This is a genomic window from Streptococcus parasanguinis (genome assembly GCF_001074805.1).
Classification (GTDB): Bacteria; Bacillota; Bacilli; order Lactobacillales; family Streptococcaceae; genus Streptococcus; species Streptococcus parasanguinis_A.
In genome coordinates this window covers 1-41054 of the sequence record NZ_JUPI01000041.1, presented here as the reverse complement: position 1 = coordinate 41054, position 41054 = coordinate 1, and the positions used below count along the sequence as shown (strand labels likewise).

Here is a 41054-nt window from a genome sequence, read left to right as displayed (position 1 = left end):
TGCGTCTTGCTCGACAATCCAAAAATAATTGAGAGGCTAGGACTTTTGTCCCAGCCTCTTTTTATTCTGCTTTATTAATGTCTTCTTTGACCTCATCAACATTGAATTTGGCAAAGAGGTACTGTCGGTCTTGAACTGGGAAACGTTGATCCAGCTGATCGATGGCCCCCACCTCTACAATCCCTTCTGTGATGACAAAATCCATGACATGGCCACCAAAGGTGTGGTCATCTGAAATAAAGTGCAAATGATAACCAGCCACGCTCACGCCATGGAAAATTTCGGGTGTCCAAAAACCGACGATGGTTCCAGTGACATTTTCCCGTATATACTCTGGCTGATGGGTTGCAACCTCTGCAAACTTCATCTCTGGTGTTGATTTTGGAATCATACGGACATGCATCTTGACAAAGTCACCACGAATCTTAATGGAGCGAAAAAGATTTTCGCCATCGTAATAAGACTCAATACGAGCTTCCAATTCCTCGTCCGTCATTTCAAAGCGTTGACGGAAAATTACTTCTGCTTGGTGAGGAACAACTGCTGCATAAGGAACCTTGGCATCAGGAGAAACTTCGACAATTTCAGGATGGTCGCCTGATCCCTTAGCCTGATAGGCCTTTCCATCTAATACGATCAACTCTCCATCAATAGAATCAAGCGTTCCAACTCCTAGATCCCCATGTTCCAAGAGTTCTCCAATCGTAAATGATCCCCCGTACAGACCCGCCATTAGGGCACCCAAGGTATTGTATTGAAAAAGTTTCACTGGTTCCATGTTTTTCTCTCCTCATTCTATCTTCTACCAGTATACCACAAACTGTTCCGAAACTTCACGATATGGTTTTATTAGAGGCTATCATAGATGGTTTGCATCTGCACATCGTCTGGTACGATCGCCAAATACTGGTTGGCCACTTCACGCGCCCTTGTCACATCGCCAGCTTCACGCAACAGATAAACATAGGTTTCGAGGAATTCTGGATTGTCCTTCAAGTCCTCATAGAGCTCTTGGTAGACTGATACGGCTTCTTCTGTTTTCTCTAAGGCAGCCAAAGCACGGGCAATGTTCCAACGGGTGACAACCGTTTCGACTTCTTCATTTTGCCAATCTAAGACTTCGTCAAAACGCTCCTGTTCTAAATAAAGGGTAGTGAGGCGAAGAGCAATCTCTTCGAGATCATCTGCCACTTCTTTAGCTTCCAACAGATAAGTTTCTGCCTGTTCAGGCTGGTGGAGCTCATAAGAAAGCTGAGAAGCAAGAAGCTTCAACTGTGCGTCAAATGGATTTTTCTCAATCCCTTGTTTGGCGATTTCAAGCGCTTTTTCACGGTCATTTTCAGCCTGTAAGGCCAAAGCATACCCGAACTCATAGCCTTCAAAATCAGGCGACAAAGTATCAATTTGTTTGTAGTAGATCAGGGCTTTTTGGTATTCTTCTTGGTCTGACAATAAGGTCGCCAATTCGTAGGCAATCTGGTCATCAAACTCAATCTCCAGGGCTTTCTCTAAGAAGGGCACAGCCGCTTCAAACTTACCAAGATTGGCATAGGCAAAACCAATCCGTTGATAGGTAGAAATCCCCGTCGCTTCCAAAATCTCCCGATTGTCCAACTGGGCATACTCTTGGATAGCCTCTTGGTAGCGTTCCAATTCCAGATCGATTTCAGCTAACCCTAATTGAATGATCGGGTCATCAGACAGACTGGCTGCTTCAACTAATTTTTCACGCGCTACATCTGCGAGACCTTCCAGCTGATAGAGATCAGCCTTGACCAAGAGACTGGCTACATACCAGTTAGACTCAGGGCCAATTTCTTCTAAATAAGCAAAGGCCTCTTCCGTTTGCCCTTCCTCTGCAAGGATGGTTGCCAAACTCAGATATACTTCTGGATAGGTTTCTGCAATCTGTTCATAAACCTCTTTTGCCTGAGGGTAAAACCCGATACTTTCAAGATATTGACCCAAATCCAATAGTTGCGCTTCACTATCTTCTAACAAGGCCTTTTGAAATTGAACTTCTGCTTCTTCTAGCTCTTGCTGATCAAGAGCCTCTACCATTTGTTGACTATGACTCACTCTGTGTTTCCTCTTCTACTTCATTGTGTTCTTCATACAAGCCACTGACGACCTTATACCATTCAAATATAGCTCCAATAACGACCTTAGCAGACGCATAGACCGGAATACCAAGGAAAACTCCCCAGATTCCAAACATAGATCCTGACGTCAAGAGCACAAATAAAATAGTAATCGGATGGATATTTAACTGACTTCCCAAAACCAAAGGAGATACGAAACGTCCTTCAATGGTTTGCTCCACTGCAAATACAATCAAGACCTTGATAAACATCTCTGGTCCTGCTACCAAGCCCAATACTAAGGCAGGTAACATGGCTAAGAAACTACCCAAGTATGGGATCAAATTCAAGATTCCCGCAGAGATCCCCAGTGTCACCGCATAGCGCAAGCCAATGATCTTAAAGAAGATGATGAACATAATGGCGACGACAATGGCTACCGTAATTTGCCCTCGAACGTAGTTGGAGAGTTGGGTATTGACATCTGAGAGAACTTGTTCAGCCGATTTACGAATCTTAGTTGGTAAGAAGCGAACAATGTGGCCCTTTAAATTTTTTCCATCTCGAAGAAGATAAAAGACAATAAAAGGCATAATGATCAAGGCAACAATAACTTGCGAAGCCACTCCGATCAAGTTGCTGACCCAATTGACAGCCCGCCCAGAGATCGAACTGGCCCAAGAAGTAATGTTTGCAGACAGTTCCTTAGTGATCTCATCTAACTGGGGTTTGATATCAGAGGAGACGCGATTATCTAGAAAATCATCGATGGTTGCATTGGCCTTTTCCAAATAAGTTGGCAAGTTATGAAAGAAACTCACCACTTGTCGTTGGACGGATGGAATCACTACAGCTAGACCCCAAATTAAAAGCACTGCAATCAAGAAAAAGACTAAGGAAATCGCAAAAATCCGCTTGAGTCCTTTTCTTTCAAGAAAGTCAACAATAGGGTTGAGCAGGTAATAGAGCAAACCAGAGATAATAACAGGCAGCATGACAGCTCCTGCAAACTCAAAAATCGGAATAAAAATAAAGGTAATCTTACTCAAGACCAAGAGGTTCAGACCCAAGAGCAAGGTAACTAAAAATACGGTAATAGCCTTGTTGTCTAAAAACCATCTAAAAAACCAAGACATACTAAACTGTTTTTCTTTATTATCCACGGAAAACTCCTTTTCATTTCAACATGTATCTATTTTAGCATTTTTTGAGCGTGAAGTTACGAAAAAACTAGTAAAATCAGAAAGACCACTCCCTTCTTCAACTAGCAATTGCCTTCCAATAGGACCTTTGATATAATAAACCTAACAAATCTTACGAGGTGACCTATGTCTCAAACCATTTATTTCGGTACCTATACCAAAAAAGAATCCAAAGGAATTTACAAGGCACAATTTGACCCTGAAACAGGGGCATTGAGCCAACTTGAACTAGTGGCAGCTGAGCCCAATCCAACCTATATCGCTTTTTCTAAAAAAGGCAATCTTTATAGTGTCGGAGCTGAAGATGGAAAAGGGGGAATCGCTAGTTTTACAGCCGATTTTCAGCCACTCAATCACATTGTCGAAGAAGGGGCTCCACTCTGCTATGTCTCTGTCGATGAAAAGCGTCAACTAGTCTATGGAGCCAACTATCACAAAGGGCAAGTTCTCGTATACAAGATAGAGGCAGATGGGCGTTTGTCTTTTGTCAATGAGGACACTCACCAAGGAAGTGGTCCCCACGCCAATCAAGCAAGTCCACATGCCCACTATGCAGACCTTACGCCAGATCAGTACCTGATCACGTGTGACCTAGGAACAGACAGTTTGCATGTCTATGATGTCAGTGAGGAAGGAAAACTTACCCTGATCAATCAGTACCAAACAGCTCCAGGTGCAGGACCTCGTCACCTTGTCTTTCATCCCCACTACAAGACTGCTTATCTCATCAATGAATTAAATGCTACAATCGACGTCCTCTTTTATGACGGTGTGGGTGAATTCGAACACTTCCAAACCGTTTCCACACTTCCATCAGACTACGATGGTCAAAAATGGGCTTCTGCTATCAAGCTCTCAGCCGATGGAAAATTCCTTTATGCATCTAACCGTGCTCACAATTCTATCGCTGTATTTAAAGTTGTAGCAGATGGCAGCTTAGAACTCATTGAAATTGTTCCAAGTCAAGGGCTCAATCCACGTGATTTCACTATTAGTCCAGATCAAAACCACCTCATCGCAGCCCATCAAGATTCACCAAATGCTACTGTTTTCAAGCGGGATCTAGCCAATGGAAAATTGACCCTCCTATCCCACGACTTCTATGTCCCAGAAGCCGTTTGTACCGTTTTTCATTAAGGCGTTTTAGTTGTCAAAGCTCTAAAAAAATGATTAAATAAATGAGAAAAAGGCGCGAGCCTGATTTCATAACTTATATTTTAGGAGATCCAAGCATGAATCCAATGGACTTATTTAACCAAGTAAAAGAAATGATCGAAAAGAAAGATTTCGACGCTGCAAAGAAATTTGTTGAAGACAACAAAGACAACCTCGGTGACTACCTTGAACAAGCAAAAGGGCTTGTTTCTGGAAATGAAATGGTCAGCGGTGCCTTGGACAAAATCAAAGGCTTGTTCTAATAACACTACTCCTCAACGCTTTAGTTGAGGAGTTTTTGTTTGAGCTGATCGCAAAAAAGATCCTTGAGAAAACTCAAGGATCTTTTTAGTCTAGTAAACTAGATTATTTCTTAAGGTTGTAGAATGATTTCAATCCACGGTATTCAGCAACTTCACCAAGTTGATCTTCGATACGAAGCAATTGGTTGTATTTAGCGATACGGTCTGTACGTGAAAGTGAACCAGTCTTGATTTGTCCTGCGTTTGTTGCAACTGCGATGTCAGCGATTGTTGAATCTTCAGTTTCACCTGAACGGTGTGATACAACGGCAGTGTAACCAGCTTCTTTCGCCATTTCGATAGCGTCGAAAGTTTCAGTAAGAGTACCGATTTGGTTAACTTTGATAAGGATTGAGTTAGCAGCACCTTCTTCGATACCACGTGAAAGGTAATCAGTGTTTGTTACGAAGAAGTCGTCACCAACCAATTGAACTTTACCACCAAGACGTTCAGTAAGAGCTTTCCAACCGTCCCAGTCGTTTTCGTCCATACCATCTTCGATAGTGATGATTGGGTATTTGTTTACCAATCCTTCAAGGTAGTCAATTTGTTCAGCAGCAGTGCGGACAGCAGCTCCTTCACCTTCGAATTTAGTATAATCGTAAACTTTGCGTTCTTTATCGTAGAATTCTGATGATGCACAGTCAAATCCGATAAATACATCTTTACCTGGAACATAACCAGCAGCTTCGATAGCAGCGATGATAGTTTCTACACCATCTTCAGTTCCGTCGAAACGAGGAGCGAATCCACCTTCGTCACCAACGGCTGTTTCAAGACCACGACCTTTAAGGATTTTCTTAAGTGCGTGGAAGATTTCAGCACCCCAACGAAGAGCTTCTTTGAATGTAGGTGCACCAGCAGGTACGATCATGAATTCTTGGAAAGCGATTGGAGCATCTGAGTGAGATCCACCATTGATGATGTTCATCATTGGAGTTGGAAGAACTTTAGTGTTGAATCCACCAAGGTAGCTGTAAAGTGGGATTTCAAGGTAGTCAGCAGCTGCACGAGCAACGGCGATAGACACACCAAGGATAGCGTTTGCTCCCAATTTACCTTTGTTAGGAGTACCGTCAAGAGCGATCATTGCACGGTCAATAGCTTGTTGGTCACGTACATCATAGCCGATGATAGCTTCAGCAATGATGTTGTTTACATTGTCAACAGCTTTTTGAGTTCCAAGACCACCGTAACGAGATTTGTCACCGTCGCGAAGTTCTACAGCTTCGTGTTCACCAGTAGAAGCTCCTGATGGAACCATACCACGTCCGAAAGCACCTGATTCAGTATAAACTTCTACTTCAAGTGTTGGGTTACCGCGTGAGTCTAGGACTTCGCGAGCGTAAACATCAGTAATAATTGACATTTCTTACTCTCCTTATTGAGTTATATTTTTTACTCCTCTATCATATCGTAATTAGGCTATTTTTTCAAGAAAAAACAAGGAAATCTACGAAAATTGAGAAGTTTTTAACAAGAAAACGGTTCCACTATCTTATTTTCTGCCATTTCCCCTTCTTATTTAATTTTTTAGCATTCCTCTACTCTTCTGCTACGCTTTATGCTATACTAAACTTATGACAGATATTAATAAAACGATTTTAGAAAAAGCTGCTGGTCCTACTCGGTTCAATCCTGATGAACAGCGTCGATTTTTGGAGACATATGAGGAGCGTGTGATTGTATCATGTACCTTGGAGGAGGCAAGGGACAATCTCTATTTGGAGCACTATTCTTCAATTCTTACGAACATTTCAGAACGCTTTGAACCTGTATTGGTCAAGATTTCGCCTGCCTTGGATGAAAGCAGCCAACTTCAATATTTGAAAAAAACAAAGGATCTTGGTCTTGTGGCAAGCATTGTTTCAGATGACTGTCGCCACTCTCCCTTTGGTCTCATCATCCATACTGATCATCCATCTGGAATTTCTCCAACCGATATCAGCCTCCAGTATCCAAATTTGTTTGAAAAGAAAGAAGAGAGCACAGCACCTGAAAAAAAATCATTTTGGAAACGCCTCTTTGGCTAAAGAAAGAACCAATTGAAAAGGAATTTCCTTTTCAATTGGTTTTTTAGTTTGCTTTCATTTTTAAGAGGTTACCAATATTTCGAGCACAGGAAATCAGATTTTTTTCAGCATGAGTGAGTGCATCTGCCACCTCACAAGGACCTGGCACAATAGAGAAGGCAGCCTCAATATGATGACTTGGGAATGCTGGCAAATCGTTCGCTAAGCTACCACAAATAGCAAGCACTGGGATCTTCTCTGGTGTTCGTTTGGCTACCCCGACAGGAGCTTTTCCCGACAGAGATTGGAGGTCCATCCTACCTTCTCCCACGACGACCAGATCCGCTTTTTGAACCTTACGATCGAAGTCGATTAGATCCAAACTTTTCTCAATTCCTGAGGAAATCTGACCTCCTGCAAAAGCGACCAAGCCTGCTGCCATACCACCTCCAGCTCCGGCGCCAGCTATAGACAAGATTCGTGGATCAACTAGCTGATAAAAATTCTCCATAGCTTGATCAACTGCTGGAAACAGAAGGGGATTCAATCCCTTTTGCCCGCCATAGATATAGGTTGCTCCTTGACTGCCACAGAGAGGATTGGTGACATCTGTTAAGACTTGGAGCTCGATGTCTTGTAATGCGTTTGGAACCGCACTGGTATCTATTCTAGCCACACGATCGAGTGAAGCACCAACTGGACGAAGCAGATGACCTTGGTCATCATAGAAGGCTACCCCTAGTCCGGCTGCCATCCCAATCCCACCATCATTGGTCGCTGAACCACCAATTCCCACACAGATCGTTTTAACCCCTTGGTCAACCAATTGCAAAATCAGTTCACCAATTCCTCGTGTCTCTAGTTCTAGTGGATTGCGTTTTTCAGCTGGGATAGAGCCTAAGCCAACAAGAGAGGCCATCTCAAAAAATGCCATCTCATCTTTTTGGTAGTAAGCCATTGAAACAGGCTTCCCAAATGGTCCTGTTACCTGAGTATGCTTCTTGGTTAAATTCAGAACTCCAGCAAGTGTATCCATGGTTCCTTCACCACCATCCCCTATGGGAAGAAGGTCAAAAGTTGCATCTGGTAGAGCCTCTTGAAATCCTTTTTTTAAGGCTTCTGCTACTTGTTTGGCGGATAAGGATTCTTTAAATGAATCCGGTGCTAGTAGGATATGCATCCTGTTTCCTTTCTATGCTGGTCTAGAATTTCAAGAACAAGGCTTAGATCGCTCGTTTCAATACGGTATGGAGCTCGTTCGGCTACGATTGGCTTTGCCATAAAGGCAATCCCGATTCCGGCTGTTTCAATCATGGGAAGATCATTGGCACCATCTCCCATAGCAATCGTCTGACTTCGTTGAATATGATTTTCTCTCGCCCATGTCAGGAGGGAGTCTTTTTTTCTTTCAGGGGTCACAATCTCTCCGAGCACTTTCCCTGTCAGACGGCCATCAAAAGTCTGCAAACGGTTGGCACGAACCAGATCAATTCCTAAAGACCTCGCGATAGGATCGATGACTTCATGAAATCCCCCTGAAACAAGGCCAACCTTGTAACCTCTTTGATGAAGTTCCGTGATTAAGCTTTCAGCACCCGGCGTGACTTCAATTTGCTCCAAAATTTTCGGAAAGATAGAGGTCTCTAATCCCTTCAATAAAGCAACACGCGCCTCTAGAGATGCTGAAAAATCCAGCTCCCCATTCATTGCTTGTGATGTAATCTCTGCCACTTTTTCTCCCACGCCAGCTTCTTGAGCTAGTAGATCAATCCCTTCCTGTCGGATCAAGGTTCCATCTACATCCATAACGAGGAGACCGGTTACTTCTTTCATCGCTTTCCTTTCTTATTTCTCCCTTACTATACAAAAATAGGGTTTAAATTTCAAGTTTCAATGATCTTTTGAAGATTGTAAAAAAATGACCTCCTAAAAGGTCATTTTTCTATTATTAGAAGCGAATTTGCTCCCGGGTTTTTTCATATGAAGTTACAAAGCGATCGGTCACTCCAGCTTCTACCATCTCCAAAGCATCTGAGATGACTTTAAAGGAAGCTGCATAGTCATATTCTCTTTCGAAAATATAAAGGGACTCATCAAAAGCTGCTTGCACATGATCATCAAATGAACGATAGCGATTTGAATATTGCAACAACTGCTCTGTTAAAGTAGCATTTTGTACAATTCGATAAGTCGCTTCTTCCAATTCATTCATATCATTTGTCAAAATATCTAACAAACGATTGGTTGATTCGATGTTGATTTTATCCCCTTCCAACTCATCCATCAAAGCCTCTGTATTGTTGCTTGCTGTGAAGAATAATTCCAAGAATTCTTGAGGGATTCCTGGCAAGTTTCGCTTGTCCATATAGCGTTTAATGGCATGCAAACGGTTGGCATAGATATTGACTTTTTGGCGAGCATTGGCATCGTCTTTTTCAATTTTTGAAAGGGAATCACTTAAGCTGATTTGCTCATCTTCGATTTCTTTCAAGCGAGCCTCAATAGCTTCTAACTCTTCTTCTACGATAGAATAAGCTTTTTGTGTTTCAGATGAATCTTTCAAGGCATCTTCTACCACATTTTCTTGTGAAGATAACTCAGCTTCTAACTCTTTTAATTGTTGACTGAAAGCTTCATTCAAGACGAATATTTTACTAAGGCGTTCCACTTCTGCTGCAAGGTTGCTATTGTTATCTTTTGCGTGTTTCAAATAGCCAGGCAGTTGTTTCACTAACTTCTTCACGACTTTTTGTGATTCGATTTCACGAGTAAAGATGTGATACAATGCATCGATTTCCTCTTGAATTTGCTCATTTTCGTAAATAGCATTGTCCAATTCAAGCGCGGATACATTTGCCATATTGTTCTTCAAGGAAGCATGCAACTGTTGGAAACGAGATTCAATATCTGTTTCAGTGAAGTGGTAGCCAGATTCCAAAAGCTTGCGGTAGCCACTTTCCAAATCCTCTAATTGATCAGGAAGTTTTGCTTGAAGAGCGGTGACAATTTCTGGCACTCGCTCAACAATTTGTTTTAAGGCCACAATATGATTCTCAGCTGTATCAAGGATTTCAGCTGCTTCAACAGGGTCACCTGAAGAATTCAAGGTGACAAATTGTGAAAACTCAGATTGAATATTTCCAATTTGCTTTTCAATTTCAGGAAGTGCACTGCCATAACGATCTGGATCTGAAGTGACTTCTTTTTGAAGTTCTTCAAACATATCCAAGGCATGAACCACGCGTCCGCTATTTTTTTGTTCTTGCTCTTCAAGATCAGAAAGGGCTTGGCGAATCGCTTTGATATCTTCGTCGATCAACTGAATCTGACTTTCAATATTGTCAATAGCTTGTTTAGCCTTCATGAAACGGAAAGAATTATTGTAGCCTTCCGCCTCAAACAGATTGTTTTCAATATCAGCAAATGAATTTAAGGATAAATCTACCCATTTTTGATTCCATTCACGAAATGCAACTTGACTTTGACCAATCAAATGCATGTTTTTTACGGCCTCAACTTCATCGTTGACCGGAAGGTTGTATAACTTTTCTTTTCGTTCTTCCAGTGCTGCCAGTAAGGCTTCATTTCGTTTTCTCAAAATGACTGCAACCACATATCCTACAATCAAGATAAGGGCGACAATAAAGATGAGAACAATTAGTCCACTAGACATATAAAAACTCCTTCATCGTATTACTTGAACGTAATCCTAGTAATTATACCATAAAATATCCATTAATGGGAAGCGTTCGGTGAATTTTATACATCGAGTGTACTATATTCAGCGTTTTCTTCGATAAATTCACGACGTGGTTCCACGCGGTCACCCATCAACATATCAAAGATCTTATCTGCTTCCGCAGCATCGTCTACTGATACTCGTGCCATCAAGCGGTGTTCTGGATTCATGGTTGTTTCCCATAATTGGTGATCATCCATTTCTCCAAGACCTTTATAGCGTTGGATGGTTGGTTTTGAGCGACCTTCTGAATAACGTTCCAAAGCTGCAGCTAATTCAGCTTCTTGGTTGGCACCAGGTTGGATATATTCTTTGATTTCACTACCGACTTTGACCCCATAGATTGGTGGTTGTGCAATATAAACATATCCCGCTTCCAAGACTGGTTTCATATAGCGATAGATCAAGGTCAATAGAAGGGTTCGGATATGAGCGCCATCGACATCGGCATCGGTCATGATCACTAATTTTTGATAACGCGCTTTTGTAACATCAAATTCTGCACCAAATCCAGTTCCCATAGCAGTAAATAAACTACGGATCTCTTCATTGGCTAGAATTTTATCCATACTTGCTTTTTCAACGTTCAAGATCTTACCACGGATTGGGAGAATCGCTTGGAATTCCCGATTTCGACCAGATTTTGCAGATCCTCCGGCTGAATCCCCTTCGACGATAAAGAGTTCTGTTTCTTGTGGATTATTTGAAGAGCAATCTGCCAATTTACCAGGTAGGTTGGAAATCTCAAGCCCTGATTTCTTACGGGTCACCTCACGCGCTCGCTTAGCAGCTACGCGAGCTTTCGCCGCTAAAATCCCTTTTTCGACGATTTTCTTAGCAATTTGCGGATTTTCCAAAAGGAAATCAGAAAAGGCATCACTAAAGAGTCGATTGGTAATTTTAACAACTTCTGAATTCCCAAGTTTAGTCTTGGTTTGTCCTTCAAACTGTGGATTTGGATGTTTAACCGAGATAACTGCTGTTAAGCCTTCTCGAACATCTTCCCCTGTTAGATTGTCTTCGTTTTCTTTTAAGAGCTTATTTTTCTTAGCATAATCATTGATCACACGAGTGAGAGCTGTACGGAAGCCCTGTTCATGCGTCCCACCTTCATGGGTATGAATGTTATTCGCAAAACTCATGACCGTCTCATGGTATCCTGTGGTATATTGCATAGCTACTTCAACTGTAATATCATCCATTTCACCATCTGTGTAGATTGGTTTTTCAAAGATGACATCTTTGTTTTCATTGATGTATTCGACGTAACTAGAGATCCCACCTTCGTAGTGGTAATGCTTTTCTTGCTCCAGGCCTTCTCGCTTATCCGTCAAAGAAATACGCAAGCCACGATTCAAAAAGGCTAATTCTTGAATCCGTTTATTTAATTTTTCAAAATCATACTCGGTGGTTTCCGTGAAGATTTCTGGGTCTGGAATAAAGTGGACGGTTGTCCCTGTCCGATCTGTCTCCCCGATGACTTTCAAATCATCCACAACATGTCCACGTCGATACTCTTGGTAATGGATACTGCCATTTTTATAGACGCGAACATCGAGGGATGTGGAGAGGGCATTCACAACTGATGACCCTACCCCGTGAAGACCACCAGAAACCTTGTAGCCGCCTCCGCCAAATTTTCCTCCCGCGTGAAGCACGGTAAAGACAGTTTCAACGGCAGGTCGACCCGTCTTTTCTTGGATATCCACTGGGATCCCACGACCATCATCGACAACCGTGATCGAATTATCTGCTTCAATGAAAACTTCAATATGGCTAGCAAAACCAGCTAAGGCTTCGTCAATCGAATTATCTACGATTTCCCAGACCAGATGATGAAGACCTTCTTTTGAGGTAGATCCAATATACATCCCCGGACGCATCCGAACGGCCTCTAGTCCTTCCAAGACCTGAATCTGACTGGCATCATATTCTTGTGCTTGATTTTCTTGCTGTTTATCCTCTGTCATAATTTCCCTTTTCTATTCAAATATAAACTGGTGTAAGTGGGGCATGGTATCAAATAAATAGGTTGAAAGCCCTGCAGCCTTCCCAGCTTCAATATCGATCGGACGATCTCCGATGACCAGACCGGCTTGAATGCCATATTTTTCCTTCAAATAAAGCATAGAGGCTGGATCTGGTTTTCGAGGAAAGCCCTCGTCTGCTGTTACAATCTCCGTAAAGTAGGGTGCAATGCCTGTCTGTTCAATAAGGGTTAAAACTTGGCGATCCCGATGAGATACCAAAAAATGGCGTCCTCCATGTGCTTGGATCTCTTCTAGTAACTCTTTTGCCCCCTCAAATAAGACCGGTTCTTGCAAGCCCAAGGCTTCTTTTTTCTTGTATTCCGTACGAAAATTTGAAATATGTGGTGCAAAGGTTTGAATTGCATCCTGTGTTGAGATTTTTAATGCTGCATAAACAGAATCATGATCGGCTTGGATGTGAAAGTCCTTCAATGTCGCTACAAAGGCATTTGTGGACGTTTCGTAATTATCCAATAGCGTCCCACCAAGATCCCATATAAAATCATGATAATTCATAGTCAATATTATACCACAAATGGACAAAAAAAATAAGCTAAAACCCTCATTTAGGGGGGATTTTAGCCATTTTTTACGGTCATTTCATTTTAAATCAAAGAGAAGTCATTTTCCGTCATAGAATGTGATCTTTCACCAGAAAATATAGTGTCCAAAAGAGCTTTTTTAAGCATCTCCAAAGACATCTTGATAGAGCATTCCTTGACGAAGGCTTTGGGCATCTCCTCCAAATTGCTCTACCAAGGCGTAGGCTAAGGCAAGTGCAGTTGAAGGACCACGACTGGTCAAGAGATTACCGTCTTTCACCACTGTTTCTTTCTGATAGTACCCATCTTGAATCTCTTCTTCAAAACCATCGTAACAGGTATAGTGTTTATCTTTTAAGAGGCCGGCACGTGCCAAGACAATTGGTGCTGCACAAATCGCAGAAATGATTTTTCCTTTTCTACTTTCTTCTTGTAGAGCTGCAATCAATTCCGGATTATCCCGCAAATTCGCAGCTCCTGGCATCCCACCTGGTAAGAAGATTCCATCATAATCTGACAGGTCCCCATTCCAGAGGCGGTCGACTTCCACTGTGATCTGGTGAGAACCTGTGACCGTTTCTTCCATCCCAACGAGGTCACAGTCGATCCCAGCCCGTCTCAAAACATCGACAATGGTCAAGGCTTCAATTTCTTCAAAACCGTTTGCTAAAATCGTTGCTACTTTTTTCATTTTCATTCCTTCTTTCTATCTATTGCGCCTTTTTAAGGACTACTTTTTTACGGATTGGAGGCCCTTCTTCTGTCTCTTTCTTTTTGCTGCTATGATTATATATTGAAAGGACCAGACCAACACCAATCAGATTACTAATAATAGAGGACCCACCTTGTGAGATAAAGGGGAGGGGAATCCCCGTCAAGGGGAGAAGACCCGTTACTGCTCCAACATTTTCAAAAATATGAAAGACCAGCATCATAATAAATCCAATGGAAATATAGGTATAAAATTGGTTATTGGACTGGAGGGTAATTTTTAAAATGCGGTAAATCAGGGCCACATATAAAATCAACAGCACCAGAGCTCCAACAAAGCCAAAGTCTTCTGCTACTACTGTAAAAATCATATCACTTTCCCGTACGGGAACCAATAAATTGGAAACATTAAATCCTTGCCCAAAGAGGCCACCACTTGCAATGGCTAGCTGTCCTTGCGCCTGCTGGTAGGTGGTGGTTTGTGCATAGTCAAAAGGATTTAACCAGGCTAAAATACGGTTCATCTGGTAGGTTGGCATCCCTAATTGTTGGTGCAGAAAAGCCCGTCCCCCTTCTGAAAGAAAGAGGAAGAGAAAGCCTGCTAGCCCACCTGCCAGAAGCAAGATGACCGGCAAGATAATTTTCCAGGAAACTCCTGAAACAAGCACTAAGCCCGCAAAGATGGCCAAGAATACTAAGGCCGTTCCCAAGTCCTGCTGGAGAGCCAATAAGGCAAATACCGGAATCGTATAGATGGTCAACTCTAGAATCAAAAACCAATCTTGTCGTAATAATCGTTCACGCCCCTTATTTCTTTGCAAAAATCGGACAATAGAGCGTGACAGCATCAGGATGAAGGGGATCTTCATAAATTCTGAGGGCTGAAATAAGGTGATGTTCCCATAAGCCACCCAGTTTTTAGCTCCTGTTGAAGCTACCAAGTTGGGATTATAAAACACAAGAGGAAGAACCATCAAGGCCAAACCTAATAGATAAAGAAAGTGTGTGATTTTCCAAAGAAATTTCGTGCTAAAAATGGTCACAATCAGGCAAATGACGCATCCCACACCAATCCAAGCCAATTGCTGCCCCAAAAAAGGCCACACCATCTGGGGATAGTCATGAGAAACTGCTACATAAACAGATAAAATCCCAATCATGAGAAGGGCGAAGACAATCCCAATGATGGAATAATCCAGGTGAATCGTCCAAAAATGATGTTTCTTCATTCACGTTCCTTTCTTTGAGAATCATCAAATCAATTAATAGAACAACATTTGTAGAACCAAGCTAGATCCTGCTACACAAAACCAAGCAATCAACCCTACTAAAAGAGGGGCTGCTCCTGCTGCACGGAACTGTTTCCAAGAAACCTTGCTTCCGATTCCGACCAAGGCCATGGCCATAAAGAGGTGAGAAAGGTCCTTTAGGTAAGGAAGAACCACTTTAGGTAGCAAGCCGATAGATGAAAGAATAGAAGCCACAATAAACCAAATGATGAACCAAGGAATAATTTTCTTTAACATTCCTTTGTTTCTTCCTTGTTGCTTGCTCCGATACCATTTTAAACCGATCAAGCCCAAACAAACTGGTACAATCATCAGGGCGCGTGTCAACTTAACAATGGTCGCCATTTCACCCGCCGCCTTACTATAAGAAAACGCTGCTGCTACAACTGATGACGTATCGTTAATGGCTGTTCCTGACCAGAGGCCAAATTGAAAATTAGACATATGCCATACATGCCCTAATACTGGAAAGATAAAGACAGCCAAAATGTTGAAGAAAAAGATGGTTGACATAGATAAGGCAATTTCCTCTTCGTCTGCTTCAATGATCGGCGCAGCTGCTGCGATAGCAGATCCACCACAAATAGCCGTTCCAAATCCAATTAAGGTCCGTAAGTGAGATTTCAGATGGAAGACTTTCCCAAAGATCATCGCTGCAAGAAAGGCAACTGTTATCGTTGGCAGACTAATCTTCAAAGAAGACAAGCCTGTAGAGGCAACCGTCGCAATTGGCAAGCTAAATCCCATGAAGATAATCGAATACTGCAACAATTTCTTACCGGACCAGTTCAGTCCTGGTCGTGAATTCTCCGGCAAATCTACTAATTCATTGAGGACAATTCCTAAAATCAAAGCAAAGACACTGGAGCCAATGATGGGAAAGAAAGTTCCCAAAAACATGGCGCAAAGAGCCAGTACAAATGCAATTGCAAGTCCAAATCCTTTATTTTTCATTCTCTCAATTCCTTTCAAAAAAGGCAGCTGCTTGCTCAACAAGCCGCTCTCTCACTGTCGTATGAAGGGGCAACACTTGCTGCAAACCATCTAAAATTTGTTTTCCATATCGTTTGGTCACCACTCGCTGATCCAATAAGAGGACCAACGATTCCTGGTCTTGAAAACGGCTGGTTCTCCCAATAGCCTGTTTGAGCCTTAAAATCGCGACCGGAAGGCTATAGTCATAAAAGGGATTTTTCCCCTGTTCTCTGAGTTGGATATTCAGCTTTTGAACCATATAATCTTTGGGGTTATCAAAAGGAAGGCGCGTGATGATTTGAATCACTTCTTTTTGTTGGGAAAAATCGACACCCTCCCAGAAGCTTCCTGTTCCCAATAAAATATAGCTTTCTCCTCTATCAAATCGTCGCTTAATATTAGCTGCATCGCCATTTCGATACTGGGCCAAATGAGGAAACTTCAAGGCGTTTGACGTCTCCAGTAACAATTCTTTTGAGGTAAACAAAAGAAAAATTGGTTTTCTTAGAGGAAGGAGTTCATCGATGAGCTGACAAATCTCTCCTGCATACTCCACGGAAGATAAAGAAACGACATCTGGAAAATCTATCGGCACCAATAATTCCTGGTGTTGTTTGACTGTTATTGGCACCCGGTAGATCTGCTGCTCTTGGTATCCCAAAAGGGCAGGTAAATGCACCTTTTTACTGATCGCGATCGTTGCTGATACAAAGAGCACGGGCACTTCTTCAGGAACAAACTCCTTAAAGGATAGCAAGTCCTCAACTCCTCCGTGGAGACGAAGAATCTGGTGGCTTTCGACCACTTCCTTGTCCATCCAAAAGGTTTGGTAGCGCTCATCAAACAATTCCCTTAGATTCTCTAATGATTCGTTTTTTAATTCTGAGACATCCTGTCGAATTTTTGCTACCGTTTGATCTGATAAGATGGCTGGTTTTCCTTGTACAACTTCCTTAGAGCAGGCATTTAACTCAAATTGAATACTCTCCAGCAAACGCCTTTGCAGAAGATCTTTTTCCTCTTCGATGGCATGTTGCAAGCCTAGAAGAAGAGATTGCAAGTTTTCTTCTCTCTGTGAAAACTGCTCTAAAGCAAAGAAGAGTTTTTGCGCTTCATCCACTACCAGAACAGATTCTTGAAGTAGACTCTTATCATCTTCTAGACGGGTTAACAGATAGGCATGATTGGTCAGAATTACTCGGCTGGTTTTCACTTTTTCCTGGCCCAGGCGCCAAAAATCTTCCTGATAAAAAAGTGAACGCTTCGACAATTGGCCATCGTGGCAAATGTCAGCTACAAAATGAAGATGACGATAGAGTTGGCCAATTTCACTGAACTCTCCCGTTTCTGTCATGGTCAGCCAAACCAACAGTTGCATTTTAAAGCGTCGAATCATCCCATTATCTGACTCACTCTGTAAGGCCTCATAAAATTTATCGAGTTGGATGTAATCCTTGGGACTTTTCAGGCTATGAAAGGGAATTTGGAAAAGATCTTGGATAGTCTTTCCTTCCTTCTTCATAATTTGATCCTGAAGAATTTTAGTTGGAACACTGACAAGAATGCGCTTGGAGGTTTTGGCCAAAAGCGTTAATAGATAAGCGTAGGTCTTCCCAATACCCGTTGGCGCTTCAATAAAACTCGGAAGTGGCTGTTGCAAACTATCTTCGATATAGTTAACAAATTCTCTTTGTTCCGGATAAGCCTCCATTCCCAACAGCTGCATATTGAGTTCAAACTGTTCAGACAAATGACGACTTTCTAAAAACTGCTGTGGCTTGCGCAGATAGAGACCATGAACTTCTACTAAATGAGCTGGTAAAAAAAGGCTACTGTCTTCAAGCGCATCTTCTATTAAGAGTCGCGATTCATAAATCAAACAATCTGCCATCGAAAGAAGTTTTTCGATCAATCCTCTTGGTAAGCTTACAATTTTCTCTCTCAATTTCAACAGCAGCTGGGCTGTTGCCATAGCATCCGCTAAAGCGGAGTGAGCATGGTGCAACTCAATTTCCAGTTCAGCTGCAAGCGCTCCTAAATTGTAGCGTTCTAAAGTCGGATAGAAAATTTGAGACAATTCAACCGTATCAATCCGAGGAGTCGTTAGCTCAAATCCTTCCCAAAAGAGGGCTTCTGCTAATAAATTCGCATCAAATTTGACATTATGGGCCACAAAGACGGCATCTTCTATTAATTCAAAAATTTCCTTTGCCACTTGTGCAAACTCTGGTGCTTTGCGTAAGCGAGCATCTGTTAGTCCGGTCAATTGTTTGATGTGCTCATCCAATCGTTCATGGGGATTTACATCTGTTTCATAGGATTGGGTAATTAGGCCATCCTCGATAATAACGATCCCAACCTGAATGATCTTAGCATTGCTTCCAGCACTGGTCGCTTCCAGATCCACAATGGCATATTTCCGTTTCTGTCTTGTCATAATACTTAAAATTATATCACGTTTGAGCAAGCTCTGCAGATTTTTTTCTCCTTTCATGTTGACTTCAATCCTGTTATTTTCCTTGCAATTTGATACACTATTCTAGAAAGGAGTCCTTATGAAAATCTATCGTACTGTTAATCCTGTAGCTTATGAAAATACCTACTACCTTGAAAATGACCACTCCCTCATTCTTGTCGATCCAGGTAGCGACTGGGCGACTATTCAAAAACAAATAGATCGCATCGGAAAACCAATTGTAGCGATTCTTTTAACCCATACGCATTACGATCACATTATGAGTCTTGAAAAGGTTCGTCAGACCTATCATTTCCCACCTGTTTATGTCCATTCAGCAGAAGCCAGTTGGTTGTCTTCTCCTGTCGATAATTTATCTGGTTTGGATCGTCATGCGGATTTAGAAGATGTGGTATGCAAGGAGGCCGACTTCCTTTATGACATTCGCTCCGATTACCAAATAGCCGATTTCCACTTTTATGTTCTGGAGACACCAGGCCACTCTGCAGGAGGAGTCTCTATCGTCTTTCCTGAGGATCACCTGGTTCTATCCGGTGACGCCCTTTTTCGCGAAACCATTGGACGGACCGATCTTCCAACAGGGAACGCGGCACAGTTACTTAGCAGTATCAGAGAAGAACTCTTTACCCTTCCATCTTCCTATACCGTCTATCCCGGTCATGGCCCTGAAACTTCTATTGGTCACGAGAAGATGTTCAATCCCTTCTTTAGACAATCTTAAAGAATCATGTATCCTCCTTCCTGTCCTAATAAAAGATACAAAAAAAGCAAGTGTGAACTTGCTTTTTTATTATATCTTAAGAAAACGTCTCATGGAGATTGACGAACCGATCGCTCCAATCAAAATCCCCAATCCAAACAAGCCACCCACCATAATCGGTACCAAAAGATGGGGACTATAAAGATGCAAGTTTTGGTCTGTCAAGTTATTATTCATTGATGTATAGACAACATTATACACGTAGAAAACCAAAGCTGATGGAACCACTGCTCCCAATAGACCAATCCAAGCCCCTTCTAAAAGGAACGGTGCACGAATATAACCATTCTTTGCTCCTACCAGTCGCATGATCTTAATCTCACGACTACGTGAAATGATGGTAATCCGAATAGTATTTGAAATCAAAAAGACTGCAATAAAGATCAATAAGGCGACCCCGATCAAGCCCCAGTTTCGAATAAAGGTTCCAAGGGCAAACAAGCGTTGGGTATCGACCCCACCATCTTTGACTTCAGAGACCCCTTCAATTTTCTTGGCATCTGCCGAGACTTGCTTCACATATTTTGGAGCTGTCGTCTCTACATAATAGGCATCGTAGAGGGGGTTTGCATCTCCATCAAAAATCTTCCAGTTGTTCCCAGCCGTTTTGATCAGTTTATCATACTGTTCTTCCTTGCTAGAAAAATCAACCTTGTCGACATGCTTCATGGCTGTCAGAGCATCGTAGACCTTATGGTAATTTTCATTGGTCACGGTTTGACCTTCTTGTTCAATCTGCTCGCTCTGATCTTGAATATCTTTGCGCATGTATACTACAACCCGCACACTGTTTTGAATATCATCTGAAAGCTTAATAGTATTAGCAATAACAGAGGCGAAAATAGCAACCAAGCTAAGGGTAATCATAACCGAGCTGACTGCTGCGATCGTCATCCAACCATTTCGTTTCAAGCTTTTAAACGATTCAATTAAGTGTCGGAAAAATCTTCTAATCATCGTATCCGTACTCTCCTTCCGCTTCATCACGCACTACACGACCATTTTCAATCGCGATGACACGGTGACGTAAAGTATTTACAATCTGGCTATTGTGGGTCGCCATCAATACTGTGGTCCCTTGCAGATTAATCCGCTCCAAAAGATTCATGATTTCCCATGAATTATCTGGGTCCAAGTTCCCCGTTGGCTCATCCGCAATCAAGACTTTCGGATTGTTGACGATCGCACGAGCAATCGCAATCCGTTGTTGCTCTCCCCCTGACAATTCATTCGGGAATGAGCGGACCTTGTGTTTCAATCCGACAAGATCCAAAACTTCCATCACACGCTTTTTAATATTGCGACGGCGCTCACCGATAACTTGCATTGCGTAGGCAATATTTTCATAAACGGTTTTCTTTGGAAGCAATTTATAATCTTGGAAGACCACTCCCACATTGCGTCGCAACATAGGAATATCGCGTTTTTTGATTTTATCCAAATCAAAATCAGCTACTTTCAAACTTCCTTTATCGTGTTTGACTTCACGGTATAAAAGTCGAATAAAGGTCGACTTCCCTGCACCAGAAGGTCCTACGATGTAGGCAAATTCTCCTGGTTCAATTTGGACAGAGACCCCGCGAAGGGCCGTCGTCCCGTTGTCATACTTTTTGACAACATCTTTCATTTCAATCATTGACATGTAATGAAATTCCTTTCATTCTTTTCTGGTTGATTCCCTCTAGGTTATTGGAGACGCCATTTAAGGTAGGCATCGATAAAGCCATCGATATCTCCATCCATCACCTTGTCCACCTGCGCTACTTCGTAGTTGGTCCGGTGATCCTTCACCATGGTATAAGGGGTAAAAACATAGGAGCGGATTTGACTTCCCCAGGTGATTTCTTTTTTATCCCCTTTTAGAGAATCCACTTCTGCTGCTTTTTTCTCTTGCTCTAATTGGTAGAGTTTAGCTTGCAACATCTTCATCGCACGATCACGGTTCCCGTATTGGGTCCGATCCACGGTGGATGCCACTACAATCCCTGTCGGAATGTGGGTCAAGCGCACCCCTGTAGAAACCTTGTTGACGTTTTGTCCACCAGCTCCACCTGAGCGGAAGGTGTCCATCTTGATATCATCATCACGAACTTCAACTTCGATGGTATCGTCTAATTCGGGCATGACCTCAACAGATGTAAAGGAGGTATGACGACGTTTAGCGGAGTCAAATGGCGAGATCCGAACCAAACGGTGAACCCCCATTTCAGATTTCAGAAGGCCGTATGCATGAGGCCCTTCAAAAGATAAGGTCACAGACTTGATTCCAGCCTCATCTCCAGCCTGATAGTCCAAGACTTCAACTTTGAAGCCATGGGCATTTCCAAAACGAGAATACATCCGAAGGAGCATGTCGCCCCAGTCCTGAGCTTCTGTTCCTCCTGAACCTGGGTGGATTTCTAGGATGGCATTATTATTGTCATAGGGTTCAGACAATAGCAAGGTCATTTCATAGCTGGTCATACGTTTATCCAGCTCCTCCAACTTCTCGATCAATTCTTCTTTGACCGAATCGTCTTCTGCCAAAAAGTCCAGTAAGATTTCTGACTCATCAAAGAGATCCACCATTTGATGGAAATTTTCATAGGTCTGCTTGAGTTCATTTAATTCTTGAGATGTCTTTTGCGCAGCAATGTTATCATCCCAAAAATCAGGTTCTGTCATTTTATTTTCTAAAATGGCAATTTCTTCTTCCAACGCCTCTAAGTCAAAGAGACCCCCTGAAAGAAGCTAATTTTTCACGATTTGCGTCAATTTTTTGACGAATTTCTGAAATGTCCATAAGCACCTCTTTCTATGTATCTAGTCTATTATATCATAACCTTCACTATTTTCCCACCTTCCAATATTGGATCTGCTAGTTTACCACAACTAACCCAGCTTTTTTTCAGTATTTTTCTATTTCTTTGTAACCTAATTGTTAGAAAAAAAGATCCTCTTATGCTAGACTGGTAGCATGACAACAGTAGCTTTTATGTCCGATTTACATATTGATTCGAACAACTTCGGCAAAGAAGAAATAGAGACCCTGATCACTCTTTTCCTGCAACAAAACATTCAACATCTCCATATTGCAGGAGATATTGCCAACGGCTTTGAAAGGACATCACAGGAATTTTTAGACCAACTTCAATGTCACCTTCCAGTGACCTTTAGCTTGGGAAATCATGATATGCTTGGCCTATCAGAAGAAACCATAAGACCTTTTGAATTTCAAAAGATTTCCTTCTCCAATCATACGCTTCTTGCCTTTTCGGGCTGGTATGACTACAGCTTTGTTCCTACTATCTCTCCCCAAAAACATCTCCAAACCAAAAATCTATTTTGGTTTGACAGACGCCTCCAACGAATGGGATCTGATCCAGCCATTACCCAACGTCTGTTGCAAGAGCTCGAAACAGAACTCATGCAAGTGGATCAACCCTTGATCATCGCCATGCACTTTGTTCCTCATAGTCAGTTTCTCCTGCGCCACCCTTATTTTGAACGCTTTAATGCTTTTCTAGGAAGCCAATCCTTTCATGAGCTCTTTAGACAATATCCTGTCAGAGAAGTGATTTTTGGTCATAGCCACCACCGAATGCCAGCAACAACGATTGACACCATCACCTATCATGCTAGACCTTTAGGCTATGTCCGAGAATGGGAGCTTTGCAAACAATTTTTCGAAGCTTTTCCTGAATATGATTTTCCAAAACGATACGATCCCTACAAACGCTATCGCAGAATCAAAGACCTCCCCAAATTTAAAGCATACAAGAAAAAACAGCTCGCTCATGAATTTTCTCAAGCCATGACGATCCTTGAACTATAAAAAAATTGGTCCCTCTGGGACCAATTTTTTTTACTCTTCTGTATCCAAGAGATTTTTTGCAACGATTGCAGCCAGAACACCACCGACAATTGGAGCCAAGATAAAGATCCAAATTTGTTGAAGGGCTGCACCACCAACAAAAAGGGCAGGTGCCAAACTACGAGCTGGGTTAACAGAAAGTCCTGTAATGTTCAAACCAACAAGAATAATCAAAGTCAAGCTCAAACCGATCACAAGGCCAGCGATTTTCCCATTACCTTTGCTAGCTGATGTCACTGTCATGATGACCAAAATAAAGATAAAGGAAGCAATTACTTCAAACAAGAATCCGCCAAATGGAGTCACACCCTTCGCTAGGGCATTTTCACCAAGACTAGCTGTTGACATACCTGAATTTGACAAGAGGAAGAGTACTGTTGCAGATGCGAGAACCGCCCCCACTACTTGCGCTGCAATATAATTAACCAAGTCCTTTGAAGACAAGCGTTTGTTCACAAACATGGCAATCGAAACAGCCGGGTTCAAGTGGGCACCAGAAACAGTCCCAATTGAGTAAGCTGCTGCAACAATGGATAAACCGAATGCCAAGGCAATTCCTAAATGTCCCAGACCTTCTGTTCCATTTCCAAAAACAACTGCGCCAGTCCCGATAAAGACAAGCATAAATGTGCCGATTACTTCAGCAAAAAACTTTTTCATAACTAAGTTTCCTTTCTTCAAACTGTTGACTAGTTTATCAAAAATCAACTCTTGCCTCAAGAAATATGCCTAGTCATTTTCTGTCAGATAAAAAAGCCATCCGAAGATGACTTTTTATGCTTAAATCGCGTTTTTATCTTTACCAAGCGCACGTTGAACAGCTTTGACAATCTCAACAAGGACCACAATCATAATTGCACCTACAGCAACCACCAACCATTGCGTCAAACTCAAATTTGAAACATGGAATAGCTTGTTAAATCCAGGTACCATAATGGTCGCCATTAAAAGAATAAAGGCAACTGGAATAGACCAGTTAAAGGTCTTGTTCTTGAAAAGTCCCACTTTAAAGATCGATTGGTAAACTGATTTCACGTTAAAAGCATGGAGTAATTGGATCAAACCGAGAGTCGCAAAGGCCATCGTCAGAGCATCTGCATGAATTTCAGCATGACCTCGGTGCTCTGGGAAGAGAATCGCCCATCCGTAAACGCCAAGTACCAAGATAGTTTGGAAGATTCCTTGATAAAGGATAGCTCCAAAGACCCCACCGTCAAAGAAGTTGGACTTGCGTCCACGAGGTTTGTGGGTCATGACACCTGGTTCAGCTGGTTCAACGCCAAGAGCGATAGCTGGGAGAGTGTCCGTTACCAAGTTAATCCATAATAGATGCACTGGTTGAAGAACGTCCCAACCAAAGAGGGTTGCAAAGAAGATGGTAAAGACCTCAGCCATATTGGCAGACAAGAGGTATTGGATGGATTTTTGGATATTGGAGAAGACCTTACGTCCTTCTTCTACCGCTACGATAATAGTGGCGAAGTTATCATCGGCAAGGACCATGTCAGAGGCACCCTTAGAAACCTCCGTACCAGTAATCCCCATACCGATACCGATATCAGCTGTCTTAAGTGATGGCGCATCATTAACCCCGTCACCAGTCATGGCAACGACCTTTCCTTCTTTTTGCCAGGCTTTCACGATCCGAACCTTGTGTTCTGGTGATACACGAGCGTAAACAGAGTACTGCTTGAAGACTTTTTGGAATTCTTCATCAGAAAGTTCGTTCAACTCAGCTCCAGTGAAGACATGGTCTTCGGTATCATTTGGATCAATGATTCCAAGACGTTTAGCAATAGCTTCTGCTGTATCTTGGTGGTCACCCGTGATCATGATTGGACGGATACCTGCTTCTTTAGCGATACGAACAGCTTCAGCTGCTTCTGGACGCTCAGGGTCAATCATGCCGACCAAACCTGAGAAGATGAGGTCAGACTCAACGATTTCAGATTCCAAGGTTGGAATTTCGTTGCTTGTCTTATAAGCCATCATCAAGACACGAAGGGCTTGTTTGGCCAAGTCTTTGTTGGTAGCAAGGATAGCTTGTTTGTCTTCTTCTGTGATAGGGCGAACTTCTCCATTGACTTCAATACGCGTCACACGTTTGAGCAATTGGTCAGGTGCCCCCTTGACAGCGATAAAGTAAGAACCGTCAGCTTCCTTATGAATGGTAGACATGAGCTTACGGTCTGAGTCAAATGGCAATTCAGCCACACGAGGCTCATCCTTCAAGACTTCACGAACGTCAAAGTTGTGGTCCAAGCCAAACTGTACAAGAGCTGTCTCCGTTGGATCACCAATCAGCTTGCCAGATGGGTCCACTTTAGTGTCATTGGCAAAGTTCATGATACGAAGGGTATTGTTGCTAGCAACAATATCAGCTGCAGAGCTTTGCAATTGACCGTTGGTATAAACCTTCTCAACTGTCATTTGGTTCATGGTCAAGGTACCTGTTTTATCAGATGCGATGATTTCTGTTGAACCAAGTGTTTCAACGGCTGGCAATTTACGAACGATTGAATTGCGTTTAGCAAGGGTTGTCGTTCCCAAAGAGAGAACGATGGTTACAATGGCAGGAAGACCTTCTGGAATCGCCGCAACCGCAAGGGCTACCGCAACCATCAAGCCTTCCAACGGATGTTCACCACGAACGAAGACACCAACCAAGAAAGTAATGACCGCAATCACAACGATTAAGTAAGTCAAGGCTTTAGATAATTGTTCCAAGCTTTGCTTCAATGGTGTTTCAGTCTCATCGGCATTAGCCAACATATCTGCAATCTTACCAACTTCTGTATACATACCAGTGTTTGTTACGACACCAATCCCACGACCATAAGTTACATTTGAGTTTTGGTAACCCATGTTAACACGATCCCCGATACCAGCATCTGCTTCAACAAGTCCTGTCACATCTTTTTCAACTGGCACAGACTCCCCTGTAAGAGCTGCTTCTTCAATTTTAAGGGAAGCTGCTTCAAACAAACGCATATCTGCAGGCACGACATCTCCCGCTTCAAGCAAGACGATGTCACCAGGTACCAATTCTTTTGAGTCAATCTCAATCACATGACCATCACGACGAACACGAGCCATCGGGCTAGACATATTTTTCAGAGCTTCAATGGCTGCTTCTGCTTGCCCTTCTTGGTAAACCCCAAAGGCAGCATTCAAGACAACAACGGCCAAGATGATAATGGCATCCGTTAGACCGTCCATTCCTTCTGTAATCACAGAAAGTGCCGCTGCCACAAGCAAGATGATAATCATCAAATCCTTAAATTGATCAAGGAATTTAGCTAGTAGGCTACGTTTTTCACCCTCTTCCAACTCATTACGACCATAATTCGCTAAGCGTTCTTGAGCCTGGGCGGTTGACAAACCTTCGACAGATGAGTCCAAGTTCTTTAGGACTTCCTCAGAAGATTGCGTGTAAAACAAATCTTTATTTTGTTCTTTTGACAAAACAGTCTCCTCCTTTTTGGCCTCTTTTTACAAAAAAAGAGACCTGTTTTTTAAAAAAACAAGTCTCGCTGTTTAATATAGTGCCGGAAATAATTCGTAATGACGACACTATCGCGGAAAACCGCCAGCTACTCCCTTGAGTGGTTTTATTATACCATTTTTATAGAATAAAGCAAGCGGGATCTCTAATAATTTAATGAGGTCTATTCTTCCCATTCCACCAGTAATTGATAATTAGCAAATTCCTGTTCTCCATCGATAGTTAACAAGCGATAAGAGACTTGCAAATGACCTGCTTCTAATTGAAAGAGGTCTGTTGTAATCAAAAACTGCTGAATGCCCATCGGAGTTGGGATGATTGCCCCACCATCTTCATTTTTGTAGAAACGCATGATGGATTTAGGACTTGAGAATCGTGTCATGACCAATTCATCATTGGAAAATTTCAAAGCAACCTTTTCATCTTCTTCATTGGTATACAAGAGATATTGAAAACCTGCTTTTTCCTTCCATTCACCTTGATAGTACTGATCAACGATTTCCATTTCTTCTCCAAATCGAATGGTATTTTGAATGCGAATCTGCATCTTTGTCTCCTTCTCTTCTTTTCTTGCCTTACTATTCTATCAAATTTTACGCATTTTGACTGCCCCTATTAGCCTCTAGATCGCAAAATAGGCTTTTTTTTGCTATAATAGACCCATGAATGAAAAAGTCTTTCGCGATCCCGTGCATGATTACGTTCATGTGGATCATCCCATCATTTATCAATTAATTAATAGTAAAGAATTTCAACGACTACGCCGCATCAAACAACTGGGGACATCTGGTTTTACCTTCCACGGTGGGGAGCATAGTCGTTTTTCTCACTGTCTTGGCGCCTATGAAATTTCAAGACGCATTCTGTCCATTTTTGAGGAAAAGTATGCAGAGCAATGGAATTCTGATGAAAACTTACTGACCATGACAGCTGCCCTTCTTCATGACATTGGACATGGTGCCTATTCCCATACCTTCGAAGGACTCTTTGGGACCGATCATGAAAAAATGACCCAGCTGATCATCACCAGTCCAGAGACGGAGGTCAATCAGATCCTCTTACAGGTAGCACCTGATTTCCCAAATCGTGTAGCTAGCGTCATTGATCATACCTATCCCAATAAACAAGTGGTGCAATTAATTTCTAGTCAGATTGATGTGGACCGAATGGATTATTTACTGCGGGATGCCTACTTTACGGGTGCTTCCTATGGAAAATTTGACTTGACCCGTATTTTGCGCGTCATTCGACCGATTGAAAATGGTATTGCCTTCCAACAAAATGGTATGCACGCTGTCGAGGATTATGTGGTCAGCCGTTACCAAATGTATATGCAGGTCTACTTCCACCCAGCTACTCGTGCCATGGAAGTCCTCCTTCAAAATCTACTCAAACGCGCTAGAACCATTTATCCAGATCAGAAAGAGTATTTTCAACTGACTTCACCTCGCTTGATTCCATTTTTTGAAGAAGAGGTCACCATCCAAGACTACCTAAATCTAGATGACGGTGTGATGAATACCTATTTCCAAGTCTGGATGGATAGTCCGGATACCATCTTATCTGATCTTGCTCAGCGCTATATTAATCGGAAAGTTTTTAAATCGATTCTATTTACAGAAGATAAGCGAAAAGACTTAGCAATCCTTGAAAATTTGATTAAAGAGGTTGGGTTTAATCCAACCTACTACACAGCTATTCATCAAAATTTCGACCTGCCCTACGATATTTATCGACCTGAGCTTGAAAAACCGCGTACCCAGATCGAAATGATCCGAAAAGATGGGAGTCTCGCAGAATTGTCTCAGTTGTCTCCACTCGTCGCTGCTTTAGCAGGAACTCGCTATGGGGACAACCGCTTCTATTTCCCAAAAGAAATGCTGGAGGTTAATGGACTTTTCAGTAAGCAAGTAGAGGAATTCACTTCCTATATCACCAATGATTATTTTACAGGAGAGACGGATGTCCATTAAATTAGTTGCGATCGATATCGACGGTACACTTCTCAATTCAAAAAAAGAAATCACACCTTCTGTATTTGAAGCCATTCAAGACGCTAAAGCCGCAGGCGTTAAAATCGTGATCACAACCGGTCGTCCTATCGCAGGGGTCTCAAAACTTTTAAAAGAACTCCATTTGATGGATCCTGGAGACTATGTCATTACCTTTAATGGCGGTCTGGTGCAAGAAACTGCTACTGGAAAAGAACTCATCAAAGACCTTTTAGATTATGAGGACTATCTCGATATCGAGTCTCTTGCTAACAAACTCAAAATCCACTCTCATGCTATTACTAAAGACGGCATCTATACCAGCAATCGAGATATCGGACGCTACACCATTCATGAATCTCAACTGGTCAACATGCCCGTTTATTACCGGACGCCTGAAGAAGTTCGTGAGAAAGAATTTGTCAAGGCCATGTATATCGATGAACCAGACATTCTGGATGATGCGATTGCAAAAATCCCTAAAGAATTTAAGGATCGCTTCACGATGGTCAAATCAGCTCCTTTTTATTTAGAAATTCTAGGGAAAACAACCAATAAGGGAGCTGCCCTTCTTCATCTAGCTGAACGACTTGGAATCCAGCAAGAAGAAACCATGGCCATCGGAGATGAGGAAAATGACCGTTCCATGCTAGAAGTCGTGGGACATGCTGTCGTTATGGGAAATGGCAATCCAGCTCTTAAAAAAATTGCTACAACTATTACCAAATCAAATGATGAATCTGGCGTTGCATACGCCATTAGAAAGTGGGTATTATAAGAAATGTACCATTACCAGCTAGGAATTTCTGCCAGTGAGCATGACGACTTTGTTATTCAGAGTGACCAAACCAATCTCTTACAAAGCAGCTCATGGGCAAAAATCAAAGATAATTGGGGAAATGAACGGGTTGGTTTTTATCAAGAAGACCAATTAGTCGCTGTTGCAAGCATCTTGATTCAACCCCTGCCACTTGGCTTTTCCATGCTCTACATTCCTCGAGGCCCAATCATGGATTACCAAAACAAGGAGCTGGTTTCATATGTGATCCAGTCCCTTAAAAAGATAGCCAAACAATACAAGGCCTTATTTGTGAAGTTTGATCCAAGTCTTTTCTTGAGTAAACACTTGATTGGACAAGAAAATACGGAAACCACTGATGTACAAGCGGTCATCGACACCTTAACTAAAGAAGGGATTGAATGGACTTGCCGAACCAGTGATATGGCAGAAAATATCCAACCACGCTTTCAAGCGAATATCCACAAAGAGTTTTTCACTGAGCAAGATCTTTCAAAATCTACTCGACAAGCCATCCGAACTGCTCGAAACAAAGGGATCCAAGTCCAATTTGGCGGGACTGAATTGTTAGAGGACTTTGCTTCTCTCATGAAAAAGACTGAGGCTCGTAAAAGCATTCATTTACGTGGAAAAGACTACTACGAAAAACTACTCACAACCTACCAAGGACAATCCTACATTACTTTGTCTACTCTAGATCTCGAGAAAAGGAAAAGCTCCCTTATAAAAGATCTTGAAAAAAACAAGGCAGAGGCTGAAAAATTCACAGAAAAAACAAAGCCTGGCAAGGTTGAGAACAACCAAAAAGAAAAAGAGCGGATAGAGGAAGAACTGCAATTTCTTGAGCAGCATCTCCAAGAAGGTAGACAGGTCGTTCCTTTATCCGGGACCTTAACCCTTGAATTCGGTGGGACGTCTGAAAATGTTTATGCAGGGATGGATGAAGAATTCCGCCGTTACCAACCTGCTATCCTCACCTGGTATGAAACTGCCCAACACGCTTTCGACCGTGGTGCTTCTTGGCAAAATATGGGAGGCATTGAAAATTCACTAGATGGTGGACTCTATCATTTTAAATCTAAGTTTAATCCTATCATTGAAGAATTTGTTGGCGAATTCAACCTTCCAACAAGTCGACTTTATCCACTTGTAAACACAGCTTACAAGATCCGGAAAAAATTAAGGAGTAAATAAGTTACATGACTCTTACGACAATTTCAAAAGAAGAATTTACCTCATTTGCAAATACCGTCTCCCATCGCTCTTTCATCCAGTCTGCAGAGATGGCAGATCTGCTTGTAGAGCGAGGGAACACCGTTCAATTTATCGCTTGGAAGGAAGATGATCAAGTCCAAGTGGCTGCGATCTTGTATAGTCTTCCCATGACAGGTGGTCTCCATATGGAAATCAATTCAGGGCCCCTCTACCAAGAGGAAGCTATGCTGGAACCCTTCTATGCAGCTTTAAAAGACTATGCGAAAGACAATGGCGCTATTGAACTCGTCATCAAGCCCTATGATACCTATCAAACCTTTGACAGTGACGGCAATCCAACCAGTGAAGAACAAACTCATTTTATGGATACCCTTAAAAACTTGGGCTATCAGCATGATGGTTTAACAACAGGTTATCCTGGAGGAGAACCTATCTGGCACTATGTGAAAGATATGGAAGGCATTACCGAAAAAAATCTTCTCAAGAGTTTCAGCAAAAAAGGAAAGCCGCTTGTTAAGAAAGCGAAATCGTTTGGTATTGAACTGAAACGATTAAACCGGGATGAACTACAACTCTTTAAGGATATTACTTCTTCTACCAGTGACCGACGAGACTATCAGGATAAGACCTTAGATTATTACCAAACCTTCTATGATAATTTTGGCGACAAAGCAGATTTCATGATCGCAACGCTGAACTTCCACCACTACTATACGAATCTTGAAAAAGACCAAGCGAAACTAGCACAGAAGATTGAGAAATTACAGAAGGAACTAGAAGTCAACCCCAATTCAGAGAAAAAACAAAATCAACTTCGTGAATTCTCCAGCCAGTTTGATACCTTTGAAGTGAGAAAGAAGGAAGCAAAAGAATATATTGAAAAATATGGAGACCAAGATGTCATTCTTGCAGGTAGCCTCTTCGTTTATATGCCGCAAGAATCCACCTATTTATTCAGTGGCTCTTATACAGAATTTAATAAATTTTATGCTCCTGCTGTTCTCCAGGAATATATGATGCTTGAAACCATCAAACGTGGGATAACAAGATACAACTTCCTAGGCATTCAAGGGATCTTTGACGGGTCAGATGGTGTGCTTCGTTTCAAACAGAACTTTAATGGCTACATCGTTCGTAAGATGGGAACCTTCCGTTATTATCCCCGTCCTCTTAAATACAAAATGATTTCTCTTATTAAGAAACTTTTAGGACGTTCCTAACTCAAAAGACCAGCTTTGTAGCTGGTCTTTTCTACTATAAAAAAGACGAGAAACCTCTCGCCTTTTATATGTCATTATTTAACGAAGTCAAGCAATGCCAAGAAGCTTTCAGCTTCAAGTGATGCACCACCTACAAGAGCTCCGTCAACGTCTGGACAAGCCATGTATTCAGCAACATTTTCAGGTTTAACTGAACCACCGTATTGAACACGTACTTTGTCAGCCACTTCTTGACCAAAGTCAGCAGCTACAACGTCACGAACAACTTTACACATTTTTTGTGCATCGTCTTGTGAAGCAGATTTACCAGTACCGATAGCCCAGATTGGTTCGTAGGCGATTACTGTTGAAGCTACTTGTTCTGCAGTCAATCCAGCAAGAGCAGCTGAAACTTGAGCACCTACGAATTCTGCTGCTTTACCAGCTTCGTAAGTTTCAAGAGACTCACCACAACAGATGATTGGAAGCATACCGTTCGCAAAGATTGCTTTTGCTTTTTTGTTGATGTCTTCATCAGTTTCGTGGAAGTAGTCACGACGTTCTGAGTGACCGATAACTACGTAGTCAGTACCGATTTCTTTCAAAACTTGTGGGCTAGTTTCACCAGTGAAGGCACCAGCATTTTCAAAGTAAGTGTTTTGTGCAGCAACTTTAAGGTTTGAACCTTTAGCAGCAGCAAGTACAGCTGTCAAGTCAACTGCAGGAGCTGCGATGCCAGCTTCAACAAGATCAGCTGAAGGAAGTTTTGATGCTACAGCTTCAACGAATGCTTTTGCTTCTTCTGGATTTTTGTTCATTTTCCAGTTACCAGCGATAAATGGTTTACGTGACATTTCACATACCTCTTTTTTCTAATTTTATACTATCTATTTTACCATAAATTTCGTCATAATGAAAGGTTGCACAAGCTCATTTTACTTTTTACCAAAATAAAAACCCCGTCTTCACGGGGTTTTCTGTCTGTCTATATAATTGTTAATCTGGGAACTAGATCGAATTAAGCTTCGATTTCAGTAACCATACCTGAACCAACAGTACGTCCACCTTCACGGATTGAGAATGTAGTACCTTGTTCAACGGCGATTGGGTGGATCAACTCAACGTCGATAGTCACGTTATCACCAGGCATTACCATTTCAGTTCCTGCTGGAAGTTCGATAGATCCAGTCACGTCAGTTGTACGGAAGTAGAACTGTGGACGGTAGTTGTTGAAGAATGGAGTATGACGTCCACCTTCTTCTTTAGTAAGGATGTAAACTTCACCTTTGAATTTAGTGTGTGGGTTGATTGAACCTGGTTTAGCGATAACTTGTCCACGTTCGATTTCATCACGTTGGATACCACGAAGAAGCACACCAACGTTATCCCCTGCAAGACCTTCGTCAAGTTGTTTACGGAACATTTCAACACCAGTAACAACTGCTTTTTGGATTTTTTCTTTGATACCAACGATTTCGATTTCGTCGTTGACACGAACAACACCACGGTCGATACGACCTGAAGCAACTGTACCACGTCCAGTGATTGAGAATACGTCTTCGACTGGAAGAAGCAATGGTTTGTCGGTATCGCGTTCTGGTTCTGGGATGTACTCATCAACAGTATCCATCAATTCCATGATGATGTCTTCATATTTAGAGTCACCTTCAAGAGCTTTAAGAGCTGAACCTTGGATAACTGGAAGGTCATCACCTGGAAAATCGTATTCTGAAAGAAGGTCACGGATTTCCATTTCAACCAATTCAAGCAATTCTTCATCGTCAACCAAGTCAACTTTGTTCATGAAGACGATCAAGTGTTTAACACCAACCTGACGTGAAAGAAGGATGTGTTCACGTGTTTGTGGCATTGGTCCATCAGTTGAAGCTACTACAAGGATAGCTCCGTCCATTTGAGCGGCACCAGTGATCATGTTTTTAACATAGTCCGCGTGTCCTGGAGCGTCGATGTGAGCGTAGTGACGTTTAGCAGTTTCGTACTCAACGTGTGCAGTGTTGATAGTGATACCGCGTTCGCGTTCTTCTGGAGCAGCATCGATAGACGCATAGTCTTTTGGTTGGTTAACTGATGAAGGCAAGCGACGTGCCAAAACAGTTGTGATTGCTGCAGTTAGGGTAGTTTTACCGTGGTCAACGTGTCCGATTGTACCGATGTTAACGTGCGGTTTACTACGATCGTATTTTTCTTTTGCCATTTGAGTAAAAGCCTCCAATAAAATATATTTTATAGATAGACAGTAGGCAATACAGTCTAACTTTCCTTACTATTCTATCGAATTTTAGATAAAATTGCAAGCCTTTTACCTATATTTTCTTAATTATTCCTCTTCTTTCCTTTTGTTTTGTCCTCTTGCTGAAAGATCCTGATCAAGCTTTGAAAATCCTCATTTGAAATCTTTAATTTAAACTCGTTAAACATCTTCTATCACTTCGTTTCAGAGCAGAAAAAATCGGAACAATGTTCCGATTTTTTTTAACCTGAATTTCGTAATCCTGTAGCCACTCCATTGATGGTGATATGGATTAGCTTGTCTTGATCGGCTGATAGTTGTCCCGTCCGTTGACGTCGAATCAATTCTAACTGAATATAGTTCAAGACGTTAAAGTACGGCATCCGATAATCCAAACTTTCTTTCAGATAAGGGTTTTCCGCGAGCAATTCGTCATGCTCCTCAATCATCAGGATGATATCCTTGGTCAATTGCCATTCATGTAAGATAATCTGATAGATATTGCGGACTTCTTCTTCCTCACACAATTGCGCATACTCAAAGGCAATATCCATGTTGGCTTTGGATAAGACCATGTCCACATTTGACAAGAGAGATTGGAAGAAAGGCCAGTTCTTATACATATATCGAAGGGTTTCAATATTCTCAGGATCCTCATCGATAAATTCCTTAAAGCTAGAACCTACTCCATACCAACCAGGAAACATCACCCGACTTTGTGACCAAGAGAATACCCAAGGAATGGCACGCAAACCACCAATTTCTGTAATAGTCTTACGGGCAGCTGGACGCGAACCAATATTAAAGCTAGAAATAGCTTTGATCGGACTTGATTCAAAGAAGTAATCATAGAAATGCTCATTTCCAAAGACCAAATCACGATAGATATCGTAACTGCGATTCACGACTTTATCCATGACTTCCCCGAAACGATCAAACATAGAAAATGGACTTTTTTGTTCTGAAATCATGCGGTTAATAGTTGCAGAAACAAGCATCTCAAGGTTGTAGTAGGCGGCATCTTTGTTCCCGTATTTATTGCCAATCACTTCCCCTTGCTCGGTTAAGCGGATACGGTCATTAATGGATTTCAATGGTTGAGAAGTGATGGCTTCATAAGTAGGACCTCCACCACGACCAACCGTACCACCACGACCATGGAAGAAGGTAATCTTCACTCCAAACTCATCTCCGATAGCAGTCAATTGTTGTTGGGCTTTAAAGAGGGTCCAGCAAGAAGACAAGTAGCCACCATCCTTGTTGGAATCAGAGTAACCTAACATAATTTCTTGGTAGTTGTTCTTAGAAGCAATCCAACGTTTGGCAATTGGAAGAGACAAGTAGCTTCTCATAGTTTCTTCTGAATGATCCAAATCTTCGATTGTTTCAAACAAAGGTACGATTTGCACGCGAGCTTTTTCTGTATCAACTAAGCCCACTTCTTTCAACATCACAGCCAATTCCAACATATCTGATACACTTGTTGCATGTGAAATGATGTTTTGACGAATGACTTCTTCTCCTAAACGATCCTTCAATTCACGAGCCGTTTGGAAAATTGCTAGTTCTTTTTCAAGCAGTTCAGATTTTTCAGCATGGGTAGCTGATAAAATTCGTGGGTCTTCTAAGAGTTCTTTCAAGAGAACCTGACACTTTTCATCCTCTGATAAATCAGAATAATGGTCATTAATCCCTGCCGATTTCAATAATTCTGCTACACAGGCTTCATGCACACTAGAATCCTGGCGCATATCAATAGAGGCGAGATAGAATCCAAAAACATCGATGGCTTCTAGAAGTTCTGCAAACTCACCAGAAATTAAATACTCTGATTTGTTTTCTAACAAAGAATCTTTGATCTTTTCAAGGTCTTCTTTGAATTCTTGAGCAGAGGCATAAGCTGGAGCTTCTTTCTCAGAAATTTTCTTTAAAGCTCCAGAGATACGATTGCCGATATAATCAGAAACTGGCCCTTGTTGATGAGCGTTTGCTCCTAATAACCTCTCGACAGCATAACGATCTTCTCTAGTTTCCCCAACCATCGTCCATTCTTTTAAGTTAACCAAGGTTTGGATCAATTTTGACTGGATATAGTGGAAAGCACGACGGTATGGCTCTTTTTCACGAAAAACAGATGTATCACTTGATAGGGCTGCCATTTCAGCTACTGCTTCACTTGTTTTAGAAAGACTCGTTGAAAGTGAGAAATGACGGTATAATTTAGAAATCTTTTCGATGTAATAGTTCAAAATGACTTCACTTTGAATTGTTGCTGAACGTTTCAAGGTCTCGGCTGTTACAAACGGATTTCCGTCCCGGTCTCCCCCAATCCACATGCCCATTGTAATCGGACGTGGTTGTTCGAGTTCTAATCCATGCTCTTTTGCCAAGCGTTTGTACTCCAACATCAAGTTTGGAACAGCTTGTAAGAAGGAGCTATTGTAATATTCCATGACGTTGGTGATCTCATTGGTCACCTTCAATTTTTTGTCACGGATCATATCCGTTTGCATCATGATTTCAATATTACAACGAAGGTTATTATACCACTTGTTTTCATTAATCAATCCCGCTTTAACATCCCGGTGTTGACGAAGAAGAGCATGGATATGATTGGTCAGATCCAGCATAGTCTTTCTTTGCACTTGAGTTGGATGGGCTGTCAAAACCGGTACAATATTGAGATTTTCAAGAATTTCTTGCGCATCTTCATTCTTCGCAACTTCTTTAATGGTTGAAGAAAGTTTTCCGAGGTATTGGCCATCCACATTATTCAAATGATTGATTTCATAGGCCAAATCGACATCTTCTGAGATGTTAATCAAGAGTGGTAAAATCGCAAAATAACGTGAAATGACTGTCATTTCTTCATTTGTCAATTGTTCCACTAGTTGGTTCAAATCACGATAATTCTTTGTTTTCGATAGATCTTTCAATTGTGAGATCTTTTCAAATGTTTCTGGACGAACCAAATTTTTCGTAATATCATCCAATAAATTGGTTAAAATTTCGGCTTCTTCTTTAACAATATCTTTATTTCTAAAGTTCTCTAATTTTTGTAAGACCATTTTTTCTCCTTTTTGAATAGCCATTAAACAATTCCCTTTTAATAATAAGGTTTGATTTTACTTCTTTCTTCAAAAACCATACCTTCTTGTTCCATCTTGGCTCGTTTTTCACTAGCATCGATATTCAAGACAAAAGCAATCGCTACAGATAAGACCCATAAACTATTTCCTCCTTGAGACAAGAAGGGGAAGGTCACTCCAGTAGACGGAATCAAACCAGAAATTCCTCCAATGTTAATGAAGGTTTGTACCAAGATCATCCCACCGATCCCAATGGCCATCATCGAATTAAAAGGATTCTTTGCTCGAATACCGACTAAAATGATCCGAAGAATTAAGAAGAATAAGAGAGCAAGAATCAAGCTAGCTCCAACAAAACCTAATTCTTCAATCACAATCGCAAACACAAAGTCTGTGTGAGCTTCTGGTAAGTAACCTTGTTTTTCAATGGAATTTCCAAGTCCCAAGCCAAACCAACCACCATTACTCATGGCATAGTAGGAATTGGCTAATTGGTGACCCGCACCAGACAAGTCATTAAAGGGGTTAAAAAAGGCACTAAACCGTTTGGCTACATAACCAAAGACAGGAATTTTAGCGACACGGTCCACACCGATGATCCAAATGGAACCAAGGACAATGGTGGATGCTCCAACAACTAAACCAAGTAAAGAGGTAAACCAACGGTAGCCCACTCCACTAGCCGTAATCATGATCAAGACCGTTAAGGCCAAGATCGTCGCATTTCCCAAGTCCGGCATGATTACAACGATTCCAATCAAAATCAAGGTCAGCCAACGCCAATCGTTTAAATTTCTTGGAATCCATTCATTGTGCGTCAAGGCTTGGTAATCATAATCACGGATTTCGTCTTGTCGCTTAGAAAAAATCAAAGCCAGATACCAGACTAAGATAACCTTGAGGTATTCTGCTGGCTGGATACTAAACCCTCCTGGGATCGTCAACCAACCGTGAGCACCGTTGACCGTATCTGTGATAAACCTGGACAGAATCAACAAAATCACTTCAATAAAGATGACAAAAGCCAGCACTTTTTTATTTCGAAGGAAGTTTAAGCTAAATTTATAAATCAAAGCGATGGTTAGGAGACTTAGGATGAAAAAGAGCCCCTGTGTCCGGACCATCCGAATCGAACTCACTCCACTTTGAATTGCCAAGGCACTTGTTGTCGAATAGACTACAATCAAGCCAATGATGGATAAAATCAAATAGGGAATGAGGATGGAATAATTTAAAAGATGTCTTTTTTCAATTTTCATAATTCACCATATTCCTAATGTTCAACCTTCATTATATCATTTTTAAGAAGCAAAACCAAGGAAAGGCCCGAAAAGATTCGGCTTCTTCTCAATTTTCGAGAAATATTCTAGTCATTCTTCTTATTTTCATATATTTTTATCCTTTTTCGATGAAAAGATTCCTTTTTTTTGAAAATAATGGCTGAAATCGTGATCTTTTAAGCATTAAGTTTTGCCTTTTCGTCTTATTTACGGTAAAATGATTTTGTATGAGAAAAAGGATAAAACCCGTTGTTCTCTTGGTCTTTTTTATCGGTATCATTTCTTTTCTCGTTCTTTCACGAACGATTGCCGATCTGCAAGTAAGAGAGCGACAAGCAACAACCAAAACCATTCCGAACTCCAATACACCTAAAAAAACAACCACTGCAAGCTCTTCTTCTAAAAAAGAAGAAGATATCAATCCAGAACTGGTTGGCCGCCCGATCATTGATATCTCTGGCTGGCAATTGCCTAGTGAAATTGACTACGATGTTCTCTCCCAAAATGTGGGAGGTGTGATCGTTCGTGTCCATAGTGGGGCTCAAGCTAAAAAGGAAAATGCGGCAACCCACTTAAATGGTCTGGATAAATCCTATAAAACCCATATCCAAGAATTCCAAAAACGAAATATCCCAGTCGCGGTCTATGCTTATGTCGCTGCTAAGGATAAAAAAGAAATGGAAAAAGAAGCAGAAGAATTTTACAAGGCTGCTTCTCCTTACAAACCGACCTACTATTGGTTAGATGTCGAGGAAAAAACCATGAAGGATATGAACGCAGGTGTTGAAGCTTTCCGAGCAAAACTACAAGCTTTGGGTGCCAAAAATATTGGACTCTATATCGGAACCTACTTCATGGAAGAACATAGTATCTCCACTGATAAATTTACGGCTCTTTGGATTCCTACTTATGGATTTGACGATGGCTACTATAATGCTGCACCAGATACCAATACGGAATACGACTTGCATCAATATACCTCTCAAGGGCAATTAAATGGATTCTCACACTACTTGGATCTCAATCAAATTGCTCCGACGCAAGACCAAGAAGCGATTTATCGGAAACTATTCAAGGTACAAAAAGATGGCTCTTCCTCATAGCCTCAAAACAGCAGATCAAGTGATCTTCACTTTTTCTGCTGTTTTCTATGTTTAGAGGCTTAGACAATATCACTGCTATTATATGTTATAATGGTCTAATGAAATCTGATTTTGTAGAGAAAAAGAGAAAAGGAGAAAGCCATGGCAAAAAAAAATAAGGTGAAGAAAACCTTGGTCGAGCAGATCTTGACTAAAGCAAAAATTGAGCACATAGGCTTACAAATCAACGCTTTAGAAGGGATCTTACCAGAAGGAATTGATCGCTCTACTATTTTCAAAACCCTAGCTCTCAAAGGAGATAAAACGGGGCCCGTGATTGGGATCATTCCTATTACAGAGCATCTTTCAGAGAAAAAGTTAGCCAAATTATCAGGGAATAAGAAAATCGCTATGATTCCTCAAAAAGATCTTGAAAAAACAACGGGTTATATTCATGGGGCCAATAATCCGGTGGGCATTCGCCAAAAGCATTCTTTTCCTATTTTTATCGATGAATCAGCCCTTCAGTTAGAAACCATGATCGTATCTGCTGGAGAAATTGGCCATAGTATTCAAATCAAACCACAACTTCTAGCAGACTTCGTAAAGGCGACTTTTGCAGATATTTTGGAATAAAGACAGAGAAGGAGACAAGATTGTGAAACTATATTTTATTCGACACGGACGGACAGAATGGAATGAAGAAGGACGTTTTCAAGGATCAAATGGCGATTCTCCGCTATTACCAGCCTCCATTCATCAGCTTGAAAAATTAGGAAAGCATCTAGCTACTGTCCCTTTTGATGCAGCTTTTGCAAGTGATCTGCCACGGACAGTCCATACTGCACAGATCATTCTCGATCAATTGGAGACACCTCTAAAATTGCTACCAACTCCTGCTCTTCGTGAGTGGAATTTGGGAAAATTAGAAGGAGCTAAAATTTCTACCATTTCGGCCATCTATCCCCAACAAATGGATGCGTTTCGACATAACCTAGCTTGTTTTCAAAATGAAATCTTTGATGCAGAATCTGTTTATGAAACAACCAAACGTACCTGTGATTTTGTAAAAAGTCTGAAAGGAAAAGAGCTAAATACCGTTCTCATTGTTGGACACGGAGCTAATTTGACAGCTTCTATTCGAACCTTGCTCGGTTATGAAATAGGAGAACTCCGCAAAAATGGTGGACTAGATAATGCCAGCGTGACGATTTTGACAACGGATGATTTTGAGCACTATCACTTAGAAAAATGGAATGATACCTCTTATATAGAGGACTAAAAAACACTGATCGCAAGATCAGTGTTTTTTAGAATGCAGGCAAACTGTTTATCACCTAAAATAGCTAGTTGAATCTTCAAAAATATGATTCTATTTTCTTTAATTAGTTTAGTGGATACAAAACTTTCCGCTGTGAGAAAAGTGCCTGAAACACAATTGTTTCAAGCACTTGGAATTATTGAGACCTTAGGCTCAATAATTAGTCATGGAACTTCGTAGAAGTTCGCTGACGTC

At 41.5% G+C, this 41054-nt stretch carries 35 protein-coding genes; 12 read left to right on the top strand and 23 right to left on the bottom strand.

What is annotated here, in order from left to right; genetic code table 11:
- Positions 1–61: 61 nt before the first annotated feature.
- The 3 genes from budA to ADI76_RS02935 form a co-directional block, all read right to left on the bottom strand.
- Entirely contained in the window at positions 62–778 is a 717-nt protein-coding gene (budA, locus tag ADI76_RS02945) for an acetolactate decarboxylase (protein WP_049514685.1), read from the bottom strand.
- Positions 779–849: 71 nt separating this feature from the next.
- Entirely contained in the window at positions 850–2079 is a 1230-nt protein-coding gene (locus ADI76_RS02940) for a tetratricopeptide repeat protein (RefSeq protein WP_049514683.1), read from the bottom strand.
- On the bottom strand, positions 2069–3244 hold the full coding sequence (locus tag ADI76_RS02935) for an AI-2E family transporter (protein WP_049514681.1): 1176 nt from the start codon (positions 3242–3244) through the stop codon (positions 2069–2071). Before ADI76_RS02935 ends, ADI76_RS02940 begins: the two co-directional genes overlap by 11 nt.
- Before the next feature lie 165 nt (positions 3245–3409).
- Between ADI76_RS02935 and ADI76_RS02930 the strand changes: the two genes are divergently transcribed.
- Together ADI76_RS02930 and ADI76_RS02925 are read left to right on the top strand one after the other, a co-directional pair.
- Positions 3410–4420, top strand: a complete 1011-nt coding sequence (locus tag ADI76_RS02930) for a lactonase family protein (protein WP_049514678.1) — start codon at positions 3410–3412, stop codon at positions 4418–4420.
- Positions 4421–4515: 95 nt separating this feature from the next.
- The gene (locus ADI76_RS02925) at positions 4516–4701 is read left to right on the top strand and encodes a hypothetical protein (RefSeq protein ID WP_049497454.1); all 186 of its coding nucleotides are present in this window, start codon (positions 4516–4518) and stop codon (positions 4699–4701) included.
- A 103-nt stretch (positions 4702–4804) separates the two neighbouring features.
- On the opposite strand, the gene eno is transcribed toward ADI76_RS02925, so the two are convergent.
- Entirely contained in the window at positions 4805–6109 is a 1305-nt protein-coding gene (eno, locus tag ADI76_RS02920) for a surface-displayed alpha-enolase (RefSeq protein WP_049514675.1), read from the bottom strand.
- Between the two features lie 211 nt (positions 6110–6320).
- Between eno and ADI76_RS02915 the strand changes: the two genes are divergently transcribed.
- Entirely contained in the window at positions 6321–6773 is a 453-nt protein-coding gene (locus tag ADI76_RS02915) for a DUF1694 domain-containing protein (protein ID WP_049514673.1), read from the top strand.
- 43 nt (positions 6774–6816) lie between these two features.
- Here ADI76_RS02915 and ADI76_RS02910 read toward each other — a convergent pair whose 3' ends face one another.
- The 9 genes from ADI76_RS02910 to ADI76_RS02870 all read right to left on the bottom strand — a co-directional run bounded on the left by ADI76_RS02910 (position 6817) and on the right by ADI76_RS02870 (position 18475).
- The gene (locus ADI76_RS02910) at positions 6817–7932 is read right to left on the bottom strand and encodes a glycerate kinase (RefSeq protein WP_049514670.1); all 1116 of its coding nucleotides are present in this window, start codon (positions 7930–7932) and stop codon (positions 6817–6819) included.
- On the bottom strand, positions 7917–8585 hold the full coding sequence (gene serB, locus ADI76_RS02905) for a phosphoserine phosphatase SerB (protein WP_049514668.1): 669 nt from the start codon (positions 8583–8585) through the stop codon (positions 7917–7919). Before serB ends, ADI76_RS02910 begins: the two co-directional genes overlap by 16 nt.
- A 115-nt stretch (positions 8586–8700) precedes the next feature.
- Entirely contained in the window at positions 8701–10425 is a 1725-nt protein-coding gene (gene ezrA / locus ADI76_RS02900; protein WP_049514665.1) for a septation ring formation regulator EzrA, read from the bottom strand.
- Positions 10426–10511: 86 nt separating this feature from the next.
- A complete protein-coding gene (gene gyrB / locus ADI76_RS02895; RefSeq protein WP_049475345.1) occupies positions 10512–12461 on the bottom strand; it encodes a DNA topoisomerase (ATP-hydrolyzing) subunit B in 1950 nt (649 codons plus the stop codon).
- Positions 12462–12473: 12 nt separating this feature from the next.
- Positions 12474–13037, bottom strand: coding sequence for an HAD-IA family hydrolase (locus ADI76_RS02890; protein WP_049514663.1), 564 nt, complete (start codon positions 13035–13037; stop codon positions 12474–12476).
- A 165-nt stretch (positions 13038–13202) separates the two neighbouring features.
- Positions 13203–13754 carry a DJ-1 family glyoxalase III gene (locus ADI76_RS02885; RefSeq protein ID WP_049514660.1) on the bottom strand — a complete coding sequence of 184 codons (552 nt, stop codon included), beginning with the start codon at positions 13752–13754 and terminating at the stop codon, positions 13203–13205.
- Positions 13755–13773: 19 nt separating this feature from the next.
- Complete coding sequence (locus ADI76_RS02880; RefSeq protein ID WP_049514658.1) at positions 13774–15003, bottom strand: FtsW/RodA/SpoVE family cell cycle protein; 1230 nt, start codon at positions 15001–15003, stop codon at positions 13774–13776.
- Positions 15004–15036: 33 nt separating this feature from the next.
- Entirely contained in the window at positions 15037–16017 is a 981-nt protein-coding gene (locus tag ADI76_RS02875) for a YeiH family protein (protein ID WP_049514655.1), read from the bottom strand.
- Positions 16018–16021: 4 nt separating this feature from the next.
- Positions 16022–18475, bottom strand: coding sequence for a bifunctional DnaQ family exonuclease/ATP-dependent helicase (locus ADI76_RS02870; RefSeq protein WP_049514693.1), 2454 nt, complete (start codon positions 18473–18475; stop codon positions 16022–16024).
- 118 nt (positions 18476–18593) lie between these two features.
- On the opposite strand from ADI76_RS02870, the gene ADI76_RS02865 reads away from it, so the two are divergent.
- The gene (locus ADI76_RS02865; protein WP_049475350.1) at positions 18594–19235 is read left to right on the top strand and encodes an MBL fold metallo-hydrolase; all 642 of its coding nucleotides are present in this window, start codon (positions 18594–18596) and stop codon (positions 19233–19235) included.
- 69 nt (positions 19236–19304) lie between these two features.
- Here ADI76_RS02865 and ftsX read toward each other — a convergent pair whose 3' ends face one another.
- The 3 genes from ftsX to prfB form a co-directional block, all read right to left on the bottom strand.
- Positions 19305–20231: a permease-like cell division protein FtsX gene (gene ftsX, locus ADI76_RS02860; protein WP_049514653.1), complete on the bottom strand. Its 927-nt coding sequence runs from the start codon at positions 20229–20231 to the stop codon at positions 19305–19307.
- Positions 20224–20916, bottom strand: a complete 693-nt coding sequence (gene ftsE, locus ADI76_RS02855) for a cell division ATP-binding protein FtsE (RefSeq protein WP_003008021.1) — start codon at positions 20914–20916, stop codon at positions 20224–20226. The genes ftsX and ftsE overlap by 8 nt, the downstream gene beginning before the upstream one ends.
- A gap of 44 nt (positions 20917–20960) precedes the next feature.
- Positions 20961–22056, bottom strand: a protein-coding gene (prfB, locus tag ADI76_RS02850) for a peptide chain release factor 2 (protein ID WP_152905764.1) whose coding sequence is annotated in 2 segments (ribosomal slippage) — positions 20961–21983 and positions 21985–22056 — 1095 coding nt in all. Because the reading frame shifts where the segments join, the coding sequence is not laid out codon by codon here.
- Positions 22057–22230: 174 nt separating this feature from the next.
- On the opposite strand from prfB, the gene ADI76_RS02845 reads away from it, so the two are divergent.
- Entirely contained in the window at positions 22231–23088 is an 858-nt protein-coding gene (locus ADI76_RS02845) for a metallophosphoesterase (RefSeq protein ID WP_049514651.1), read from the top strand.
- 30 nt (positions 23089–23118) lie between these two features.
- Here ADI76_RS02845 and ADI76_RS02840 read toward each other — a convergent pair whose 3' ends face one another.
- From ADI76_RS02840 to ADI76_RS02830, 3 genes are all read right to left on the bottom strand, one after another.
- Positions 23119–23787 (bottom strand): MIP/aquaporin family protein, encoded by a 669-nt coding sequence (locus ADI76_RS02840; protein ID WP_049514648.1) that lies wholly within the window; start codon positions 23785–23787, stop codon positions 23119–23121.
- 120 nt (positions 23788–23907) lie between these two features.
- A complete protein-coding gene (locus tag ADI76_RS02835; RefSeq protein ID WP_049514646.1) occupies positions 23908–26592 on the bottom strand; it encodes a calcium-translocating P-type ATPase, PMCA-type in 2685 nt (894 codons plus the stop codon).
- 203 nt (positions 26593–26795) lie between these two features.
- The gene (locus ADI76_RS02830) at positions 26796–27179 is read right to left on the bottom strand and encodes a DUF1934 domain-containing protein (protein WP_049514644.1); all 384 of its coding nucleotides are present in this window, start codon (positions 27177–27179) and stop codon (positions 26796–26798) included.
- A 115-nt stretch (positions 27180–27294) separates the two neighbouring features.
- On the opposite strand from ADI76_RS02830, the gene ADI76_RS02825 reads away from it, so the two are divergent.
- The 4 genes from ADI76_RS02825 to ADI76_RS02810 are packed head-to-tail and all read left to right on the top strand — an operon-like array spanning position 27295 to position 31857.
- Entirely contained in the window at positions 27295–28605 is a 1311-nt protein-coding gene (locus ADI76_RS02825) for an HD domain-containing protein (protein WP_049514641.1), read from the top strand.
- Positions 28595–29401: a sugar-phosphatase gene (gene yidA / locus ADI76_RS02820; RefSeq protein WP_049514638.1), complete on the top strand. Its 807-nt coding sequence runs from the start codon at positions 28595–28597 to the stop codon at positions 29399–29401. The genes ADI76_RS02825 and yidA overlap by 11 nt, the downstream gene beginning before the upstream one ends.
- 3 nt (positions 29402–29404) lie before the next feature.
- Positions 29405–30616, top strand: a complete 1212-nt coding sequence (locus tag ADI76_RS02815; protein ID WP_049514636.1) for an aminoacyltransferase — start codon at positions 29405–29407, stop codon at positions 30614–30616.
- 5 nt (positions 30617–30621) lie between these two features.
- Complete coding sequence (locus ADI76_RS02810; protein WP_049514634.1) at positions 30622–31857, top strand: aminoacyltransferase; 1236 nt, start codon at positions 30622–30624, stop codon at positions 31855–31857.
- Positions 31858–31931: 74 nt separating this feature from the next.
- Here ADI76_RS02810 and tpiA read toward each other — a convergent pair whose 3' ends face one another.
- The 4 genes from tpiA to ftsW form a co-directional block, all read right to left on the bottom strand.
- A complete protein-coding gene (gene tpiA / locus ADI76_RS02805) occupies positions 31932–32690 on the bottom strand; it encodes a triose-phosphate isomerase (protein WP_049514632.1) in 759 nt (252 codons plus the stop codon).
- Positions 32691–32854: 164 nt separating this feature from the next.
- A complete protein-coding gene (gene tuf / locus ADI76_RS02800; RefSeq protein WP_031574016.1) occupies positions 32855–34051 on the bottom strand; it encodes an elongation factor Tu in 1197 nt (398 codons plus the stop codon).
- A gap of 278 nt (positions 34052–34329) precedes the next feature.
- The gene (ppc, locus tag ADI76_RS02795; protein WP_049514688.1) at positions 34330–37155 is read right to left on the bottom strand and encodes a phosphoenolpyruvate carboxylase; all 2826 of its coding nucleotides are present in this window, start codon (positions 37153–37155) and stop codon (positions 34330–34332) included.
- A gap of 38 nt (positions 37156–37193) precedes the next feature.
- A complete protein-coding gene (gene ftsW, locus ADI76_RS02790; protein WP_049514629.1) occupies positions 37194–38435 on the bottom strand; it encodes a cell division peptidoglycan polymerase FtsW in 1242 nt (413 codons plus the stop codon).
- A 248-nt stretch (positions 38436–38683) separates the two neighbouring features.
- Here ftsW and ADI76_RS02785 point away from each other — a divergent pair, with 248 nt between their 5' ends.
- The 3 genes from ADI76_RS02785 to ADI76_RS02775 all read left to right on the top strand — a co-directional run bounded on the left by ADI76_RS02785 (position 38684) and on the right by ADI76_RS02775 (position 40820).
- Positions 38684–39559: a GH25 family lysozyme gene (locus tag ADI76_RS02785; RefSeq protein WP_049514626.1), complete on the top strand. Its 876-nt coding sequence runs from the start codon at positions 38684–38686 to the stop codon at positions 39557–39559.
- 141 nt (positions 39560–39700) lie between these two features.
- Complete coding sequence (locus tag ADI76_RS02780) at positions 39701–40174, top strand: aminoacyl-tRNA deacylase (protein WP_023918663.1); 474 nt, start codon at positions 39701–39703, stop codon at positions 40172–40174.
- Between the two features lie 22 nt (positions 40175–40196).
- Positions 40197–40820, top strand: coding sequence for a histidine phosphatase family protein (locus ADI76_RS02775; protein WP_049514624.1), 624 nt, complete (start codon positions 40197–40199; stop codon positions 40818–40820).
- The last annotated feature ends 234 nt before the right edge of the window (positions 40821–41054 follow it).

Excerpts from the sequence above, each read along its gene's own strand:
- budA (WP_049514685.1), bottom strand. The coding sequence starts at position 778 with ATGGAACCAGTGAAACTTTTTCAATACAATACCTTGGGTGCCCTAATG.
- ADI76_RS02930 (WP_049514678.1), top strand. The coding sequence starts at position 3,410 with ATGTCTCAAACCATTTATTTCGGTACCTATACCAAAAAAGAATCCAAA.
- ADI76_RS02925 (WP_049497454.1), top strand. The coding sequence starts at position 4,516 with ATGAATCCAATGGACTTATTTAACCAAGTAAAAGAAATGATCGAAAAG.
- eno (WP_049514675.1), bottom strand. The coding sequence starts at position 6,109 with ATGTCAATTATTACTGATGTTTACGCTCGCGAAGTCCTAGACTCACGC.
- ADI76_RS02915 (WP_049514673.1), top strand. The coding sequence starts at position 6,321 with ATGACAGATATTAATAAAACGATTTTAGAAAAAGCTGCTGGTCCTACT.
- ADI76_RS02910 (WP_049514670.1), bottom strand. The coding sequence starts at position 7,932 with ATGCATATCCTACTAGCACCGGATTCATTTAAAGAATCCTTATCCGCC.
- serB (WP_049514668.1), bottom strand. The coding sequence starts at position 8,585 with ATGAAAGAAGTAACCGGTCTCCTCGTTATGGATGTAGATGGAACCTTG.
- ezrA (WP_049514665.1), bottom strand. The coding sequence starts at position 10,425 with ATGTCTAGTGGACTAATTGTTCTCATCTTTATTGTCGCCCTTATCTTG.
- gyrB (WP_049475345.1), bottom strand. The coding sequence starts at position 12,461 with ATGACAGAGGATAAACAGCAAGAAAATCAAGCACAAGAATATGATGCC.
- ADI76_RS02890 (WP_049514663.1), bottom strand. The coding sequence starts at position 13,037 with ATGAATTATCATGATTTTATATGGGATCTTGGTGGGACGCTATTGGAT.
- ADI76_RS02885 (WP_049514660.1), bottom strand. The coding sequence starts at position 13,754 with ATGAAAAAAGTAGCAACGATTTTAGCAAACGGTTTTGAAGAAATTGAA.
- ADI76_RS02880 (WP_049514658.1), bottom strand. The coding sequence starts at position 15,003 with ATGAAGAAACATCATTTTTGGACGATTCACCTGGATTATTCCATCATT.
- ADI76_RS02875 (WP_049514655.1), bottom strand. The coding sequence starts at position 16,017 with ATGAAAAATAAAGGATTTGGACTTGCAATTGCATTTGTACTGGCTCTT.
- ADI76_RS02870 (WP_049514693.1), bottom strand. The coding sequence starts at position 18,475 with ATGACAAGACAGAAACGGAAATATGCCATTGTGGATCTGGAAGCGACC.
- ADI76_RS02865 (WP_049475350.1), top strand. The coding sequence starts at position 18,594 with ATGAAAATCTATCGTACTGTTAATCCTGTAGCTTATGAAAATACCTAC.
- ftsX (WP_049514653.1), bottom strand. The coding sequence starts at position 20,231 with ATGATTAGAAGATTTTTCCGACACTTAATTGAATCGTTTAAAAGCTTG.
- ftsE (WP_003008021.1), bottom strand. The coding sequence starts at position 20,916 with ATGTCAATGATTGAAATGAAAGATGTTGTCAAAAAGTATGACAACGGG.
- ADI76_RS02845 (WP_049514651.1), top strand. The coding sequence starts at position 22,231 with ATGACAACAGTAGCTTTTATGTCCGATTTACATATTGATTCGAACAAC.
- ADI76_RS02840 (WP_049514648.1), bottom strand. The coding sequence starts at position 23,787 with ATGAAAAAGTTTTTTGCTGAAGTAATCGGCACATTTATGCTTGTCTTT.
- ADI76_RS02830 (WP_049514644.1), bottom strand. The coding sequence starts at position 27,179 with ATGCAGATTCGCATTCAAAATACCATTCGATTTGGAGAAGAAATGGAA.
- ADI76_RS02825 (WP_049514641.1), top strand. The coding sequence starts at position 27,295 with ATGAATGAAAAAGTCTTTCGCGATCCCGTGCATGATTACGTTCATGTG.
- yidA (WP_049514638.1), top strand. The coding sequence starts at position 28,595 with ATGTCCATTAAATTAGTTGCGATCGATATCGACGGTACACTTCTCAAT.
- ADI76_RS02815 (WP_049514636.1), top strand. The coding sequence starts at position 29,405 with ATGTACCATTACCAGCTAGGAATTTCTGCCAGTGAGCATGACGACTTT.
- ADI76_RS02810 (WP_049514634.1), top strand. The coding sequence starts at position 30,622 with ATGACTCTTACGACAATTTCAAAAGAAGAATTTACCTCATTTGCAAAT.
- tpiA (WP_049514632.1), bottom strand. The coding sequence starts at position 32,690 with ATGTCACGTAAACCATTTATCGCTGGTAACTGGAAAATGAACAAAAAT.
- tuf (WP_031574016.1), bottom strand. The coding sequence starts at position 34,051 with ATGGCAAAAGAAAAATACGATCGTAGTAAACCGCACGTTAACATCGGT.
- ppc (WP_049514688.1), bottom strand. The coding sequence starts at position 37,155 with ATGGTCTTACAAAAATTAGAGAACTTTAGAAATAAAGATATTGTTAAA.
- ftsW (WP_049514629.1), bottom strand. The coding sequence starts at position 38,435 with ATGAAAATTGAAAAAAGACATCTTTTAAATTATTCCATCCTCATTCCC.
- ADI76_RS02785 (WP_049514626.1), top strand. The coding sequence starts at position 38,684 with ATGAGAAAAAGGATAAAACCCGTTGTTCTCTTGGTCTTTTTTATCGGT.
- ADI76_RS02780 (WP_023918663.1), top strand. The coding sequence starts at position 39,701 with ATGGCAAAAAAAAATAAGGTGAAGAAAACCTTGGTCGAGCAGATCTTG.